Origin of the sequence: Thalassospira profundimaris WP0211, assembly GCF_000300275.1 — a bacterium.
GTDB lineage: Bacteria > Pseudomonadota > Alphaproteobacteria > Rhodospirillales > Thalassospiraceae > Thalassospira > Thalassospira profundimaris.
Window position 1 is genome coordinate 749731 of record NZ_AMRN01000001.1, and the last position, 57671, is coordinate 807401.

The window sequence follows — 57671 nt, forward strand, 5'->3', positions numbered from 1 at the left end:
CCGGCAACCGGCTTTGTCGGCTTTTATCAGGATATCCAAAGCCCGGTTCCGATCCTTCAGCCCCGAAGCCTGATGCGCCTGAAATCGGGCAACCGCCATCTGATGGTGCCCCCCGCCCAGCCTATTGACCCGGCCGAGGCCCGTGCTCGCATCCTGCGCGCCGTCCCGCCGCAACACCTGACTTCAGAGATCATTGAAAACTGCCTGGCGCCGGTGATTGGCGATCTGCAGCAAAAACTGATGGCATCCGCCAAGGTTGATCGGGTGATTGATATCGGCACCCCGCATGATGACCCGGATGTCTCGATCATTGTGCCGCTTTATCGTGTTCTTGGTTTCCTGCGCGCGCAAATCGGCGCCTTTGCCTGTGATGACTGGGTCGCGAAATATTGCGAACTGGTCTTTGTACTCGACTCCCCCGAACAGGCCGAGGAATGCGAACATCTGTTGCGCGGTCTGCATGTTCTCTATGGCATCCCGATGCGTCTGGTCGTGATGACCCGCAATGGCGGCTATGCCCGCGCATGTAATGCCGGTGCCGAAAACGCACACGGCCATTATCTGGCGATGCTCAATTCCGATGTCATTCCCCATACGCCCGGCTGGGCACAGGGGATGGCTTCAAAAATGGGCGGCCCGGATGAGGTCGCGGTGGTCGGGCCGAAACTTCTGTTTGAAGATGGCTCGATCCAGCATGCCGGGATGTATTTTGCCCGCAATGAAAGCGGCAAGTGGCTGAATTATCACTATCACAAAGGCATGCCCGACCAGTTCCGGGATGCCAATATTGAACGCTCGGTCCCCGGTGTCACCGGTGCCTGCATGATGATCCATCGCGATGCCTTTGACGCGGTCGATGGCTTTACCGAGGACTATGTCATTGGCGATTACGAAGACAGCGACCTTTGCCTGAAAATTCGCAAGGCCGATTTCGACATCAAATACGTCCCCGATGTCAGCCTCTATCATTTTGAGCGCAAATCCATCTCGACCCATGCCGATTACATGCGCGGGGTTGCTGCTGAATATAACGCCTGGCTGCATGCGTCGCGCTGGGCGGATGCGCTCGAAGATCTTCACACCAACGGTGTGCCGCAAAACCGATCGCGAAAAACCCCCAACGGAGAAGCGGCATGAGCCAGGTTCTTGCACTGTCCGAACACCAGTCCCCGCTGACATCCGATATCAGCGATACTCATCTTGCCTGGTTGTGCGAACAGATCATTTCCAACCGTTTCCTTCCGGTCCCGCCCGAAGAAGACGTCTTTGTCGGCGATGGCGATTACCGCGCCATCGGGGCAGAGTTCCTTGGTCATTTTGTCCGCATGGCCGGGCTTAAAACCACCGAGGATGTTCTTGATATCGGCTGTGGCATTGGCCGGATTGCCGTCCCCCTGACACAGTTCCTCAATCCGAAACAGGCGATCTATCGCGGCATGGATCCGGTGCGCGGCGGCATTGACTGGTGCAAGCGCGCCATTTCGCCTGCCTATCCGAATTTCCGGTTCGAGTGTTCGGACATCAAGAACGAACTCTACAACCCCGAAGGCGAAATCAGCGGGCGCGGCATGCGATTGCCTTTTCAGGACGGAACATTCGATTTCACCGCAATGATCTCGGTGGCGACCCACCTGCCGCCAGACGAAATCGAAACCTATTGTTCCGAGGTCTTTCGTGTGCTGCGCCCGGGCGGTCGGCTGTTCTTGACCGCCTTTGTCATCCGCGAAGATGACGACCCGTCAAATCCCGACCGCGATGCCCGCCTCAAAGGGTTTGAGAAAGCCGAAGGTCAGCCTTGCTGGCACCTGCGCGGTGAAAACCCGATGGCGGCCGTCGGTTTTGACGATGCGTTTCTTGAGGATGCCCTGACCGGTGCCGGGTTCGATATCCATACCAAAAGCTTTGGCACATGGCGCGGCGAAACGGCCGCCCATTACCAGGATTTCCTGATTGCCCAGAAACCACGGAGGACCGCATGAATCCCCGGATAATGGTGCTTGCCCATAATCACCCCGATCTGCATCCGGGTGGGACTGAAATTTTCGCCCATGATCTGTTTCATGCCTACAAGCGTGCGGAATGCGATGCGCTTTTCATCGGGGCGACCAACGATGTTCACCGCGAACGCCGTCCGGGCACAAGCTTTCAGGCGATCAATGATGCCGGCGATGAAATGCTGTTCTGGGCCGGGCATTTTGACCGCTTCAACATGTCCCAGACCGATCTTTATGCCGTCGCCCCGGATTTCGCGCGTCTTTTGAAAAGTTGGGCACCGGATGTGGTGCACATCCATCATCTGGTCCTGTGGGGCATCGAATTGCCGATGCTGATCCGCCGTGTTCTGCCGAACTGCAAGATCGTGATGACCCTGCATGACTATTATCAGATCTGCCCCAATGACGGCCTGATGATCCATCGCGGGACCAAAACCCGCTATACCAAGGCCGATGCCACCGGGCGTCTGTCCGGCCTTGATGGCTTTACCCCTGATCAACATGCGATGCGCGCGGTCAATCTGCGCAATCATCTGCGCGCAGTTGATCATTTCATCTCGCCCAGTGCGTTCCTTCGCGATCGCTATATCGAATGGGGCATCAGCCCCGACAGGATTTCGGTGATCAACAATGGTCGCCCGACTGTCCCGGCTGCGCCCAAACGCGATATCGGGGCGGCCGGCATGCCCAATGTCTTTGGCTATTTCGGCAATCTCAACCCTTGGAAGGGCGCGGATGTCCTGCTTGAAGCCGGGCGCATTCTTTCGGCAGACGCGGTCGATTTCAATCTGCGCATTCATGGTGCGGCCCTGTATCAGACCGATCAGTTCACCAGTCGCATCGCCGATCTGGTCGAACAAAGCGGCCCGCAGGTAAGCCATATCGGTGCCTATCAACGCGAAGATATCCCCGATCTGATGGCACGGGTCGACTGGGTCGTTGTGCCCTCGATCTGGTGGGAAAACGCGCCTCTGGTCATTCAGGAAGCCTTCCAGCATGGCCGCCCGGTGATCACCAGTTCAATTGGCGGCATGGCCGAAATGGTCCGCCATGGCCATGACGGCATTCATGTCCGCCCCGATGACCCGGCTGAACTGGCGCGCGTCATGAAGGACTGCGCAACCAATCCGAAACTCTGGAAAAAACTGTCGGGCCATGTCCGGCCCCCGGCCGGGATTGACGATGTTGCCGAGCAATATCTGGCGATGATCCGCCGCATGGTTCGCCCTGATTTTGTTGCCGCCTGACGTTTAACAAGGAGGCCACTATGGCTGTTGCCGAAAAACAGACGATGGAAGAAACCCCGCCGCCGGCCCCGACCCCGGCGCCGACAGGTGCGCAAGATGGCGAACAAACCGCACCGACCCTCGAAGGGCGGGTTGATGCCATTGATCAGAACCGCCTCTATGGCTGGGTCTGGTCGCCGCAAAGCCCGGATGCCCGGATCGAGGTAGTCGTGCGCCTGAACGGTCATGCCCTGCTGCGTGAAACCGCCGAAAATGAACGTGTCGATCTGCGCCGCAACGGTATCGGCGATGGAAAACACGCGTTCGAGGTCGAATTGCCCGATGCCGCGGTTGCCAGTGTCGACAGTCTGACGGTCTGTGCCGTCATGCCCGGCAGCAAGGAAGAAATCACGCTGCGCATCCCATCGCAAAGCGAACAGGAAGCCCACACGGCGCTCAATGCCCCGCTTGGCAAAATTCTGGATCGTCTGGATCGCCTGCTGGCCGCACAGCACATCTTGCAAAACGGCCAGCGCGAAGCCGCCAAACGTCTGGTCAGCGCATCCAAACGCATGGATGAACTGGCGTCCGCCGATGATGGCATCGAGGCCGGCGTGAAACTGGTGCGAAACGGTCAGGAAGAACTCTCAAGCCGGGTCGATGAACTCGAAGTCTTTCTGGTCCGCTTTGATAAATCGCTGGGTGGCTTTGACGAACGGCTTTCAGCCCTGACCGCACGCCACACCAATGATCTCAAAACCCCGTTGCTGATCCTGTCCTGCCTGATTGGCGTGACCACCGGGTTGGCAATCGGCGCCTTTGTCTGGTGATCGCCATGGCACGGCAATCATTTGCTTTGAAACACCTGCGTAAACACAAGGAGGCCCGGGCATGACTGAACAACATGGAATGCCACTGGATGGCAGAACCGTCGTCGCCGCCTTGGTCGATGAAGGGCTGGCTTTGATGGTCGGGGTGGGGAATGCCCTGCCGGCAACGATTGATATTTACCTCAACAGCCAGTCTGACGCCAAAGTCCAGGCATCCATCATTTCATGGCGCCGCCACGATGCGGAACCCGACAACGCCTATGGCTTTGTGGCCCTCTTGCCGATGAAGGATGTCTCCGCACGTCGTTTGAAAACGGCCCTGTTCCGCGGGGCGGGCAAACCTCGTGAATACCGCATCGACAATCGTCAACAACGCATTGAGGCGGTTCTGTCCTCTGTTGCCGATCAATCCGGTCCGGCCTTCGCCACCGTGATTGATGGCCTGATCGAGGCCCTGCTGGCAGGCGACCCCGATAAAAAACGCCTCAGCAAGGTGGCCGCACTGGTGCAAAGTGCCGCACGCAGCAACGGCTTTATCGAAGTGCTGGGCGGGCTCGAAGAAGGTGATGTTTATATTCAGGGCTGGTCAAGCGGCTTCCCCACCGGGCGCACCCGCGTCATTGCCATGGCGGATTCTCCGATACTGGCGGAACTGACCAGTGCCGATTTCCAGCGCGATGACCTGGGCGACGAGGCATCGGGTGTAACCGGCCTGATGCTGGGTGATAAGCCGATCAATCCGAAAAAACTCAAACGGGTTTACTTCCGCGGCCGCGACACCTGGTACTCGATCGAGGTGTATCAGCACCGCGTTCTGGTCGCGCCGCCCGATGTCCCGGCCCATATTCGTTCGGTCCTTGATCGTGTGCGCGCACCGGAAAAAATCCTGCATACCCTCAAAATGGCCGCACATCGTTTTGATGGCCGCGACACGGTATCGGAACTCGATCGCCCGGTCCGCATCGGGATCGATTTCTCTCTTCTGATCGAAGGAAGCGGGGTGTTGATTTCCGGCTGGATGCTTGATCCCGACCGTGCGGTCAAGGATGTGTCACTGCGGGTTGGCGGTGAAGTCGTGCGGATTGATGATCACTGGACGCGCCAGTCACGCGCCGATGTGACCGATGCCTTTGCCAATGATCCGATGTTCTCTGGCATGAACCCGGCCCGGAATAATCACGGCTTTTTGGTGTTTTGCCCGTTGGATGTCACCCCGCCATCCGATCAGGCGACCTATCTTGAACTGGGCATCACCGATGCCTTTCCGGCCTATTGCCCACTGAACCCGACGCGTGCGTCGGCCCGTCAGGCCCTTTCACGGGTTTTGCCGTCGCTTGATCCGCGATCTGTCACGGCTTCAAACAGTATCGAACGTCAGTTCGGCCCGATGTTGCAGGCCATGACGGCACAGCGTCCCTATGCGGTGGATATCCATGATATCGGCGACTTTGACGAAGATGCGCCGGTGACCCTTGTGGTCGGTGTCGATGACACGATCAATGATATCGGCGTCACCATTGCCCTGCTGGGACTGGATAGTGCAACCCGCCATCTGCCGATTGTTATTGCCGGGCCGGTCGAAAGCTTTGATCAGGTTGGCAGCGAAATCTTGCGCCTTGCCGCCTTTTACAAACTCAACACCCGGATCGTTTTCGCCGAAGGGGTCGAAGACTATTGCGATGCTCTCGAAGTCGGTGTGGATGCCACCAATTCTGAAACAGTCGGGCTGGTGTCGGCACATATTCTGCCGCGCGATGATGGCTGGTTTGATCAGTTGCATGCCGCCTATATCAAACGCGGCAACAAGGTTCTCGTATCGCCGACCATCCTGTTTGAAGACGATTCTGTCCGTTGGGCCGGGACCTGGATCAACAGTAATGCCAATGGCGGCCAGTACCTGTCGGATCGCTATGTCGGCTACCCTTGCGCGGTTCTTGCCGATGCCCAACCCAGCGAAGTCAGTGCCGGCACGTTGGAATGCTGCATCCTGCCGCGCAAGGCCTTCAAGGACAGTGACGGCTTTACCCGTGGCTATATCGGTCCGGCGGAAAAAAGCCTCGACCTTGCACTCAAGCTGCGCATGGCGGGGACGCCATCCTACTGGATCCCCGATGTCGAAGTACTGGGCAGCGAACAATCCATAAGCAAAGCCCCTGCCTGGGAGGAACTATCCAATCGTCTTGACCGCTGGGCGTTTGATCGCCGCTGGTCATTGGTCGTTTCAAACTTGCGGAGCCACAACAATGCCGTCGACTGATTTACGCGTCCTCGTTATTTCGCACGGCCATCCCAGCATCTCGCTGGGCGGGGCCGAAGTGGCCTCCTACAACCTGCATAAAGGGTTGAACAAACTTGACGGGGTCGAAAGCTTTTATCTCGCCCGTGTTGGCAATCCCGTGCCGCGTCATGGGGCCTCGGCCCTGATGAGCCTGCGGCAAAAGGAAAACGAAATCCTTTATCACGCGGAAAACTACGATCATTTCCTGCTCTCAAACGGCAGCACGGATGAAATTGATCGCGATTTCCTGCGGTTTGTGAAGGATTACGAACCCGATGTCGTGCATTTCCACCACTATCTCGGCCTTGGGCTCGAAACCATTTATGCCATTCGCGAAGCCCTGCCCGAAACCGCGATCTTCTTTACTTTCCACGAGTTTTTGACGATCTGCCACAATCACGGGCAGATGATCAAAAGCGGCGGAACCAAGCTGTGCAACCGGGCAAGTCCCATTGATTGCAATGGCTGTTTTCCCAATATCTCGCCGGCGTCGTTCCTGCGGCGTGAACGCTTCATCAAGGCGATGCTGGAACTGGCCGATCACTATGTCTCGCCCAGTGAATTTCTTGCCAACCGTTTCATTGACTGGGGCATGAAGGCCGAAAAGATGTCGGTGATCGAAAACGGTCTCGACATCAATGAACGGGCCAAGGACCGCCCGCTTTCCAAAACCCAGCCGCGCCGATCGCGCTTTGCCTTCTTCGGGCAACTGACGATGTTCAAGGGGGCTGACATCCTTCTGGATGCGGTCGGGCGCGTGCCTGATGAAATATGGGGCGATGATGCGCGGCTGATGATCTTTGGCGGCAACCTTGATCGCCAACCCAAGGAATATCAGGACAAGGTCCATGACCTGATCGAAAAGGCCGGCGAACGTGTCCGCTTTTACGGGGCCTATCAGAATACCGAAATGCCCAAGCTGATGGAGCTCGCCGACTGGACGATCATTCCGTCGATCTGGTGGGAAAACTCGCCGGTCGTGATCCAGGAAGCCTTCTTCCACGGGCGTCCGATGATCTGTTCCAACATTGGCGGCATGGCCGAAAAAATCACCGACGGTGTCAATGGTCTGCATTTCCGGGTCGGAAGTGCCGAAGACCTTGCTGATCGGATGATCGAAGTTCTCAGCGACAACAAGATCTGGGATCGGATGCGCGAGGGAATACTAAGCGTGACGACCTATCAGGAATGCGCCGAGCAACATCTCGCGCAGTATCGGGAGGTTCTGGAAACGCGCCGTATGTCTGCAAAGGCTGCGAGCCCGCAAACCGTGGCAAGCACGGCATGAATTCAGAACAAAAACGTGATCAACCAAGGAGAGACAACATGGCGCGCGTTCTCGTAATGATCCCGTCAGGCGAAGTCTACGACCACGACTGCGTCCGATGGTACAACTATCAGGATGTTCAAAAGAGCATCAATCACTACCACAATATCGGGGATGCCTTTGTCTTCGATTCATCGCTCAAACTGATGAATTACGACAAGCTTGGTGTCTTGCCGATTGCCGATCCCAAGATGGAAGACATCGACCGCCTTCGCGAGGAATATGACTATGTCTTCCTGCGCGGGTCGAACTACATCCATTCCGATATGGACTGGCGCAATACCATCGACGTTCTCAAACGCCTGAAGCTGCCCGTGTTGGGCTTTGGCATCGGTGCGCAGGCCCCGGTCAAAGGCAAGATCGAACTGTCCGAACAGACCAAAACGGTCCTGCGGATGATGGCTGATTCCACCACCTCCATCGGTGTGCGCGGGGCATATACCGCACAGGTTCTTTGGGATCTTGGCATCACCAATGTCCGCATTGTCGGCTGCCCGACTGCGTTCCGGCAAAACAATCCCGACATGCGCATCAAGCTGCCCTCGCTTGATAGCGTGAAAAATGTCGGCATTACGTTGCGCCGTGAAGTGTCACCGGCCTATGCCCAGGACATCAAACGCTATCTCACCTTCCATCGTGATCTGGTCAAACATCTCGCAGACCGGTTCGATGACATGACCCTGATGGCCCAGGGCGAACCCGAAGAGAAAAAGCTCGTCTTTGGCAGCAACGCCCAGCGCGAAGAAGCCATGCAGGCGCTCAAAAACAACGACTGGGTCAAGAACTGGTATCTCGATGACACGATGGAACGCCTCTATCGCGAGAAACTGTTCTATTCCGATGTCGTATCCGATTACGAGGATCTGGTCCGGACCAAGGATTGCGTGCTGGGCTATCGTCTGCACGGCAATCTGATGGCGCTGTCGAACGGTGTTCCGTCGATTTACTTCACCTATGACAGCCGCACGGTCGAATTCGCCGAAACCTATCAGATCCCGTCCTATGACGTGTTCTCGGAAAAGGAATTCGTGCTTGAGGATTACTGGAATCAGGATCTGTTCGACAAGTTCAACCGCGCCTGGTTCCAGACCTATCGCGAAATGGCGCAGTTCCTGACCGAAAACAACATCGATCACAAGATGGTCGATGTCATGAAAGCTGATACGCAGCCTCAGCGAAAGGTCGCGTGATCCCACCCGGTATGGCCGTTCTGGCGACCCGGATCGGGATCGCCGGGCGGCCGTGCCTTCCAAAGCAGCCTGAACCAAAACAGGCAACATCAACAAGGAGACACGGCAATGACTGTACTTGTAACAGGTGGCGCAGGGTATATCGGCAGTCACGCGGCACTGGCACTTCTCGATGGCGGGCGCGATGTCGTCGTGCTGGACAATCTAAGTCAGGGGCATCGGTGGGCAGTGCCAACCGGGGCCGCGTTTGTTGAAGGTGATTGTGGCGACGAAGATCTGGTGCGTCGTGTCATCGCCGAACATGATGTGACGGCGATCATGCATTTTGCCGGGTCGATCATTGTCCCGGACTCGGTCATCTATCCGCTGGAATATTACCGCAACAACACGGTCAATTCGCGTGCGCTCTTGCAAGTTGCTGTGGATAGCGGCGTAAAGCATTTCATCTTTTCCTCGACCGCGGGGGTGTATGGCGAACCAAAAGCCACCCCGATTAACGAGGACTTTGCCCTTAAGCCGATCTCGCCCTATGGCACATCAAAAATGATGACCGAAAAGATGTTGGCCGATGCCGCCATCGCCCATGATTTGCGCTATGTCGCGCTGCGTTACTTCAATGTTGCCGGTGCTGATCCCAAAGGCCGTTCCGGCCAGACATCGCGCAAGGCAACCCATCTGATCAAGATCGCAAGCCAGGCGGCAACCGGTACGCGTCCGCAAATGGCCATTTACGGCGAAGATTACGAAACTCCCGATGGCACCTGCATTCGCGACTACATCCATGTGTCCGACCTCGCCAATGCCCATGTTCTGGCCCTTGAATATCTTGAACGCGGCGGCGAAAGCGACGTGATGAATTGCGGTTATGGGCGCGGTTTCTCGGTGCGCGAAGTGATCGGTGCGGTCAAAAAAGTGTCTGGCGTTGATTTCGAAGTCGAACTTGCCGACCGTCGCCCCGGTGATCCGGCAGCCCTGATTGCTGCGGCCGATCGTATTCGCCAGAAACTCGGCTGGACCCCGGTTCATGATGATCTCGAAGACATCGTGCGCCATGCCCTTGATTGGGAACAAAGCCTTAAATCCCGCGAGGTCAGTGCGGCTTAACCACACCTCGCAAAACCTGCACTTCCAAACACGAGCAACGGTTCGAAACAACGTCAAAAATGACACGAACCAAACACGCAGGAGCATAAAATGGCACCCGAACTCCCCACCGGGGGGCGCAAGCCCCGTATTGGCGTATTGATGCCCGCTGGCCGTCTTGAGGGCAATCTTGGTGTTGTCACCCACACCTATAATGCGCCGGAAAAGGCAAAGACGCTGTTCACCAATATCGGTGACTGCTTTGTCTATGATTCCTCGCTGCGCATTCTCGATTATTCCGAACTTTTTCCGATCTATGTGCCCTCGGACGGCAATATTTCGGAAACCCAGATCGAACAGATCAATCGGCTGGATTACATCTTTCTGCGCGGATCAAACTATATCAACACCAACGGTCAATGGGACCCGATCACAGCGGTTCTTGAAAAAACCAAGGTCCCCGTGATTGCCTTTGGCATCGGTGTTCAGGTTCCCGACAATTCCGAAGAATATGTCAATGAATCGACCCGACGGTTCTTGAACCTGGTTGCAGATCGCTCGGCATCCATTGGCGTGCGCGGCAATCTGTCGAAAAAGGCGCTGAATTCGATCGGGATCAAAAATGTCCGTATCTTTGGCTGCCCGACGGCGTTCCGCCATTGCAAACCGGAACTGAAATTGCGCCGGGTTGATGCCGCATCGATCAAAAGGCTGGGCTTTACCCTGCGCCGCAAGACGCATGGTTTCCAGACCCAGCAACGCTTTATGCTGCGCACATTGGCCGAACGCTATGACACGGAAATCCTGTGTGCAGGCGAACTCGAAGAAAAGCAGATCTATTACGCGCGATCCAAACAGGTCGAAAATGACGCGGCTGTCATGGACGACGCGGTCAAAAAGCTGACCGCGGAAAAGTGGTTCTATGGCCCCAAGGATCCGTTGCTGGACCTCTATAAATCATCGCTTTCGGTGTTTGAAAGTGTTGCCGATTTTGAACAGGCCGAACAGAACCTTGATGCGGTGACCGGCTATCGCCTGCATGGCAATTTGCTGGCCTTGGCCAACGAAGTTCCGGCCCTTTATGTCACCTATGACACGCGCACCCGCGAATTTGTCAAAACGCTTGGCATTCCGTTCGTGGATGGTCGCTACATGGACAAATTCTCGTTCGAGGAAGCTTGGGATAACGCCGATTTCGATCTGTTTGAGCAGACCTATCAAAAGCGTTTTGGCGATCTGAAAAACTTCCTTGAAGAAAACAGCATGGCACACCGTCTGGGCAGTACCCCGGCCCCATACGTCGCAGAGGCGGCGTGACCTTGCTGTCTGGTGCGTGGCGTAACCCCCAGTAACGTCACGCACCACACTTTCTCATTTGATTTGCAAATCTGGCGGGTGAAACCTTGGGCACACTTCGTTTTTCAAAACGCATTACAGGTCTCTCGGCATTCCTGATCGGATTGTCGGTCGGTGGCATGTTTGGCTGGAACCCGGATTTACTGGCCGCCGAGGTAACTGTCTCTGGCACCGAAACCGTCATCTTTGATAGCGACGTCACCGGATGTGACAATCACCATCTGCCCGATTCACCGGCACGTGCCTTTCGCAACAATCAGGGCAAAATGGTTCTGTTTGCCCCGAACTTTCAGAACCGGGCCTTTGTCGGTTATGGCTTTAACAGTCTGAAACCCGATTGCGACAGCCGGTTCAAGGCCGCGGGCAAAGCCGTACCCGAACTGCTTGATGACCGCACCTGGCTTCAGGCGATCTATACCCGTGACGGGCGCGATGTTTATGCCCTGGGCAGTGCCAGTTTCATGCCCTATCGCCATGACATGCCGTGCAAGGGCCGGACAAAACGCACCGATTGCTGGATCAATGGTCTGGTGACACTGAAATCTTCTGATGGTGGCAAGACCTTTGATTATCTCGGCAACCCGCCCCATCACGCACCGTTTCCGCCGCCCGAACCCTATCGCGATGATCGCAAACGCGCACCAAGCTATGTGACGGTGACCAACATCATCTCCTGGCAGAACTACTATTACGCCATTGTCTGGCGTCGTGCCGATAACTGGGAAGAATCGCGCAATTGTCTGGTGCGCGCCCCGATTGATGATCCCAAACGATGGGATGTCTGGAACGGCTCAAGTTTCGAGCTGGCCGCAACCCTGACCGATCAGGGATGGTCGGCACGCCAAACCGAATGCGCGCGCGTCGGGCCTGTGGGTGTTTCCTCCATCCGCGGTCTGGTCCGCCACGAAGGATCAAACAGCTTCATCACGGTTTACCTCCATCGCATCCGCAAAAAGGGCGAACCCGATATTGCCGGCTTTTTCTATTCATCCTCGACGGATCTCAAAAACTGGTCGGAACCCAAACTGCTCTATCGCCAGCCTTTGCAACGCGACGCGGCAGAGGGCGAAACCTTTTCGGCCTATCCGTCGATCATCGACGAAGACAGCACAGATCGTCTGTTTGGCACGGTTGATGACGAAGCCAGCCTCGTTTTCGTCCGTCTTGTCCCGAAACCCTACAAGGATCGCTGGCGTGTCCCGCGCCAACTGATCCGTGTTCCGATCTCGATCAAGGAGTATTGAACAATGCCTGTCGAATTTACCGAGTTTGATATCGAAGGTCCGGTTTTGTTTGTGCCCAACCGACATCGGGACAAACGCGGTGTTTTTGCCGAAACCTTTCGCTATGACGATTTTTGCGAGGTGGTGGGTGATATTGATCTGGTGCAGGAAAACCATTCGATCAGCGTTCCGATCAACACCATCCGTGGCCTGCATTTTCAGACCTGCCCCTATGCGCAGGGCAAACTGATCCGCGTGACACAAGGTGCCATCCTTGATGTTGCGGTCGATATCCGCCCGCGCTCCGCGACCTTTGGTCAGCACATCAAGATCGAGCTCAGTGCTGAAAACTGGTACCAGCTCTGGATCCCCGAAGGCTTCGCGCACGGCTTCAAAACGCTCAAGCCCGACACCCATGTCATGTACAAGGCATCGAACTATTACAGTCCCGATCATGATCGCGGCATTGCCTGGAACGATCCCGATCTTGGCATCGACTGGCAGCTTTACGGCCAACAGCCAGTGGTGTCCGAAAAGGATAACAGACAGCCTCTATTGTCCGATCTGGACCCTGAAACCCTTGGCCCCATGGGGCGCACGCCGCCCAGCCACGATTTCACACCCCTCAATCTCAACCGCGCGAATGTCACGGTCTTAAGTGCCAATCCATCGTGATTGGCCCACCGTGACTGTATTGGGTGCGCACGGGTTGCCCATCCAGTCTCCCTGTCCGATGCGCACTCAATCCGGAAATGGGCCCTTTATCGGGCCCATTTCTTGAAACACGCTATCCTTACCTAACCGACTACATTGAAGTCCGGGCCATACGGGTATCCGGTGATGTTTTCATTGCCGTCTTCGGTAATCACCAGAATGTCATGCTCGCGGTATCCACCCGCCCCCGGATTGCCCTCGGCAATGGTCAGCATCGGCTCCATGCTGATCACCATGCCGGGCTCAAGTTTGGTGTCGATATCTTCGCGCAGCTCAAGCCCCGCTTCGCGGCCATAATAGTGCGACAGCACGCCAAAGCTGTGGCCATAGCCAAAGGTGCGATATTGCAGCAAATCCCGCTCGGCAAAGAAGGTGTTGATCTGCTCTGTCACCTGCGCGCAGGACGCACCGGGTTTGAGCAAACTCATGCCATATTCATGGGCCGCGACATTGGCCTCCCAGATTTTCAGGCTGGCCTCATCAACCTCGCCGACAAACAGCGTGCGTTCAAGCGCTGTGTAATAACCCGAAATCATCGGAAACGTGTTAAGCGACAGGATATCCCCACGCTTAAGCTTGCGCGCGGTTACCGGGTTATGCGCCCCGTCGGTATTGATCCCTGACTGGAACCAGACCCACGTATCGCGATATTCCGCATGCGGGAACCGCGTGGCGATTTCAACTTCCATCGCATCACGACCGGCCATGGCGACATCAATTTCGCGTACCCCTTCCCTGATCGCATCGCGGATGGCATAGCCACCGACATCGGCAACCTGCGCACCATGGCGGATCAGGGCAATCTCGGCGGGTGATTTATGCATGCGCTGGCGCATGGTGGCCGGCGCGATGTCGCGACTGCTGGCGGGTTTAAGGAACTCATCCAGAAGCGCCTTTTGCACAAGGCTCAGGTGATCGCCCTCATAACCAATCACCTTGCCCGGCCCGGTCACCGACAGGATCGCCCGCCAGTAATTGTTTCGCGCCCAATCGGTATAGGTGATGTTATCGCCATGGCACCGCCGCCACGGTTGGGCGGCATCAATCCCGGCACTGATCGTGACACTTTCCGATGCGGTCACGACAAGCCCGTAAGGCCGGCCAAAGGCGCAATAGAGGAAGCCTGAATAATAGGCGATGTTATGCATGGAGGTGAAAACACAGGCCTCAACACCGGTGTCATTCATGATCTTGCGCAGACCCGCAAGACGGGCGTCATATTCGGCCGCCTCAAACGGCAGCACGCGGTCACCTTGGTGAAAACGGTAAAATTCCGGGCGATCCATAAGCGCGTTCCCTTTTTTACGCGTTGCGCATGCAAAGGGACAAAGACCTCCCCCTGTCATGACAACGACAAAGCAAGATCCCGGCGTTCAGGATATGTATGGTGATGGAGTGGGCGCGTGCTTCTGATCGTTGTCACGCTGGCGACGCCATCGCCTGCCCACCCCGACATATTGAGAGATGGGCGCAAGTTGGCAAGCAAAATCTGCATCGCCATATCATTGATCACAGTCACCCGCCGCGCGTTCGGATATGGTCGCGGCCATCACATCTCTTACCAGCGGCGTTACCATACGTTCGTATGATAAATCTGGCGATTTAAAGTACTTTATTAACGGCTTGGCGCTTTACTGTCAGAGAATAAGCAAAAACCGCGAGCAATAACGGATATTCGGCGTGGCAGAAGAAAACGACGACAACGAACAAGGCGGCAGGACAGCGGCCAACGCAGCGATGAAACGCATCGCCGAAAAGGAACTGCGCGAGATCCGCAAACGTCAGCGCCGCAAACGCATGATCGTGTTCGGCCTGAGCTTCTCCTTGCTGTTCCTTGCCATCTTCGGCAGCCTGTTTACCATCAAGTCCAACCTTGATCTCAGCCGCAACATGGTGCGCAGCCCCGAAGTCCGTATTCTGGGGTATGACGGTGCGCTGCTTGAAACGATCAAGGGCCACTATAGCCAGGATGTCTCGCTGACCACCTTGCCCGAACGGGTTCAGAACGTATTTGTTGCCGCCACCGATCCGACGTTTTTTGATCATCTGGGGGTTTCCGGTGCGGATGTTGCGCGCATGTTCAGCACCGAAAATGCGCCTGGCTCAACCATCACGATGAAGGTCGCGCGCAGCTTTTTTAAAACCAAGGACAGCGGCCCCGGCCGCCATATCCAGGAATTTCTTGTCGCGCTTTGGCTGGAATGGAGTTTCAGCAAGAAAACCATTTTGCGAAGCTACCTTGAACGCGCCTATGTCGGGCGCGGCATCTTTGGCATCTCGGCGGCATCGCGTCTTTGGTATGGCGGGCCTGCCGAACGCATGACCCTGCATCAGGCCGCTGTTCTGGCCGCCGCCATCAGCGACCCTGAAACCTTCAGCCCGCTGTTTTATCCGCGCGAAACCGCCGAAGAAGCCAACAAGATCTTGGCCCGTCTCGCACAATACAAGTTTATCGAGGCTGATCGTGTGTCGGCCCTGACCTTGCTCGAACCGAAACTTGATGTGCAGTACGAGGAAAACGTCCTGTCGGGCTATGTCGTCGATATGGTGCTCGAAGAAGTCGCCGATATTGTCGGTTACAGCAGCCGCGACATTGATGTGCTCACCAGCATCGACTGGAAAATTCAAAATCTGGCACAGGAAATTGTACCGGAAATCGCCGAACTGCGCTTTAAACCGCGCGGCGCGTCACAGACGGGATTGCTGTCCATCAGCCCCGAAGGCCGCATTCGCGCCCTGATCGGCGGACTGAAATATTCACCCTTCCAGCGCAACCGGGTTACCGATGTTCGCCATTCGCCCGGGCGGATGATCAAGATCGCGACTTATTACTATGCGCTCAATGAAAACAGCGACCCGGCCCAATGGGTGCGCGATAACCGCATGGCGGTGGGCGGCTGGCGTCCGATCAACCCGGATCACGACTATATGGGCATGATTTCACTGCGCGAGGCATTCGTGCGTGATGTCAACACGGTGCCAACCAACCTTGCCGATCACTTCGGTCTGTTGAATGTCCGCCAATATGCCCACAATATCGGCATCAAAAGCCCGCTATCGAGCGATATCCGAACCGTCGTCGGCCTTGATCCGGTAACAATCAGCGACGTCACAGCCATTCATGCCCTGCCGCAAAACTCCGGCAAACCACCCCAGATGACCCTGATCAACCGGGTGTCCTATACCGGCGATACTGGTGCACCCCCTGTTTATCAACGCGTCGAGGAAGTGCAGGAAAAACGCCTGACCGACGAGGGGATTCAAGCGTCTTACGTTTTGTTTGCCAGTGTCACCGACCCGCAAGTGCGTCTGGATCGTCCGTTTGCCGGCTATGGCACGGTGGCCGGTGGCCGGACCGATGCGTGGTATGTCGGGTTCTCGTCCGATCTGATCACAACCGTCTGGGCGGGGAATGACAATCGGTCACAGATGGATGTCCGCGGCGAGGTAGAACTTGCGTCTTTGTGGCGGTTATTTATGCTGGAAGCGCATGATGGTTTACCCATCCGTTCCATGGTCCGTGCATCGTCTGAACGCCGTCGCGCCGGCGATGGCGTCAAGGATCTGTGGAAAATGGGTCAAGTTGACAGTGCAAACGGACAATAACGGATAAAACCGTCGCAAAACGGGGAGACGGGGGACTCCCTCCTCGGTTGGGACATAAAAATTGAAATTCGCCGGAAAATGCGGCGCTATCGCCTGTCAGACGCACTTTGGGGTTGTGCGGATATGACGGGCAGGTTGGCGTGTGCACGGCCCGGACCAGACCGATAGGTGCTTTTGTGGCCCAAAGAGAATTCAAAAGGAAAAAGAGCGTCCGTAAAGGCGCAACAGGTTCCAAAAAGCCGAAAAAGCGCGTCAGCAGTTCGGGCAAGAAAGGCGGCAGTCTTTTTGCCCGCCTGGGCGATATGATTCCGGGGCCCGAAGCCATTGCCAAATTCATCGTGCTCGGCTCGATCTGGGTCATGGTTCTGGGCGGCGGGGTTGTTGCCTATTACGGCTATGGTCTGCCCGACAAGGTCAGCTTTGATGTCGCAAGCGAACGCAAACCGTCCATCCGTGTGATCAGTATTGATGGCCAAAACCTCGCGGCCTATGGCAACCGCTATGGCAACCCGGTCGAGGTCCGCAACCTTCCCGACTATGTCGGTCAGGCGTTTGTTTCCATCGAAGACCGCCGTTTTTATGACCATTTCGGGATTGATGTCGTCGGCATCATGCGCGCGGCATGGACCAACCTGACCGCTGGCCGCATTGCCGAGGGCGGCAGCACCATCACCCAGCAGCTGGCCAAAAACCTGTTCCTCTCGCCCGAACGCTCCTTTGGCCGCAAGATCGAAGAAGTGCTTCTGGCCATCTGGCTGGAATTCAAATTCGATAAGCAGCAAATCCTCTCGCTTTATCTCAACCGCATCTATTTCGGATCGGGCGTCTATGGCATTGATGCCGCATCCCGGCATTATTTCGGCACCGACCCGCGTCGCTTGAACCTTTACGAGGCCGCCGTTCTGGCTGGCCTGCCCAAGGCACCAAGTCGCTATAACCCGATGGTCGATCCCAAACTGTCAGCCGAACGCGCCAATGTCGTGTTAGAGGCCATGGCATCAACCGGTGCGCTGACCAAGGCACGCGCCGAACGGGCCAAACAGACCCGTGTGCGCACCGCACGTGCTGCACAGGCAGGGCCGGGGGTGCGCTATTTCACTGATTGGGTGCTTGATCGTGTGAAAGATTATGTCGGCTATGTCGATCAGGATCTTTTGGTTTATACCACGCTTGATTCCCGTCTTCAGGCCATCGCCGAAGAAAACCTTCTGCGTGCGCTCGCCAGTAACGGGGCCAAGGAACACCATGTCGGGCAGGCCGCCCTGCTTGCGATGACCCCCGATGGAGCGGTGCGTGCCATGGTTGGCGGTCGTGACTACTACGAAAGCCAGTATAACCGCGTGACACAGGCCCGCCGTCAGCCGGGCTCGGTGTTTAAGCTGTTTGTCTATCTCGCCGGGCTTGAAAACGGCTTTGGCTCGAACGACTGGATGCGCGACGGCCCGATTGTCATTGATGGCTGGGAACCGCGCAACTTCGATCGCAAGCATCACGGCACCATGTCGATCCGCGATGCGGTGGCAACCTCGAACAACTCGATCGCGGTCCAGCTCTCGCTTGAAGTCGGCCTTGATAAGGTCATTCAGAAGGCGCGCGACATGGGCGTCTCGTCGGAACTCAAACCGGAACCAAGCCTTGCCCTTGGCACCAGCGAAGTCTCGATGCTGGAACTCACCGGCGCCTATGCGATTGTTGCCAATGGCGGCTTTGCCGTCTTCCCGCACGCGGTCAGCAAGATCACCGGCAAGGGTGGCGAAGTACTCTATGAACGCTCTGACGACTTCCCGGTCCGTTTGATGAACCCGCTGCATGCCGGGGAAATGAACAACATGCTGGCCGCCGTGGTGTCCAAGGGGACAGGGCGCAACGCCATCATCGACCGCCCGTCGGCGGGCAAGACCGGTACGACATCGGATTACCGCGATGCCTGGTTCATCGGCTACAGCTCCGATCTGGTGGCAGGCATCTGGATGGGCAATGACGATGGCAGCCCGATGGATGAACAGGTCACCGGCGGTGCCCTTCCGGCGGCCCTCTGGCGTGATTTCATGCTGCACGCCCACCAAAACATCCCGGTCCGATCCCTTGGCAAGGCCGCACTCGCGCGCTCCAAAAAGATCGGCGAGGACGACAGCTGGCGCGACTTTACCGCCGGCTACAGTTCGGGCAACACCAAGCAGTAAGGCACCTCAAGTGTCTTTAACGAAATTACAGGCGGTCTTCGGACCGCCTGTTTTCGTTAAAACCCAATTCGGTTGTTCGTCATTCCCGCGAAGGCGGGAATCCACGATGGTTGCAACGCTGCATGGATTCCGCGTCTACGCTCCGCTTCGCCCGGAATGACGATACCGCGTCAACATGAAGACAGTCCCCTTTTTCGCCCCCTTTTCCGTCTCAGGCGGGATAGTAATATACACACTATCGTGCATATTTTTGTTGATTGAGTGTGTGATTATGTGTATTTTCTCTCTATCAACAACAATGGAGTTGTGATGAGTAGCAGCAAAGAGGCTATCAAAAGGCTGCTGTCGGATGGCTGGTACCAAGTTGCCACGAATGGAAGCCATTGTCAGTTCAAGCACCCGACGAAACCTGGTCGTGTGACGGTCCCTCATCCGAAGAAGGATCTCAAAAAAGGCACGATCCAAAGTATCGAAAGACAGAGTGGAATTCGGTTGCGATAGACCGGATTTCAGGAAACTTAGAAAATCTCCGAAGCTCATATTACTTACGAACCTTACGCAACTTACAAAGCTCGCAAATCTGATCAAATCGCAAAAACTGTTGAACCTGCTGAATTCTTTAAATCTGTAGAACCTGTAGAATATCTGTAAATGCTGAAAGTTGACCATATGCACAAGACATTCCCCGTCGTGATCGAGACCGATGAGAATGGTGGCTATAGTGCTTTCTTTCCTGATGTCCTCGGCTGCGTTGCAGCCGGGGATACCATTGAGGAATGCTATGAAGATGCCATCCAAGCCCTGACTTTGCACTTGGCCGGAATGGTGGATGATGGAGAAAGTATCCCTGAAGCCACGCGCTTGACCGAGGTTTCGGTGGATGATGATATAAAAGTTGCTGACTTGCTCTTGATTACGGTGCCCATTTCGGGTCGCAAGACCAGAGTGAATATGACGCTGGATAACGCTATTCTTACCGCTATTGACCATGTAACCACTAATAGAAGTGCATTCATCGAGGATGCGGCGATTGCCGAATTGAAGCGGCGTAGCGTTGTGTCCTGAATGATGTGTGTGGGGAGCTGGGCATAACGCAGGTGATGCTGCCTTTTGCTCTTGATGTACTTACTGCGATTGGCGCTCCACAGAGGGAGTAATTTGATTTGGGGAGGCGATGGCCAAACTCACGGTAAACTGGTTGCGAGAACTTTGGCCTGTGATCGCTGTTCTCATATTCTCTGTGATCGTAATTGTGATCGGGATATGGTCTCCCGCGTTTGTTGGCGGGTGTGTCACTCCACTTTGTAACGCAGTCCGAAACCTCGAATGGGAAAGCCTCGCGGCAGGACTCTTCGGTCTTGCTGGTGGTGTGGCTGTGATTGCAATCGCGCGCGTCCAAATTAAAGAACAAAGACGTGCCGATGTCGAGCTTCAACTGGTCGATTTGGATGCGTTGATCCGACAGTATGAGGTTGATGTGCCTCGTATCAGGGTTATTGTGGCAGCGGCAATTTGGGAAGTTAAACCAGACGATCCAAAACTGGCGAGCGCTGCTAACAATCGCTTGCGTTTGGTTGAGGCAGTGCTTCCAAGAAAACTGGTCAAAGAGGTCGCAAATCAACATCGCTTGCCTGAGAGCGTTCGAATTATTTCTAGCTCTATTTGGAATGCAATGAATACTATAAAAGGTGTGAGCTTCGGGGTGACGCCGCCTCACACGCATTATACCCAAGTGGAGGCGACACGGCAGATTTTGCGTAGTCTCGTGTATGATATGGAAGAGGGGCTTGAAAGGCTCAGAGTTGAGCGAGACAACTACTTTAAGCTGTTGATTGATAGATGATTTTGTGTGGCTGTTGAGAGGATTCAATGCCACGTTTCGTCGCCCCGATAAAATCAAGGTGTCCCCAGCATTGTTGTGTTGATCAGACTAAATTCGCAGTTGGCAAGATGGTCGAGCAGGCCAGTTTGATTTCCGGCTTGAGGATCAGGTTTTGCCGCAATGTTTTGATGGCTGTCACTTAGCGGCGAAAAAATGCAGGCTGTTGGGCTTTTCGGGAAAAGGCGACAGATTTATTTCTCCGTCTTTCCGCTAAGACAAAAAAAGACCGGCATCGTTAAACGAGCCGGTCTTCAAGTTGGCTTGCTATGACCACATCAGGGGAGATGTGGCCGGGAGTTTCTCACCTGTCAGAACCCCGTTGGTGCAGCATCGGGTTGGGAGACATTCTACTGCGGGGTACCAACTGACGGTGCGGGGTGGCGCGTCGTCATGGTGAGATCAGGCTGCAGCAGCCTGATCTGTGAGCGCTTCGAGGAAGTCCAGGCATTCCTCGATCTGCGAAATTTCAATGAACTCGTTGGGCTTATGGGCCTGCTCGATGCTGCCGGGGCCGCAAATGATCGACGGGATGTTGCCCTGTTTTTCAAACACCCCACCTTCCGAGCCATATGACACCTTGCCAGAAATCTCCGGGATGATGTTGCTGACATAGGAAAAGGCTTCCGCGTCCGTGCAATCACCCATGCCCGGATAGGAAAAGATCTTCTCGAACGTGAAGCCGGTATCCTCTGCCTTGGCCTTCATCTCGGCATCAAGGGTGTCCATGATGGTCTTTTGCAGATCGGCAATCACCGCTTCGGCGTCATGGTCGGGTAGATGGCGAATTTCAAAGGTAAACTCGCAATATTCAGGCGTCACGTTGGTCGCCGTCCCGCCGCTGATCGTGGTCGTCAGCATCGTGCTGTGCGGCACGGTGAAATCGGCATCAAACGGGCCGTTTTCTTCGAATTCACGGGCCTTGTCGGCAATCAGGTTGATCGCACGTGCGCCATATTCAATGGCATTGACGTGATCAGGCGCAAACGAGCTGTGTCCGGCCGTGCCCGTCACGCCAACCCGCATGGAATATTTGCCTTTCTGGCCGTTAATCACCTTCATGTTGGTCGGCTCACCAATCACCGCCAGACGCGGTGGTGTGTCCATTTTCGCCAGATGATCGACCATCGATCCAACACCGATACAGCCGACTTCCTCGTCATAGGACAGGCAAAGATGAAACGGGATTTCAAGGTCGCGTTTGACCAGTTCCGGGATCATCGCCAGCGCACAGGCCGAAAAGCCCTTCATGTCGGCTGAACCACGACCAAACAGCTTGCCATCGCGCTCGGTCAGCTCAAACGCCGGGCTGACCCAGGTGGTTTCAAGGGCGGGCACCACATCGGTATGACCCGAAAGCGCAATACCGGGCACGCCTTTGGGGCCGATGGTCGCCAGAAGGTTGGCTTTCTGCCCGGTCTCATCGTGGAAAAGCGTGGACTCAACGCCGTATTCCGCCAGATAGTCACGGACGAAATGGATCAGACCGAGATTGGAGTTTTTGCTCGTCGTGTCGAACGCCACCAGTTTGCCAAGCAGATCGATGGCATGATGAAGGCGGGACATGTTTGGTTTGGACATTTTTATCTTCTTGTTGTTCGGACTAGGCAGATGCACTCGTGGCATCGCGATTGTCGCGCCATTTCTTCCATTCGCGGCGAATGGTCAGAATGACGAACAGAACGGTCAGGGCAAAGAAGCCCCATGAAATCCATGACTGGAAGAAGACACCAAGATCACCGCGCGAAATCGCAAGCGACCGGCGCATGTTGTCTTCAAACATCGGGCCAAGGATAAAGGCGATCAGGAACGGGGCTGCCGGGATGTTGAGCAACATCATGGCAAAGCCAACCACACCCATCACCAGAAGGACGGTGACATCAAACGGGCTGGCCCCGATGGAATAGATGCCATAAACGCACAGGATCAGAATGCAGGGCAAAAGCAGCGTCTGGGGAATGCGCGAAATCTTGGTAAAGGCACCGGCCGTCGCCTTGCCGGCAACAAACAGGAAGACAGAGCTAAACAGGATGCCGATAAACAGCGCATAGACATCGCCCAGATTGTTCTGGAACAGAAGCGGGCCGGGGGTCAGGCCATGGATCATGAACGCACCCAGCATCACACCGGTAATCACATCACCCGGCACACCAAGGGCCAGAAGCGGGATCATGGTCGCGCCGCATGCACCGTTATTGGCAGACTCGGACGCGGCAATGCCTTCAAGCTCGCCTTCGCCGAACTTGTCCCCGTTTTTCGAGGTCCGGCGCGCTTCGCTATAGGAAAAGAACGCCGCGGTCGACGGGCCGATGCCGGGGATCGCGCCCAGGATCACGCCAATGATCGACCCGCGACAGATCGATTTGATCGACCCGCGAAATTCCGCAAGGGTCAGGCGGTTGTCACCCAGTTTCATCGCCGCCGCATTATCTTCCGGGCGGAACACAATCATCTTGATCAGTTCCGGCAGGGCAAACAGACCGATCAGAACCGGCACCATGCCAAGACCCGATTTCATGTCTTCGGAAAGCGCAAATCGGAACGATCCGTACATGTCTTCGCCAACGGTCGCCAAAAGCAAACCAAGGCAGGCCGAAATGATGCCCAGAACCAGCGAACGGCCCGAAATACTTGCCACAATGGTCAGCGAAAACGCCATCAGCATGAAGAATTCCGGCGGACCCACCCGCAGCGCAAATGTCGCCAGCGGGATGGCGAGGAAAAACAGCGAAATGTTGGAAATGAAATCGCCGATGCAGCTTGAAATCAACGCCATGTTCAGCGCCTTGCCACCCTTGCCGGCGCGCGCCAGCGGATAGCCGTCAAGCACCGTGCAGGCGGCCGATGCCGTACCCGGCGTCTTGATCAGGATGGCCGAGATTGATCCGCCGTAAGTTGAGCCTTTGTACAGGGCAACCAACAGCAAGATGCTGGTCACCGGGGACAGATAGAACGTAAACGGCAGGGCCAGGGTGACGGCCATGGTCCCGGTCATGCCCGGGATCGCGCCAATGATCACACCGCCCCAGATCCCGGCAAACATCGCCAGGAAATTCGGTAACGTTGCCACCTCCTGAAAGGCGTAAAGCAATTCATTCCACATAACGATGAACTCTCAATCAGATCAGGGTGGTCAGGTGGGAAATGTTCGCCGACAACAGCTTGCCCTTGGGGAAGGGCGTATGCGTGACTTCGGTAAACAGCAGATACAAAAGAACCGGGAAAATGACCGCAAGGCCGATCATCCAGAACTTGCGTTCGAAATTGCCCGTCATGACAAACAGCACGCCAAGCAACAAAACCGTCGCCGGAACAAACCCGATCAGGGGCATGCCATACACAAAGGCGACAAACACGATCAGGATTCCGGCAAAACGCATCAGATGGGTCTTGTTGCCAAGGATGCGGTTGCCAAATCCTTCGACCTGGTTACGGCCGGCTTCGCGCATTTTCGGGAAGGCCAGAACAAGGGCAAGAACACCCATCACCAATCCGACAATCGACACAACCCGTGGCCACATATCGGGCGGCGGGGCAAAGCCCGGAATGAAAGACGGAACCTTCACATAGATCGGGATCAGAACGAACAGGATGACGGCAAAGAACACCGTTGCCACCAGTCCGGCATAGAAATCACGATTTTGGTTCATGGTTCCGTCTCGCATCAAAAGTCTGAACTAAACGACGTTGGTAGGGTCAGGACCCTAACGCTTACTGGATGTAGCCGAACTTCTTGGCCATGCCGTTATAAAGCTCGAACTGGCTTTTGACGTAGGCAGCCGGGTCTTCATCACCGATGATCGAGGTCGAACCACGTTTCTCGGCAAGATCAAGCCACTGTTCGTCGGTCGCAACCTGACCAAGGATCTCGGTCCATTTGGCAACGACGTCTTCCGGAAGGCCTTTGGGCGCATACAAGCCGCTCCAGCCGCCAACCTGACCGGCCTGGGCATAACCCAGTTCTTTCGCGGTCGGGACGTCGGGCAGGGATGCCATACGTTTTGGCGAATAGACCATCAGCGGACGCATTTTACCGGCTTCGATGTGGGGCATCAGCGAACCAGCAGCAATGGCGAGGAAATCAACGTGACCGCCAAGAAGGGCAGCGGCAAGGGCAGAGCCGCCTTTATATGGCACGAGGGTGGATGCGGTCAGCGGGTCAAGTCCAACGTCAGACAGCAATGCCTGAACCGTAAAGCCGTCAATCGCGGTGGGGCCGGATGCGGCATAGGTGGTGGCACCGTTGCTGTCTTTGATTTTGGCAATCAGCTCGTCGATGGTCTGGATGTCGGAATTGGCGTTCACCGCCAAAATCATCGGGGTTGCTTCAAGCATGCCAAGGAAGGTGTAGGCATCCCAGCCAACCGGGCTATCAGTGTAGACGGCCGGATAAAGCGCCATGCCGACACGCGACAGCAGCAGGGTGTAGCCATCCGGGTCGGCTTCGGAGACGAAGCGCGCGCCATTCATGCCGCCATTGCCGGTCTTGTTGACCACAACAACCGGCTGCCCGCCGGTATAGTTGCTTGCGGTTTCTGCCAGCGCACGGGCGGCCAGGTCAGATGCACCGCCGGCACCATAAGGCGCGACCAGCGTAATGGCTTTTTCGGGATAGGCGTCTGCCTGCGCGGTCGAAATCATGGATGTGGTTGCAAGGATTGCGGCTGCGATCCCGGCTGCTTTCTTAAGCTTGTGAAACATTTTCATGTCTCCCTGGGTGGTGGTGGCAGAATTGCCGAAGCTCAGACTGGTTTTCACTCTGTCTTTTGTTTTTGTGCCTTCTTGCATAGACAAACTATAACCGGTGACGCAAAAAATTAATTCCAGTATAACTAATTTACATACTGAACAGCGTTCTGCGGCCGAAATCCGGATTTGGGAAAGCACGATGAAACTGCGCGAACTTGAAAGCTTCAATGCCTTTATGACCCACGGTTCTGTGACGGGCGCGGCCCAGGCGATGAATATCAGCCAACCGATGGTCAGCCGGCTGTTGAACAATTTTGAAAAATCGGTCGGGTTTGAACTGTTTACCCGCAAACGCAACCAGCTGATCGCGACGTCCGAGGCCCAGCAGTTTCATGCAACCGTGTTGCGATCACTCAATGCCTTTCGTGAGGTCGAAACCCAGGCGCGTGCGATTGCCAATGATCAGTTGGGTGCGATCCGCATCGCTGCCCAGCCGATCTATGTTGATACCTATCTGCTTGATGTTGTTGCGAAGTTCAAACAGGCCCATCCCAAGGTTTCGATCAGTATTACCGATACGGGTCTCGAAGGGATGCTCGACATGATTGCCACCCGGCAGTGCGATCTTGGCATCGGCATCACCCTTGATCTTCAGGACCCGGATGTGGTGATCACCCCACTTGCGCAATCGCGTGCGGTGTGTCTGATGCCGGTCGATCATAGGCTGGCCAAATTTGAAACCATCGATATCGATTTGCTGCGCGGTGAAGACTTTGTCGAACTTTCCATCGGATCGCCCTTGCGCACCAAGATCGACTATATTTTCCAGATTGCCGGCTGGCCGCGCAAAATTGCGGTCGAGGCGCGTACCATCCGCACGATCTCGCGTCTTGTCGAACGCAATGTCGGCATTTCGGTCAGTGACCCGTTCGCAGCCCTTCTGGTCGACACCGACAAGGTGGTCGCCCGCACCCTGACCCCGACCATCGAATGGGATGTCGCCCTGTTTACCGCGTCACGTGAACTGAGTGCGGTGGAAAAAAGATTTCTCTCATTCCTGCGCGCCGAATTGCCAAATCTGCGCGCCAGCGGCTGTATTGTATGAGGATTTGATTTGGCCCTATTTGGGGCGATACGCTGGAATCGGCCTATTATTCACTGAATTTGAATAATGGCTCTGATTGTTCACTATTTCCGGTCAAACGCCAGCTTGGCTGCAAGGCCTAAAAAGATACAGCCGGTGGCGATCTGAAAGGCGCGTGCAATCTTCTCTGATCGCGACAGAACCTGGCCGATTTTCCCGGCAAAACTGCCGACCAGACAATTGATAATCGTCCCGCCAATATTCAAAATCAGCCCGAAAATCAGGAATTGGCCCAAAACCGACCCGCGCGACGCATCAACAAACTGCGGAATAAACGCCAGCACAAAGACAATGATCTTGGGGTTCAGCAAGTTCACCACAATCCCGTCGCGCCAGGCGGTAAAGGCGCCGGATCGCTTGGTTTGTGCGGGTTTCAGGCGCTGGTCGGTGCTTCGAAACGCGCCAATCGCCAGCCACACCAGATAAGCAATCCCCGCCCAGCGCAGCACATCAAGTGCCACCGGATGCGCCGCGACAAGGGCGGCCAGACCAAGTCCGGCAAGCATGGTGTGGATCAACGCACCCGTGGCAATCCCGAAGCTTGCCGCATTGCCCGCCATCGGTCCGGATTTGATCCCCTGTCCAAGACAAAACAGCATGTCATTGCCCGGCGTCATGTTCAGCGCCAGGGCAGTGGGGATGAAAATCGCCAAGGTTTCCAATGGGATCAGCATGGTGTACGTCCTTTGGGAAGAAATATGAGGATTGCTCACATTTCAATATTACGCGCTTCCAGCCCCGTAGCGATGCAGGGCTGCGCCATGTTTCTTAAGCCAGTGTTGCTGTTTTTTCGAGGGGCCATACAAATCATCGACCACGGCCCAGAAACGTGCGGAGTGGTTTAGTTCCTGCAAGTGGGCGACTTCGTGGGCGACGACGTAATCAAGCACATCTTCCGGCGCCAGCACCAGCCGCCAGCTGAACGACAGATTGCCCGAGGACGAGCAACTGCCCCAGCGCGTGCGGGTGTCTTTGAGCGAGATGCGATTGACCTTTTTGCCGATCTGTTCGGCATAAGCATGGGCGCGCGGGGCGATTTCAAGCTTGGCCTGCTTTTTTAGGAAATCGGTCACACGGCGGTTGGTATGTTCCGGCTGCCCGGAGACCCAGATAACGCCCGCCTCGACCCAGACTCCGCGTTTGGCATCGGGCACGGCACGGATGGCATGATCATGGCCCATGAAGGGAATCCACGCACCGGGCATGAACTGCACCCGTTCGGGCAGGCGTTGCATGTGGGCCGCCACCCAATCGCCATGCTGATGGAGCATCGAAATCGCCATTTTGCGCGACACCCCGTTGGGCACGACAATTTCGACACCGTCAAATGCCGGATCAATGCGCAATTTGAGTCGCGTCGCGCGCGCACTTGGCCGCAATCGTACCGGCAGCGGGCCGATTTTGGGCATATCGATCTCGGTTTCTTCGGTATTCTTGAGCATTCGGCGCGGATTTTTCCAAAAGAGAGGCAAAAAGTGCGATCTTTTTGTGCCTTTTTCGGGCCAAGCCCATCTTGGGTCTTGCCCCCTAGTAGTGTTTTCCTATACTCCGCGCTCAAGGTCTAGGGGCGATTTGCGACATATGGGTTGCAGCCCCGACAGGACGCAGGCGTTAGGTGCCGCGCCCTGCATTACATCGGAAGAAGAAAGGCGTCACTCCCATGAGCGATCAGGTCAAAAAGGTCGTCCTTGCCTATTCAGGCGGTCTGGATACCTCCATCATCCTGAAATGGCTTCGCGAAGAATATAACTGCGAAGTCGTGACCTTCACCGCCGACCTCGGCCAGGGCGAAGAGCTGGAACCGGCCCGCAAAAAGGCAGAGATGTTCGGCGTCAAACAGATCTTCATCGACGATCTGCGCGAAGAATTCGTCCGCGACTTCGTCTTCCCGATGTTCCGCGCCAATGCCCTTTATGAAGGTGTTTACCTGCTCGGTACCTCGATCGCGCGTCCGCTGATTGCCAAGCGCCAGATCGAAATCGCCGAAGAAGTCGGTGCAGATGCTGTTTCCCATGGTGCCACCGGCAAAGGCAACGACCAGGTCCGCTTCGAGCTGGGTTATTATGCGCTTAAGCCGAACGTCAAGGTCATCGCACCGTGGCGCGAATGGAAGCTGAACTCGCGTACTGCTTTGCTGAACTTTGCCCGCGAACACCAGATTCCGATTTCGGCTGACAAGCTTGGTGGCGATGAGCCGCCCTATTCGACCGACGCGAACCTTCTGCACATTTCCTATGAAGGCAAGGCGCTGGAAGATCCGTGGGTCAAGCCGGACGAAAACATGTTCGAGCGCACTGTTTCCCCGCAGAACGCACCCGATGCGATCACCACGATCGAGATCGAGTTCGAACAGGGCAACCCGGTTGCGATCAACGGCGAACGCCTGAGCCCGGCAACGCTTTTGACCAAACTCAACGAAGTTGCCGGCAAGAACGGCATCGGTCGTCTGGATCTGGTCGAAAACCGTTATGTCGGCATGAAGTCGCGCGGCGTTTACGAAACCCCGGGCGGTACCATTCTGTCGGTTGCACACCGTGCGATGGAAAGCATCACCCTTGATCGTAACGCCGGTCACCTCAAGGACGAGCTGATGCCGCGTTATGCCGAGATGATCTATAACGGTTACTGGTGGTCGCCGGAACGTCAGGCCCTGCAGCGCTTGATCGACGAGACCCAGCGTACCGTGAACGGTGTTGTGCGCCTTGATCTGTACAAAGGCAACGTCACTGTCACCGGCCGCAAGTCTCCGAACTCGATCTACTCCGAAGAGCATGTCACGTTCGAGGCCGACACCGTTTACAACCAGCGCGATGCAGAAGGCTTTATTAAGCTGAATGCGCTGCGCCTGCGTCTTGGTTTTGACCGCGACGGCATGAAGTAAGTTTCCGCAAGCAATTGTGGAGCGGCAAGCGAGGGGCATTTTTGCCCCTCGTTTTCGTTTGAAAGCCAAGCTATAAAGCAGCCCATGCAGCGCTATAAATGTACCGTCGAATATGATGGCCGCCCTTATCACGGCTGGCAGTACCAGGACGAAGTGATTTCGGTTCAAAAGGTCTTTGAGACCGCGATCGAAAAATTCGCCGGTGTATTCGTGCGCGTCTATGTGTCGGGCCGGACCGATGCCGGGGTGCATGCGCTGGGGCAGGTGGTGCATTTCGATCTGCCGAAATACTACCCGGCGGAGGCGGTGATGAATGCGATCAACCATCACCTTAAACCTGATCCGGTGGCGATCAAGGAATGCGAGGAAGTCACGGAAGACTTCCATGCGCGGTTTTCGTCAAAGAAACGCTATTACATGTATCGCATCATCAATCGCCGCGCCCCCCTGACCTTTGAGGCGGGGTTGGCCTGGGGCGTTTATAAGCCGCTTGATATTGATGCGATGAATGAAGCGGCCCATCACCTGATCGGGACGTTTGATTTCACAAGCTTCCGGGCCAGTGAATGTCAGGCCAAAAGCCCGATCAAGACGCTGGAAAAGCTTGAAGTCACGCGCGGGATCGAAAACCCGCTTGAAATCCGCGTCCATACCGAAAGCCGGTCTTTCCTGCATCATCAGGTGCGCAATATGGTTGGCACACTTGTTCTGGTCGGCAAGGGCGCCTGGAAGCCGATTGACGTTAAAACGGCCCTTGAGGCCAAGGATCGCAGTGCTGGCGGCCCGACCGCACCGGCCGACGGGCTTTATTTCGTCAAGGTCGATTACTGACACCCGATCAGATCGAGATCCGTTCAGCGTCTGAAGTAAATTCAGCAGACGAATATTCAGCCTGACCTTTGCGCATTACCTGTGCGCATTTCATCCTTCCCGGACCTCGTTGTAGAAAAAACGACGCACAGGCAAAATTTTTTTTCGGTTTTCTGTCTGCCACTCCCCATATGACGCTTATTGATATGGTTGTTCATCTTATGGGTAGGTGTTCACCTATCGGTAACGAACTGTAATTACACTATTAATTAATCTTTAGTTGAATGACTCGCGTTCAGGTTGTGAAAAGTCTGTACGATAGTATTTCTCTATACTAAAGTTTAATTTATAGGATTGTATATCTTATATCTCTGCTGAACCAGGCGACCAAGACCCGGGAAGAAGCTGAACCGCCGATCTAGTTGCTAGAGGGGCTCGTCGGTGACCAACGATGAAATGAGAGTGAGTATGTCGAAAAGTTTGATTTTCAAGGTGGCTCTCGCCGCCGTTGCGATCCTGATTGCGGGCATCGCGCTTCTGGGCTTGCTGATCATGCAGCGCATCGATGACAAGGTGGCAAGTGACAGTCTTGAATCGCAGAAACTGAACCTTCGCGTTGCTGCGATGATTTTCAAGGATAATTATCCCGAATTTTCCATGAAAATCAGTGAGGATGGTGAAACCTCCGATCTCGTCATTCCCGAAATTCCGGATCTGTCGTCACACGAAATGATTGACTCGATCGGGGCCGCCACCGGTCAGACGGCAACCGTGTTTGCCTTTGTCCCAGCCGAGCAGGACTTCGTGCGTGTTTCGACCAACATTATCAAACCGGACGGCAAACGTGCGGTTGGCACCATGCTGGGCAAGGGCAGTGCGGCCTATCAGCCGATCATGTCGGGCAACACGTTCCGGGGTGAGGCGCTTATTCTTGGGACGGAATATGTAACGCAATATTCGCCGATCAAATCACCATCGGGTGACACGCTTGGTATTCTCTATGTCGGGATCAAAAAGGCCGAGGTCGCCGCGGTCGCAGGTGAGATCGAACTGCGGATCGCGATTGTCGGTATTATCGTTGCCATCGCATCGGCTGTGTTGCTGTTCCTGTTGCTGCGCTGGCAGCTTGGACCGCTGCGCGATCTTGGTCAGACGATTTCCCGATTTGTCGAACGTGACTTTTCCGAAGAAGTTTCGTTTACCGATCGCAAGGACGAGATTGGCGTGATTGCCAATGGTCTTGTGCGTTGGCGTGAAACGGCTGAAAAAATGGGTGAGGCCGAGGCCGCCCGGGTGGAAGCCGAAAAACGTGCCGAAAAGGAACGTTTGGAACAGCGCAACCGTCTGGCCCATGAACTTGAACAATCCATCGGTCAGATCGTTGCATCTGTTCGCCAGTCGTCGACCGGTATGCAGAAATCCACCGAACTGATGCGTGAATCGGCCAATCATTCCCTGACCCAAAGCCAACGGGTGTCAGAGGCCGCCAATGACTCGGCCCAGAGCGTTCAGACGGTTGCCGCCGCGACCGAGGAACTTTCAGCCTCTATCAGCGGCATCGGTGATCAGGTCCGTGAATCAACAGCGATTGCCGAAACCGCCGTTGGTGAAGCATCGCGCGCCAACGAAATGGTTGGTGGTCTGGCCGAAGCAGCCGAGCGTATCGGTGAAGTCGTGAGTTTGATCAACGACATCGCGGCCCAGACAAACCTTCTGGCGCTCAACGCGACAATCGAGGCCGCCCGTGCTGGTGAAGCCGGCAAGGGCTTTGCGGTTGTTGCGCAAGAGGTCAAAAACCTTGCCAACCAGACCGCCAAGGCAACCGATGAAATCGCCCAGCAGATCGGGGCGATTCAGGGCGAGACCAGGGTCACGGTCGAGGCAATTGAAAAGGTCACGCATACGATTTCATCGATCAGCGAAATCGCATCAGGCATTTCTTCGGCAGTGAGCGAACAGAACGCCGCCGTCAATGAAATCGCCAACAGTGCGACCAGTGCATCGTCCGGTTCGAGCGAGGTTGTCGCCAACATCAACGAGATTCACGAAGCCGCGGCTAGCAGTGGGGCAGCCGCCAGTGAACTTGATCAGAACGTTGGTGCGATGGCCAAGCAGATCGACAGTCTGCAAAAGACCGTGTCGAACTTCCTGTAAAAGACCGTGTCGAACTTCCTGTCGCAATTGCGCGCAGGCTGATCGGATCACGTTTGCGGCGGGATACCTGCCGTGGAACCAAATAGAAAAAGGGTGGGCATATGCCCACCCTTTTTTTGTTTAGCCAAATATCCAATGCCACAGGAACGGGATAGTCAATGCGGTGGCAAGGGTATTGAGCCCCATGGCAAGGCCGGAAAAGGCCCCGGCGGTTTCATTGACCTGAAACGCCCGCGCCGTTCCGATGCCGTGTGATGCCACCCCCATGGCAAAGCCGCGTGCGCGCCAATCTTTAAGGCGGACCATATTCATCACCATCGGGCCAAGGGTTGCGCCAACGATGCCCGTCGCGATCACGCAAACCGCAGTCAGGGCCGGAACACCACCGATATTTTCGGCAATGCCCATGGCGACCGGGGTGGTGACGGATTTCGGGGCCAGGGACGCCAGTGTTTCCGGGCTTGCGCCCAATGCCCAGGCCAGAATGACGGTGCTGGCACTGGCAACCAGTGATCCGAACAGAACGCCAAAGGCAATCACGGGCAGTGCGCGTTTCAGCGTTTCGGTCTGACGAAACAGCGGGACGGCAAGGGCCACCGTGGCCGGACCCAACAGGAAGTGGACGAACTGAGCCCCTTCGAAATAGGTGGCATAGGGCGTGCCGGTGACCTTGAGCAACAGGGCAATCAGGGCAATGGCGATGACCACCGGATTGCAGATCGGGTTGCGGTCGCTTTTTTGATACAGCCAGAACCCGATGGCATAAGCAACAAGCGTAATGGTCAGGCCGGTCAGCGGTTTGGCCGACAGGTAAACCCAAAGCTGGGTGATATCAGCTTCGTTCATTGCCCGTCCTCCAGCGTCTCGCCCGGCTTGGCCTTGGGAAGCAGTTTTGACATCAAAAATGCTGTCAAAACCATGGTCAGCAGGGTGGAAACGATGAGTGCGGCGGCAATCGGCAGCCAGTCGCCCTTGAGGCGGTCGATCTGGGTGACAACCCCGACACCGGCGGGGACAAACAGCAACGAAAAATGCATCAGCAGGTTGTCAGCAGCATCGGTAAGGACCTTGGGCGGATACCGTTTGATCAGAAGGCCAACAAACAGCAGTACCAGACCAATCACCGGGCCGGGAACCGGCAGATCAAACAGTTCCGAGACCACTTCGCCAAAGAGCTGGCAGACAAGGATCAGGGCAAAAGCAGCAATCATCAAAAACCTCCCCACAGGCACATGCATGTTTTTCTGCGTAAGACATAATATGTCTGGGGGTGTTCTACTTTTATTAATTACGCAAAACGCCCGTGCCGGGTGGGCACAGGCGTTTGAATTCACAGTGATTTTAGCTCGGCTTTTGCAATCGGTTCCGTTCAAATGGGTCCCCGCCTGCGCGGGGACGACGGGGGTGGTTTATCGTCATGCCCGCGAAGGCGGGCATCCATGCATAAGACGATTACAGAATTTCCAGCGCGTTTTCCGGCGGTCGGCCGAGAACAGCCTTGTCGCCATTAACCACAATCGGGCGTTCAAGGGCGCGTGGATGGGCGCAGAGCGCTTCGATCAGCTCATCGCCACGCAGATCGGCAATGCCTTCTTCTTTGGCTTCTTTTTTGCGCAGGATGTCCTCGGGTTTCATGCCCAGCATATCAAGGATGCCTGAAAGTTCCTGTGGGGTTGGCGGGGTGTCGAGATAGGCGATCACGTCGGGCGTGATGCCCTGTTCTTCGATCAGGGCCAAGGTCTGGCGCGACTTGGAGCAGCGCGGATTATGGTAGATGCGGACCATCATGGTTGGGTCTCCGTATCAAAATGGATTTGTTCATTGATAGCGGTCTTTGCGGACGCAATCAAATCCCGTCGATCATCGAGAGCAGGTCTTCGAGCTCTTCGATCTCGCTATTGATGATGCGGGTGGCGGTGTCATAGCCAAAGCCCTGACGGGCAAGGGCGGCCATATCCTTTTCGCGCTTTTCATCGCGGATCTCAGACCGACGCCACGGGCCAAGACGGCGACGACGGGCGTAGGCCGCGGCGGCAGCAATGTTCGGGTCAGTGCCGCGCACTTCGTCGTAAGCCGCATCATCGGCCTCGGCCCGAAGTTCGGTCAGTGCGGCATCGACCTGATCACTGGCAATGCCGCGTGATGACAGATCGGCGGCAATGACGCGAAGCGCCTTGCCCCGACGCAGCAAGGAACGTGCGCGTCCCTTGGCATAGGCATCGTCATTGATGAAGCCTGCCTTTTCGCAGGCCGACAAAACCGAATTCATCCACTCAACGGCTTCGTCCGGGTCGGTGCCGTGTTCGGCGACCGAGAGGCGGATTTTACCGCGCATCAGTGTTTCAAGCCGGGCGCGCGATGCGGCGAAACGTTCGAGATACCAGGTGGCATAATTCATCAGATAGTCGCGGGTGACCTTGCGCGGGCGTTTGGGTTCGTGCGAGCGGGTTTTCGACTTTTTGCCGGACTGGTTGGAAAAACGCGCATTGCCGGCGGGCTTTTTTTCGCGCGCAGAGTCGCTGGTTTCCGGGCTTTGGCGATGTTTGTCGTGCATGACTGACACTATGAATGAATTCACACCCTTGCAAGTATGTCCCCACTCTCCCTATTTTACGCGCAATTGTCTGCATTTTTCCGAAGGAAATTCCATGAACGAGTCAGAGCAACGTGCTCTTGCCCCGCGCTATATGGGGGCTGTGAACTGGCTTGGACTTTGGACCCTTTATGCCAAAGAAGTCCGTCGGTTCCTGAATGTGCATTTGCAAACCATTGGTGCGCCGGTTGTTACCAGCCTGCTGTTTCTTGCTGTTTTCCTGCTGGCCCTTGGCCGTGCGGTTGAAATGGTCAATGGCATTCCGTTTGCCACCTTCCTCGCACCTGGTCTGATCATGATGACCATGGTGCAAAACGCCTTTGCCAATTCCTCAAGCTCGATCACGATTGCCAAGGTACAGGGCAATATCGTCGATGTTTTGATGCCGCCGCTATCGGCAGGCGAAATGGTTGCCGGTTTTGCCTTTGGCGCGGTAACGCGTGGCATGATCGTTGGTCTGGTTACGGCGATCTTCATGTCGTTCTTTGTCGATGTCGCAATCCATAACATCTGGGCGATCCTGTATTTCGGGATTTCGGCATCCCTGATGCTGTCGCTTTTGGGGATTGCTGGTGGTGTCTGGGCCGAGAAGTTTGACCATATCGCGGTTGTGACCAACTTTGTCGTGACCCCGCTCTCGTTCCTGTCGGGCACGTTTTACAGTGCGGAAAGCCTGCCCGAAGCCGGTCAGGTTCTGGTGCATTTCAACCCATTCTTCTATATGATTGACGGGTTCCGTTATGGCTTTACCGGGATTTCCGATGGCACGATCATGACCGGTGTGGTGGTTCTTGCGCTGGTCAATGCGGCCCTTTGGCTGCTGTGCTATCGCATGATCAAAACCGGCTACAAGCTTAAGGCCTAAGCGCCGATCCGATTGCCAAATCACAAAGGACGGTATCCTGATGCGGATGCCGTCCTTTTTTCATTTTGATGACCATTTTTAAATCAGTGTCGTACGTGCTTTTGCGGCGTTGACAGGGTCGGTGAATCTCTTGATACTCCTCGGCTTCCCAGCAGTCCGCTGGAGCTTGACCATAGAGCATGTTGCATTAAATCTGCTTCACTTTGTTTGTTTTTGGCGTGTCGTTTTGCAAGGCACAGCGCGCAGGACGATGCGGTGCATCGTTCAAGTGGTGTAACACCGCAAAAGGCCGCCAAAAACAAACCCGTTGGGCCGAGATATCCTTTCGCCCGGCATCGTCAAAGTCCTTAACCGTAGCGCCGCTACGCTCTGCGGACTTTTCCTTGCCAGGCAAAAGGATATCTTCGGCAAAGAGATGCAGATTTAATGCAACATGCTCTTGGTCAGGAATGTGAATTTTACCCGAATTGAGGAATAAGAAAGTGATTACTCCCGTCATGCCGACCTACGCGCGGGCCAATTTGGCCTTTGAGAAAGGTGAAGGACCTTATCTCTATGCGCAGGACGGTCGACGATTCCTTGATTTCGGGTCGGGGATCGCGGTCAACACGCTTGGTCATTCGCACCCGCATCTGGTGGCGAAACTGACCGAGCAGGTTGGCAAGCTTTGGCATACCTCGAACCTGTATCAGATGCCGGGGCAGGAAAAACTGGCCAAGCGGCTGATTGAGAACAGCTTTGCCGATACGGTGTTTTTCTGTAATTCGGGTGCCGAGGCGAATGAGGCCGGCATCAAGATGCTGCGCCGGTATCAGTATGTGTCGGGCCATCCTGAAAAGAACCGCATTCTGGTTGCGACCAATGCGTTTCATGGAAGGACCCTTGGCACCCTGACCGCGGGTTATAGCGAGAAGTATCGCGAAGGTTTCGGTCCGATGCCTGATGGCTTTGACCGCGTGGCGTTTGGCAACCTGAACGAACTTCGCAACGCCATCACGCCCAATACCGGCGGCATTATCCTAGAGCCGATCCAGGGCGAAGGCGGCATTTGCCGTGCGCCGGAAGGCTATCTTGAGGGTGTGCGCAAGGCGGCCGATGAATTCGGCATGCTGGTGATGTTTGACGAAGTTCAGACCGGTATTGGCCGAACCGGCAAACTGTTTGCCTATCAATGGTCGGACATGGAGCCGGATATCATTTCCTCGGCCAAGGGACTTGGCGGTGGCTTCCCGATCGGTGCGCTGCTTGCCAATGAAAAGGCAGCCGCTGCCTTTACGCCCGGCATGCATGGCACGACCTTTGGCGGCAACCAGCTTGCAACGGCGGCTGCCAATGCGGTGCTGGATGAGGTCCTGAAACCCGGTTTCATGGATCATGTTCTGGAAATGAGCCGCCTGATTGTTGATGGCCTTGAGGTGATTGCACGCAAGCATCCGGGCTTTATCGAAGAAGTGCGTGGCATGGGCCTGCTGTTGGGGATGAAAACCAAACCGGCCAATGTTGATGTTGTTGCCAAACTGCGCGAGTTCAATCTTTTGACCGTGCCGGCAGGCGACAATGTGGTGCGTATCATTCCGCCGCTTAACATCACCAAAACCCATGTTGACGAAGCGCTGGTTGCCATTGACGCAGCCGCTGCCGCCCTTGGTAAATAATGCGCAAATAAGGGCGCGGAAGGAAATTTGACTATGACTGATATTCGCCATTTTCTCGATCTCGACAAAATGTCGGCAAGCGAGCTTAAGGATATTCTGGCCCTTGGCGACTCCGAGAAGGCCGGGAAGGCCCCGTTCGGGGTAAAGCCGCTTGCGGGCAAGACCTTGGCTTTGATTTTTGAAAAGCCGTCGACCCGTACGCGCGTGTCGTTCGAAGTTGGCATGCGCCAGCTTGGCGGTGATGTGGTGACGCTTGATGCCGATAGCAGCCAGCTTGGCCGCGGGGAAACCATTGCCGATACCGCGCGCGTTTTGTCGCGCTTTGTCGATGCGATCATGATCCGGACGACCGATGAATCCAAACTGCATGAGCTGGCACAATATGCCACCGTGCCGGTGATCAACGGGCTTACCGATCAAAGCCACCCGTGCCAGATCATGGCCGATCTGATGACGGTCAAGGAACACAAGGGCAAGCTTGAGGGCCTCAAGTTCGCCTGGGTTGGCGATGGCAATAACGTCTCGGCATCGTTCATTCATGCATCGCCGAAATTCGGCTTTGCACTCGATATGGCGTGCCCGGCGGGCTATCGCCCCAATCAGGGTCTGATTGAAACCGCCAATGCCGAAGGCGGCAAAGTGCGTTTGACCGATATGGACAGCGCGCTTGCGGGGGCCGATGTTGTGGTCACCGATTGCTGGGTCTCGATGGGCGATGAAGATTACGACGCCCGGATGGAGGCCCTTTCGCCCTATCAGATCAATGAAACCACCATGGCACAGGCCAAGGATGATGCGATCTTCCTGCATTGTCTGCCGGCCCACCGGAACGAAGAAGTCACCGACGCGGTGATTGACGGGCCACAGTCGGTTGTGTTTGACGAGGCGGAAAACCGCCTGCATGCACAAAAGGGTGTTCTGCTGTATTGCCTGAATGGTTTGCCGTCGTAAGGCTTGCCATCCGGGTTATGGCCCCTAAATAAGCCATATCGAATTTGAAGGGCGGCATTGGCCGCCCTTTGCTATGCTGTCAGGTGTTTGCCTTATGCGCCTCGACAATGCGGGGGTGCAATTGTTATACGCCCCGCAACACGTAAAAACGCGGAAGCTGAAAATGCAGATTGCTGTCGATTTTTGCCAGCCCTTCACGCTGGATCATTCCAACATCCGTGGCCGCTTCACGCGCCTGGGCCCGACGGTGCAGACCATCATCGGGCAGCACTCCTATCCTGCGCTTGCCAACCATCTGCTTTCCGAGATCATCGGCCTTGCCGTGCTGTTGTCATCCTCGCTGAAATATGAAGGCCTGTTTACCCTTCAGACCAGCTCCGACGGGCCGATCAGCATGCTGGTGGTCGATGTTGATAGTGATGGCAATGTGCGCGCCTGCCTTCGGGTCGATGAAGAACGCCTCAACGCCATGATCGCAGCCGAAGAAGGCGGCGAGGATGCGCTGCGCGGTCAGGTTCTGAAACTGATGGGACGGGGGCATATTGCCTTTACCGTCGATCAGGGCGACGAGCACGAACGCTATCAGGGGATTGTATCGCTTGAGGGCGAGACGCTGGCGCAATGCGCAGAGGCCTATTTCCGCCAGTCCGAACAGCTTGAAACGTCGTTCAAGCTCGAAGTTCATCGCGGCGAGACCGCAGATGACTGGTGGGTCGGCGGGCTGTTCCTGCAAAAAATGCCGGTCAGCGCATCGGGCGATGCGAGCACCCCGGAAGAGGCCGAAAAGGTATCTGAAGACTGGAACAGATCAACCATTCTGATGGCGAGTGCGACCGAGAACGAGCTTGTTGATATCTCGCTTTCGGCTCATGACCTGATCTGGCGCCTGTTCCATGACGAGGAACCACGCGTGTTTGAACAGACCCAGCTTCAGTTCAAATGCCGTTGCTCGCGCGAAAAGATCGAAGGCGCGCTTGTGACCTATCCGCTTGATGAGCTTCTGTCGATGCGTGAAGCCGATACCGGCGAGGTTGGTGTTTCCTGCCAGTTCTGCAACACGCGTTATGGCTTTAACGAGGCGGAGCTTCGCCAGCTCAAGGCGGATGATCCCGAAGCGGCATCGCCGAAAATCTAGTAGCGGCTTCAGGGGCTTTGGCCGTATTTGTTCGTCACAGCCTTGCCTTAATCATCAAGCAACGTCACCATGGAATTTGTACGCCATGGTGGCGTTGTTTTTTTATCTGTGTGATTGATCAAAGGAGATCGAAGACATGACGGTTATGTCCATCAAGGGCCTGCGCGCCGTTGTTGCCGGGGCGGCACTTGCGCTGATGGCGGCTTGCACAAGCGGCCCGGTTGCGACCTATCCCGATGTGACATGGCGCCATCTTGATCCGATTGTCTTTGCCGCCGGTCCGATTGAAAAGGTTGCGGCCTGGTCAAACAACGAGGACGGATCGATCCAGTCCTCCCTGCCGTTCAATCTGGGCCGCATGGCGATGAACTGGCCCGATGATCGCATCCAGACGGCTGGCACCAATGATATGCTGCGTTATAGCGTGACCGAGGCCTCTGTGACCTCGAACGCGCTTAAAACCACCAAGGGCATCAAGGGCGTCTTTACCGACGATCAGTCCGACAAGATCGATCTTAAGGTCGCAGCCAAGCTTGAGCTGCTCGACCCTAATGGCATGCAGAAGGGTGAGGTAACGGCAATGGCGGAACGGTCACGTACGCTTTCGGAATCGATGTCCGTGGCCGAACGCGAACAGGCGGTCTATGACGCGACCACGGCCCTTTTGATGGATCTTGATCGCGAAATGGAACGCCAGATCAATAACAATCTGGGACGTTTCCTGTTGCGGTAATCGACGTCCCGTTTGGGATTTGAACAAAACCCAAAGGCCGCGGTGATCTGTCATCGCGGCCTTTTTTGTTGCGCGTCCCTGCGACACGCGGGACAAACATCAGGTTACCATTGCCAATTGCCAGATTGTGCCAAGCCTTATGTTTGAAATCCCGTTGCCCTTTGTCGTTGCCTTGTTGTTGGCGATTTTACTGGTGCGCCTGACCCTGCGCGGTCCGGCCGGGCCGGTTGGGCGGAGCATGCGGATCTTCGTTGCCGCCAGTCTGGCGCTGGTGATCATGGTCGGGCTGCGCTGGCAATTTGATCTGCTGATTTTCCGTTTCTTGCGCCCCTTGTTTGCCGCGATGCTGCCCCCCATCGCCTGGATGTGCTTTGCCGCACTTGGCGCGGAGGAGCGGTCGCAAACCAGATGGCGTTGGCTGCATGTTATCCCGGTTTTGGCGATCTTCATCGCAAGTCTGACCTGGCGGCAATGGCATATACAGGTGGACTTCCTGATTGCAGTGCAATTCGCCGGATATGGTATTGCACTGATGGTTCTGGCTAGTCGCGGCGAAGACCGTTTTGCGCAGGCACGGCTGGGCGATGTCGGATCGGTTCGGGGCATTGTTGCCGTGGTTGGCGGGGCGCTGATTTTCTCAGGGCTCGTCGATGGGTTGATCGCCCTTGATTTCAGCATCACCCAGGGCACAAACGTCGCAACAATTGTCGGCACTGCGCAGTTGGTTGTTCTGGTGGTGCTGGCGTTGCTGATGGTCCGGTTGGAGCGACTTAGTCCGCAGACCACGAAGCTGACTGATAGCGTGACCGAACCCGTACTTTCGCAGCACAAAGACGACCCGCAAGACAACAACGATATCGCCGCGGATGATGCCATCCTTGCCGCAATCGATGAGGTCATGCACGCGCAACATCTGTATCGCGATCCTGATCTGACACTTGATCGGTTGGCGCGACGGGTGGTGATCCCGGCCCGGCAGATTTCCGGGGCGATTAACCGTCGGTTCGGGCGCAATGTGTCACAGGTTGTCAATGAATACCGCGTGGCAGAGGCGCAAATGCTGCTGCGGACGACCGAAAAGCCGGTGACCGAAATCATGTTTGACTGCGGGTTTCAGACCAAATCGAACTTTAACCGCGAATTTGGCCGCGTGACCGGGATGGGTCCCCGGGCTTATCGCGACGCGGCTGATCAACGGGTCCCCGATCAACCGTTCGGTCCGATCAGGAAGCTGTTTTCAGAGAACGCAAGAAGTCGAGAACAAGGGTGATCGTTTGTTGATGCAGGTCTGATCGATCCGTTGCGTCATCGCCATCAAGACAGATGATGCCATCACCCGGGACGTCCTGTTCAAGGAGGATTACGGCATTGGGTTTGCATTCCGGAAGGAAGCTGAAATGCGCCGCACCGGGCAGATTATGGTAACGGGCTAAATCCGCCGGCAAGTGTTCGATCAGATAACCTGATTCAAGGTCCTTGGGGATTTTGGGATTGGGCGCACCGGCGGCAATGACCAGAACCGGGATGTCGATGGCCGCCATACTTGCCGGGGTAAAGCCACGGGCAAGGCCAAGATCAAGCGAGATTGCGCCACGGATCCGTTCGTCTTTAAGGTTGTCTGCCAGCTTTGCGCGGTCTGCCATTGTGCGGCCAACCTCAAGTTCCGCAAGGCCATCACAGGCGGCGAATTCGGGATGCGCTTGGCATTCCATATCCATCCGATCCATGTCCATTCGCGCCCCGGCAAGCTCCAGCACCGTCCATCCGCCCAGTGAATGACCAATCACCGTGATGTTGGCCGGATCAATGGCGGGCTTCCATGTGGGATTATCGATCAGCGATGTGATCACGTGACTGATATCGCGCGGGCGAAGCCACAATGCAGAGCCGACTTCGGCGGTAACATCGCGGCTGGTGGTGCCGGGGTGATTGATCGCGGCCACCACATAACCCGCCCGGGCGAGTTCCGTGGCAAGCCATCCCTGATTGCGCCAGTTGCCGCCAAAACCGTGGGACATCACGACCAAGGGATGGCGACCGTCCTGAATTTTGGCATCAGGCTGCACCATCTGACCGAAAAAGACCGGATTTTCGCCAACAGCTACCGCTGGGTTTGTGTCGCTGGTCGGATACCAGATTGCACCGACCAATGCGCGGTTCCCATCACTTGCCGTGATGGTGGTTTCCGTAAAACCAACCGCATAGGGCGCGCCGTTAGATGGGGTTGCCATGACAAAAGCCACCAAGGTGGCCAGCGTGGTGACGGTAAAACGCAACATGCTTGATCCTTCGAACCAAATGAAAGGGTGCGATGAGTTTTACCGGTCGGGGGGCTTTTGGCGTCCTTGATCGCGATCAAGGACCTTTCAGGCACAAAAAAAGCCCCGGTCGGTTGGCCGGGGCTTGGTCTTTGATCGCGGATCAGGATGGGCCTTAGCGGAACATCATCACCGGCACATGGCAGGACCGGACCATTTCGGTGGTGGTGCTGCCGATGATCAGGTTGCGGATGCGCGAATGGCCATAGGCGCCCATGACCAGAAGATCGATATTTTCCGCTTCGATCTTGTCCTTGATAACGTCTTCGGGCTCGCCCGATGCGAAGCCTGCGTCGACCTCGTAGCCCGCCTTGCGCAGGATGGTTGCCGCTTCATCAAGCTTTTCCTGCAACGTGTCATTGGGTTTGCCAACCGAAAGCAACGTGCAGGGCAGACCGGTAAACAGTTTGCCCGATGCAATGTGGCGCACGGCCTTCATCGCACTTTCGCCGCCATCAAAGGCAATCAGGAATTTGTTGATCGGCTTGAACGCACGCGATGCGACAAGCACCGGCTTCTTGGCGGCACGCACAACCCGTTCAAGGTTGGAGCCCAGATGCAGCTTGGCAAAATCGGCGGCCTCACCGCGTTTGCCGACCAGAATCAGATCGGCATTACCTTCGAATTCGGCAATGGTTTCGATCAGGTCGCCATGGCGCAGCTTGGTGGTGACGGTGGCGACGCCCTTTTCCTCAAGCCCGGTTTTGGCTTCTTCAAGCAGCAAACGGCCGCGCTTGAGTTCGAGCTTGTTTTTCTGCTCATCGAGATCGGCCAGTTCTTTTAGCAGGGCCGAACGGGCGCCGAATTTGAGGTTGCCACTGAGGTCGGCCGGTTCGGAATCGGTATTGCGCCGGCCCAGCACGTGCATCAGTTCGACCGATGCGTCGGTGCGTTCTGCCACCCAGCGGGTCAGGTCGCATACACTTTGCGAATAGCCTGATCCATCGATCAGTGCGATCAGATGTGTCATGGATCGTTTCCTTTCCCAGTTTCCCTAGTGGCCCATCAGGCGTTCAAGCGCGCCGGGCTTGTCGTGGATGGCCAGTTTATCGACGATTGTCTCGCTGGCTTCATTGAGACCGATCAACTCGACCTCGGCCCCTTCACGGCGGAATTTGAGCACGACCATATCAAGGGCTGCAACACTTGAAATGTCCCAGATATGCGCGTGGCTGACATCAATCGTGACCTTGTCGAGCGCTTCGCGGAAATCAAACGCCTTGGTGAAGTCTTCGACCGAGGCAAAGAAGATCTGGCCGCGCACTTCATAGGTGCGGTGCGTGCTGTCAGGCGAAAGCGTGCTGGTAACACGGAAAATCTGCGCAATCTTCCAGGCAAAGAAGATACCCGAAAGCAACACACCGACCAGAACACCGATTGCAAGGTTGTGCGACCCCACCACGGTGATCACGGTGGCCAGCATCACGATCGACGAGCTGCGCGGATGATCCTTGAGGTCCTTGATCGAGGACCAGCTGAATGTCCCGATCGACACCATGATCATGATCGCGACAAGGGCCGCCATCGGAATGATTGCCACCAGATCGCCCAGAACCACAATCAGGATCAGAAGGAAGATACCGGCAAGGAAGGTCGACAGGCGGCAACGGCCACCCGATTTGACGTTGATCACCGACTGGCCAATCATCGCACAACCGGCCATACCGCCGATAAAGCCGGTAAAGAAGTTGGCGATCCCCTGACCATAGCATTCACGCGTACGGTTGGATGTTGTGTCGGTCAGATCATCAACGATCTGCGCCGTCATCAGACTTTCCAGAAGACCCACAGCCGCGACCGCCGCCGAATAAGGCAGGATGATCAGGAAGGTATCAAGGTTCAGCGGCACATCCGGGAAATAGATCGCCGGGAAGGCATCAGGAAGCGCGCCCATATCGCCCACGGTGCGCAGATCGGCATCGATAAAGAACGACAAGCCGGTCAGAACGATGATGCAAATCAGCGGCGACGGGATCACCTTGGTGATGCGCGGGAACAAATAAATGATGGCAAGGCCGCCTGCGACCATCACATAGGTCATATAGCTGACATTGGTCAGTTCGGGCAGCTGGGCCATGAAGATCAGGATGGCGAGCGCATTGACAAAGCCGGTCATGACCGACTTGGACACAAAGCGCATCAACGATCCCAGACGAAGTGCACCTGCCAGCATCTGAAGGACGCCCGCCAGAACGGTCGCGGCCAGCAGATAATCCAGCCCGTGTTCGCGCACAAGCGATCCCATCAGAACCGCAGTTGCTGCGGTGGCTGCCGAAATCATGCCCGGACGACCGCCAAAGATGGCGGTGATCACGGCAATCGAGAAGGAGGCATAAAGCCCGACCTTCGGGTCAACACCGGCAATGATGGAAAAGGCAATGGCCTCTGGGATCAGGGCCAGCGCAACGACAAGGCCCGAAAGCACATCGGCGCGGATGTTGCCAAGCCATTCAGCCCGCAAACGCGGCAGAAAATCGCTATTCACAGAAAGTCTCCGTCTCGGTCAAGCCCGACTTTGCACCCGAATTTGCAATGGGTTATCCCCCGGGCTGGAATGTCATCAGGCGGTCTTCATGATCCGTCAGCCGGAAATTCAGCGACAGGTCTCCCCAAGACCATCCCGTTCGTTGCTGCGTCGCAGCAGGCTGTACCTATACCAATTTAAGATTTTGCACAACCATGGGGCAGGACCGTGAATTACGGATGATTGTACTGCGGAAATTCTGGGCGCGGGTGCGGAGAAATGAGAAGTGGTTGTTTGATTGCTCAAACAGCCAGAATGTAAAATCGTCGGAGCAGGTAAGTGAGGGGATCTTACCTGCTCCTCGGGATAGACCAAATGTTACTGGTGGGCTGCTTTGGCAGCTTGGTCAATTGTGTCGGCGACCACTTTCGGTTGGGTCATGAAAATAGAATGGCTGGCGGAAACCTTGGTGACCTTGGCGTTGATCCGTTCGGCCATCGCGGCCAGCATTTCGGGATCGAATGCCTTGTCCTCGGTTCCATAGACAGCCCAGCTAGGTTTTGTTCTCCAGGCAGCGTTTTGAAGCTTGGTTTCAAATGCCTTGAGATTGATTGGAACCTGTGAGTCCCGCATGAAGGCAGCATCCGCATCGCTGACGTCATTTGCAAAGCCCTGTTTGAACTTTTCGGGCTCAACAAAGGCATAACCGTCGGTGTGAATGTCCAGAACGAATTCCGGCGGCGTTGTATAGCCTTCATAGAGCTGGCCTGTCGTTTCACCAGCATCCGGCGCGAGGGCCGCGACGTAAACGAGTGCGGCAACTTTGGGGTCTGCGCCTGCTTCGGTGATGACGGTTCCGCCCCACGAATGCCCGACGAGAACAGTCGGTCCATCCTGACGATCAAGCGCACGCTTTGTTGCGGCAACGTCGTCGGCCAAAGACGTAAGCGGGTTCTGTACGATGGTTACTTTATACCCGCGCGCCGTCAGATCATTGTAAACGCCGCGCCAGCCGCTTCCATCGGCGAATGCCCCGTGAACGAGCACGACATTGCGAATGCTGTTGCCGTCTGCGGTCTTGTCGTCTGCCTGCGCAGATGTTGCGGATACCAAGGACAATGCGATGGCAGCGGCGATGTTCAATATCTTGTTCTTCATTTCCTTAATCCTTTTCTGGTCAGTGTCGTTATTGAATGTCGAAAGCAGCGCAGTGTTGAATGTCGCTTTGCGACGGGCAGTGGGATGTTAATAATTATCGCGATAAATGTTATTTCGATAACTATTAAGTTGGATTAATTCCCTTGTCCAGAAAATAATTATCGCGATATATATTATCGTGAATAACCCTTGAGATCAGGTGCCAGAAAGGAGTCTCTTTTGTCGGAAGAATCCAACATTCCCGTGCCACTTGAAGATCAACTATGCTTTGCGATATATTCCGCAGGGATTGCGATCCAGCGGCTCTATAAGCCGTTGTTGAACAAACTTGGCCTGACCTATCCGCAATATCTGGTTCTGAATATCCTCTGGCAGCAAAACACCCAGAGTGTCGGCCAAATCGCTGATCGACTGGCATTGGAATCAAGTACGCTGACACCCTTGTTAAAGCGTCTTGAGAGTTCCGGTATGGTACGGCGGGAAAGAAACCCGGATAACGAACGACAGGTTCTGATTACTCTAACACCCGCCGGATTGGCGCTTCGTGATCAAGCAGGTTGCCTTGGTGCTGCGCTGTTACAGGCCTCCGGTCAGAGCCCGAATGAGCTTGCGGATCTGAACAGCAAGACAAAGCAACTCCGCGATCTGATCTACCAGAACGGTGTGGACTGGTAACCGGGACGTTTTGATCGCATGGTCTTCAAACCGTCGGAACCGTGCCGCCATCAATGACATATTCCGTACCGGTTATGGCACCGGCACGATCAGATGCCAAAAATGCAATCAGGTTGGCGACTTCTTCGGGTTTTGCCGGGCGACCCAGTGGGATGCCGCCAAGCGCATCCATGATGATCTTTTTGCCACCGTCATAGTCGGTTCCTGCTTGTTCTGCCAGGCGTTCTGCCAAGTGCACGGCGGCTTCTGTTTCTATCCAGCCCGGTGAGACGCGCATGACGCGAACACCTTTGGGAGAGACTTCTTTTGAAAGCGCCTTACTATAGGTCGACAAAGCAGCCTTTGCGGCGGCGTAGGCAGTTGTTGAGTCTGGCAGCGGGAGTTCGCGTTGGATTGAGGTCACGTGAATGACGACGCCTTGTCCCCGGGTGATCATGTCAGGGATCAAATGCCGATCAAGTCGAACGGCGGGAAACAGGTTCAAGTTGAGTTCCTGATGCCAATGATCATCAGACAGCACACCAAATCCACCAGCAGGTGAAGATGAACCGCCAAGCATATGGACAATAATATCCACACCGCCAAGGCGTTGTTTCGTTGCCTCTGCCACTGACAGGCAACCGTCGTCGGTGGTCAGGTCCGCTTCGATAAAATGATCGTCAGCAAACGTCTCCGGACGGGTGCGCGCTGTGGTCAGAACGGTTGCACCCAGTTCGCGCAATAGCTTGAATGTTGCGAGGCCTGCACCTTTTGTCCCGCCGGTAACAAGGGCACGCTTTCCCTTCAGGGTAAGAAAATCTGACATCATTTCACCCCCATCTCGGCAATCTTTCCGTCCTTGATGCGAAAGATGTAGTTCAGCGTCACCGGGCTGTTTGGGAAATTTCCACTTACCTTGGCGCGAACCATGACCTTGCTACCGCTTGTCTCCGCCTCAAGAGGCTCGGCGACATGGTTGTATTTTGCCTTCGCTGCCAGCCACCAGTTCTGGATTTCGGTCGATCCAACGTGACGTTTGCCTTCGTCGTGAACGATTGCATCCGTGCAAAACACTTTTGTCAGAATGTCAGGATCTTGGTTTCGATCGGCATCGAAATACGCCTGTACAGCATCAATCATATCCATCGCTTGCACTCCTTACGGTGACTTGTATCTCGACAGATAATCCGGATTCATTGTACTAACAACACGGACAATAATTGATGTAGAGGTGAAAAAATCGGGACAATGGAACGTATCGTCTTGAACGATCTGGAAGCTGTCATGGCAATTGCCAAGCGCGGCACATTTCGCGGTGCGGCTATTGATATGGGGGTTTCGACGACAGCCTTGAGCCATGCAATCAGCAAGCTTGAGGCTGGTCTGGGTGTCAGGTTGTTTAACCGCACCACACGAAGCGTTTCGCTCTCGGATGCGGGCAGGCTGTTTGTCGACCAGGTCGGTCCTTCGCTTCAGAGCATCCATGATGGATTGGAAGTGGTTCGCTCACAAAGAGAAACGCCGTCAGGGACCATCCGTATCAATGCGGCCCCTTTTGCGGCGCGTGAGGTGATTTCACCACTTGTATTCGAATATCTTCGCCGGTTTCCGGACATGCATGTTGATCTGGTGACCGAGGGGCGACTGGTGGATATCGTCGCGGAAGGTTTCGATCTGGGGGTGCGGGTTTCGGGGTTGATTCCCAGTGACATGATCGCAGTGCCACTTGGTCGCGTTCAGCAATATGCGATTGTTGCATCCCCCGACTATTTCAAGGATCGTAAAAAACCGAAGGTCCCGCCGGACCTTCTGAACCATAAATGCATCCGGGTAAGGCTGCCGGATGGATCGGTTTTCAGATGGCGGTTTGAAAAGGACGGTGAAGCGGTTCAGATTGATGTGAACGGGCCCATCACACTCGACGAGGCAAGTCTGGCGCGTGCGGCGGTTCTCGAAGGTATTGGGGTTGGCTGTTTTATGGAGCGTGATGTTCTTGCGGACATCGAAGCAGGGCACCTTGTGCGCGTGCTTGACGACTGGACGCTGCCATTTTCCGAGCTGTGTCTTTACTATCCCGGACGTCGAAATTTGTCGGCCGGCCACAAGGCGTTCGTTGCGCTCGCCCGAGAACTGGGGCGGGGCGCTGCGTCAAATAAGCCGACTGTCAGTCCAATTGCACTCTGACCAAGGCTGTTGGCCAGAGTGCTTCGGATCTTCTTACATCTTGAAAAGCCGGTCAGGCGTTGTCGCGTAGCGCCTTCGCAATCGCGGTGCCGCAAGTGACGGTATTGGCCTTGCCGCCTAGGTCGGCGGTGCGGAGGTTTTCATCCAGCAGGACGGCCTCAATCGCGCGCATGATGGCGTCATGGGCGTCGGTGTGGCCGAGGTGATCAAGCATCATTGCTCCTGACCAGATCTGGCCGATGGGGTTGGCGATGCCTTTGCCGGCAATATCCGGGGCAGAGCCGTGGACCGGTTCGAACAGGGAGGGGAATTTGCGTTCCGGGTTGATGTTTCCCGATGGCGCGATGCCGATGGTGCCCGTGCAGGCCGGGCCAAGGTCGGACAGGATATCGCCAAACAGGTTTGAGGCCACCACCACGTCAAAGCGATCCGGGTTCATGACAAACTGGGCGGTCAGAATATCGATATGGTATTTGTCCCAGGTGACGTCGGGATAGTTTTTCGCCATTTCGATCACGCGTTCATCCCAGTAGGGCATGGTGATTGAAATACCGTTTGATTTGGTGGCCGATGTCACGTGTTTGCGCGGGCGTTTCCGGGCCAGTTCGAACGCGTATTTCAGGATGCGATCAATGCCGGTGCGCGACATGACGGTTTCCTGAATGACGATTTCACGGTCCGTGCCGGGATACATCTTGCCCCCGACCGAGGAATATTCACCTTCGGTATTTTCGCGCACGACATAGAAATCAATATCACCCGGTTTGCGACCGGCGAGCGGCGATGGCACGCCGGGCATCAGTTTGGCCGGACGCAAATTGACATATTGGTCAAAGTCACGCCGGAACATGATCAGTGATCCCCACAGCGAAATATGGTCCGGCACCGTTTCAGGCCAACCGACCGCGCCAAAGAAAATGGCATCGTGCGGTTCGATCTGAGCGCGCCAGTCATCGGGCATCATTTGGCCGTGCTTTTGATAGTAGTCGCACGAGCCGAATTCGAATTCATTAAACACCAGATCGAGATCAAACACTTCGGCGGCGGCCTTAAGCACGCGGATGCCTTCGGGCATGACTTCGGTTCCGATGCCGTCGCCGGCGATGACTGCGATTTTGTGGGTGGGGCGTGTCACGGTGCTGTTCTCCGCTGATGTGAGTTTTTGGTGGCTTTTCAGTTTGGGGATTATTGCGTTGATAGGGCGTTTCGTCGAGCCCCGGAAGCGATCCGGATTACAGTCCTGATTGCTTGCAGCCCGGATACAAGAAAGGCCCCCACCATTGGCAGGGGCCTTTCCGTGTAAGGGTATCTGGAGACTTGTCGTCGCCGGAATTCAGGCCTTAGCGATTCTGGCGGTTATCGATCAGGTCATCGACAACACCCGGATCGGCAAGGGTCGAGGTATCGCCAAGCTGATCATATTCGTTGGCGGCAATCTTGCGCAGGATACGGCGCATGATTTTGCCCGAACGGGTTTTCGGCAGCCCCGGCGACCACTGGATGAAGTCCGGGCTTGCGATCGGGCCGATTTCCTTGCGGACCCATTTGACCAGTTCAGCGCGCAGCTCGTCAGTCGGTTCTTCGCCGGCATTGAGCGTGACATAGGCATAGATGCCCTGACCCTTGATGTCGTGCGGAACGCCGACCACGGCGGCCTCGGCCACCTTGGAATGCGCGACCAGGGCGCTTTCAACTTCGGCGGTGCCCATGCGGTGACCCGATACGTTGATCACGTCATCAACACGGCCAGTGATCCAGTAATAACCATCATCATCGCGACGTGCGCCATCACCGGTGGTGTAGACGTTTTTGAACGTGCTGAAATAGGTCTGAATGAAGCGTTCATGGTCACCATAGACCGTACGCATCTGGCCCGGCCAGCTGTCCTTGATGACAAGGTTGCCATCGGTTGCGCCAGTCAGTTCCTTGCCCTCGTTATCCAGAAGGGCTGGCTGAACACCAAAGAACGGCAAGGTCGCCGAACCCGGTTTCAGGTCGGTCGCACCCGGCAGCGGCGTAATCAGGATGCCGCCGGTTTCGGTCTGCCACCAGGTATCGACAATCGGGCAATTCTTTTTGCCGACATGTTCGTAATACCATTCCCAGGCTTCCGGGTTGATCGGCTCGCCCACCGAACCAAGGATGCGAAGCGACGACAGATCGGCCTTGTTCACAAAGCTTTCGCCTTCGCGCATCAGGGCACGGATCGCGGTTGGTGCGGTATAGAAGATGTTGACCTTGTGCTTTTCGCAAACCTGCCAGAAGCGCGATGCGTCCGGATAGCTCGGCACACCTTCAAACATCAGGGTCGTGGCACCGTTGGCCAGCGGGCCATAAACGATATAGCTGTGACCGGTGACCCAGCCGACATCGGCCGTGCACCAGTAAATATCGCCTTCGTGATAGTCGAAGACATATTCATGGGTCATGGATGCGTAAACGAGGTAACCGCCCGAGGTGTGCAGAACACCTTTGGGCTTGCCAGTCGAGCCCGAGGTATAAAGAACAAACAGCGGGTCTTCGGCATTGACTTCGGTCGGCGGGCAGTCGGTAGAGGCTGCTTCGCAGACTTCATGATACCAGACGTCGCGCGCATCGTTCCAGGCAACGTCCTTGCCGGTATGCTTGACGACGACCATTTTCTCGACCGATTTGACACCCGGATGCGACAGGGCTTCGTCGGCGTTGCGTTTAAGCGGGACCGAACGACCCCCACGCAGACCTTCGTCCGAGGTGATAACGACTTTCGCACCGCAATCCTCGACACGGCCAGCCAATGCCTCGGGCGAGAAACCGCCAAAGACGATGGAATGGATCGCGCCGATACGTGCGCAGGCCAGCATGGCAACCGCGGCCTCGGGGATCATCGGCAGATAGATGACAACGCGATCACCCTTGGCAACGCCCATCGATTTCAGCGCATTGGCGAAACGGCACGTGCGCTCATAAAGATCGCGATAGGTGATGTGTTCGGAGACGTTGGGATCATCGCCTTCGAAAATGATGGCGGTCTGATCGCCGCGCTTTTCAAGGTGGCGGTCAAGGCAGTTGGCCGCGACGTTGAGCGTCCCGTCCTCATACCACTTGATATAGAGGTCTTTGGCGTCGTAGCTGACGTTTTTGACGGTTTTATAGGGTTTGATCCAGTCAATGCGTTTGCCGTGTTCGCCCCAGAAGCCTTCCGGGTCTTCGACCGACTGCTTGTACATGGCGTCGTATTTTGCCTTGTCGATCAAAGCGCCCTTCGCGATGTCGTCAGGTACGGGATAAACGTTCGCAGACATATGTGGCCTCTTGTTCGTTTCCTGTGGTCTCTAGGTCGGCACCGGGGTGCTTTCGATGACTTTTCCAACGGGCTCGAAAAAGGCATCCGTCCGATGCGGTAATTTCGGTGCGGTTCAGAACCTGCTTTGCCATGCTGCCCGGTCCGGTGTGTGATCGGTCCCGTTCAAAGGGGCGGGCACGGCAAAGTTACTCCTGTCGCTTGCGCCCTATGCTAGTGCGCAGAGAGTATTGAGGGAATACAACTTAAGACGGGGGCGGGCCTGGCCGGGTGCGCGTTGGTGGGTGTACGTTTGCCGCAACAGCTGGCATGGTCGTCATCTTTGGCCGCCCTTGGGTGCCGATCCTTGGTTCTGTTCCCTTATCCAATTGAAATATATCCGAAATTCCGGGCTTCGCCAGTGAAGCCGATTACATTTTTTCTGTACGTGGATGTGGGGCCAGCTTGGTTCGGTTCTGGATTTGACGGAACAAAACAGATACAAAGAAGCCAGCACGTAATCAAATGGTGGGATAATGGATCCGATTTCTTTGGCAGCAGGGGCGCTTGGCGCATCTGTTCTGGCACTTGTCTTTAGCATCATGATGGTCAAGCGCATCAAGGATGCCGCCGAGGCCGAGACGGAGTCGCGCACAGCCCTTCTGGCGTCCCAGCTTGAACATGCGGACAATACCCGGCGTGATCTTGCGACCGAGGTTGCCCAGATGCGTGAAAGGCTTTCCGAGGCATCGGAAAAGCGCGCCATTGCCGAAACCACGGCCAACCGGGTGCCGGTGCTTGAAGCCGAAATGAAGGAGCTTCGCACCGCCCTTGATCACTGGCGCGAGAAGGGGTCCGAGCTTGAGACCGCGCTTGAGAAAGAGCGCGAGGCGGCCAAGGAAAAGCTCGAGATGCTCGAAGATGCCAAGACCAAGCTGCTTGATAGCTTCAAGGCGCTGTCGTCCGATGCGCTCAAGGTCAATAACGACGAGTTCATGAAGCTGGCGCGCGAAAACTTTTCGCGCCTGCAGGAAGGGGCCAAGGGTGATCTTGAAAAACGCCAGCAGGCCATTGACGGGATCGTAAAACCCATCCGGGAACGGCTTGAAGCCTTTGATACCAAGGTTAATGAACTTGAAAAAAACCGCAAGGAAGCCTATGGCGAGCTGCGTGAGCAGGTCGGGACCCTGGTGCAATCGCAGCACAAATTGTCCAAGGAAACCCAGACGCTGAGCTCTGCCCTGCGGTCCAGTTCATCGGTGTCGGGCAAGTGGGGCGAATTGCAGCTTAAGCGCATTGTCGAACTGGCCGGGATGCTCAAGCATTGCGACTTTGACGAACAGGTGCATTTCAACACCGACGAAGGTGTTCAGAAACCCGACATGGTCATTCACCTGCCGGGCGGCAAGAATATCGTGGTCGATGCCAAGGCCCCGACATCGGCCTATCTTGAGGCGATTGACGAGAAATATGACGAAGATCGCCGCGAAGCTTTGATGGCGACCTATGTCACCAATGTGCGCAAGGTGATCACGGATCTTTCGAAAAAATCCTACTGGAAGTCGGTCGACAGTCCGGAATTTGTCGTGCTGTTCCTGCCCGGTGAAAGCTTCTTCTCGGCCGCCCTTGAACGTGACCCGCGTTTGATTGAGGACAGCTTCCGCGACGGGGTCATTTTGGCAACACCGACGACCTTGCTGGGCTTGCTTAAGGCCGTGTCATATGGCTGGCGACAGGAAGCTTTGGCCGAAAGCGCACGCGATATCAGTGAAATCGGCTTGCAGCTTTATGACCGTCTGGGTGCGCTTGCCAAGCATTTCTCATCGATGGGAAAATCGCTTGAAAGTACGGTGAAGCATTACAACAAGACCCTGGGGTCACTCGAAGGATCGGTCCTGGTGTCGGCGCGCAAGCTCAAGGAAAAGCATATTGTCTCTGATGACCGCATGATCGAGGAACCGTCCCCGTCGGAAACCCATGTGCGCGAAATCACCAAGACGGAATTGCTGGCCGGGCCAGAGGATGCAACGCCAGACGTGGATGTGACGCCAGACGCCAGGGATTGAACCAAACCGGTTTTGGCCGAGATCCCTTGTGCGCGACATGGCAGCCATCACGGGTAAATCGGGCTGTTTGCTTGACTTGGGCGTGGGGAAACCTTATCTCGAAGCGCGAAATTCGCTATACTCGTTTACTGCAATTAGTTCGAACACCGGATTACTGACCCATGGCCCTGCGTGAAATTCTTATCGTTCCAGACCCGCGCCTGAAAAAGGAATGCGAACCGGTCGAGGAAGTGAATGATGAGATCAAGACCCTTCTTAATGACATGCTTGAAACCATGTATGCGGCCCCGGGCATTGGTCTTGCAGCGCCGCAGATCGGGGTGATGAAGCGCGTGGTGGTCATGGATGTGTCCGATGACAAGGACAAGCCGGAACCGCTGAAACTGATCAATCCGGAGATCATCTGGGAATCTGAGGAAACCTCGATCTATCAGGAAGGGTGCCTGTCGATCCCGGAACAATATGCCGATGTCGAACGCCCGGCTGAAGTTGGCATGCGTTACATGGATGAGAACGGCGAAACGCACGAGATCGAGGCAGACGGTTTGCTGGCAACCTGCATCCAGCACGAGATTGATCACCTGGACGGCGTTCTTTTCACCGATTATCTCAGCGCGCTTAAGCGCAACATGATCCTGAAAAAAGTCCAGAAGCTGCAGAAAACCAAAAAGTCTGCCTGAGACTTCTGAACAGAAAACGTATGCAAAGGGCCGGTTTTCCGGCCCTTTTGTTTTGCGTGAGCTAAGATTTGCGGGGCTTGATGTCGTTCGGATCAAGCCCGACAATCCATCCTTCCCGTTCCAGAACACTTGGCGTGCGGGGCAGATGTTCTGGGTGGCGACCGTCGGCGATTTCGATCAAACCCATCACCCCGATCAGGGCGTCAAAGGCATCATCCTTGCCGTGATCCGGGCCAAAGCCATCCTTGATGTCGGCCCAGACCGCAGGACTGATTTTAATGCCCTTCGTGCTGGCGTTATCGCGCAGTTTTTGCAAGAATTCCTTGCGGCTGCCTTGAATTGATTTAGTCAACTCACTTGTGTCAGAAAGCCAGCCATAAATTTCGCCGGGATAGGTTTCAATCAGGGTGACGCCGGGGGATTTGCTGCAGGTTTCGAGATTGCCCGAAAACGGCCAGATGTTAAATCCATCGGCATGACCCGGGATGATCAGGTTTTTGAGGCCATGCAGCATGCCCTTGCCGACCTGACTCGCCCCCAGTGTCCAGAAGGACGGGCAGGCGGCGTTGCGTGGTGGGCCGTCTTTGGGGTTGGTGGCCCGTTCGCATCGGCGATGAAGCGCATCGAAATCTGGCAGTCCCAATGCATCGATCAGATGCCCGCGTTTGACGCTGTCCTTGATGCCGGAGCTTTGTGGGTAGAATGGTCGAGTGTGCCGGATTTCGCCCGGTGATTGGCAGACATCAAAGAAATCCTGCCATTCATCGGATTCAAGCAACCTCAGCAAGGACATGAAGTCTTTGACATTTGCGCCATCGTACCACGTATCCAGAAATCCGATCGGCATATCAAGGCCGAGCCAGAGGACATCCTGCTTGCCATGGCTGGCAAGCGATTGGCGAAATTGATGGAGCATCCCGACTGGTTCGATGGCGTGGATTTGCCAGCCGGTGTCACGGCGGCTGGCTTTGGCGACCCAGCGGCCTTTGGCCGACAGGCTCCAGTCCGTGTGCCAGATGTGGCTGACCGGGTATTTCTTGGATTGGGGTAAGGCTTGGCTTGTCATTTGGGCAGGATAACGCCAAATTGCCGCCAGAAGAGTCAAAAGATGAATGGGATTGATATGACCAAGCTGCGCATTGCCTTTATGGGAACCCCGGACTTTGCCCTTGTGGCGCTTAAGGATCTGGTGGCGGCGGGGCATGACGTGGTTTGCGTCTATTCACAGCCGCCGCGCCCGGCCGGCCGCGGGCACAAGGAAACGCCAAGCCCGGTACATGCCTGGGCCGCCGCGCAGGGGATCGAGGTCCGCCATCCGGTGTCACTGAAATCGCCCGAGGAACAGCAGGCCTTTGCCGATCTTGATCTGGATGTTGCGGTGGTCGCGGCCTATGGCCTGATCCTGCCGAAAGCCATTCTCGATGCGCCGAAATTTGGCTGCCTGAATATTCACGCGTCGCTTCTGCCGCGCTGGCGCGGGGCCGCCCCGATCCAGCGCGCCATTCTGGCCGGGGATGATGCGACCGGTGTGACAATCATGCAGATGGATGTCGGGCTGGATACCGGTGACATGTTGCTAGTTGGCGAATTGCCGATCACGGCGGAAACCTATGCCAATGCCTTGCATGATGATCTGGCGGAACTTGGCGGCAAGATGATTGTCGAGGCGCTTGAAAAGCTGCCCAAGGGGGAGCTTGTTGCCACCAAGCAGCCCGAAGAGGGCGTGACCTATGCGGCAAAGCTGGAGCGCGCCGAGGCCAAGCTTGATTTTACCGATGATGCCGCTGCACTTGAGCGCAAAATTCGTGCCTTTACCCCGTGGCCGGGGGCCTATTTCGAGCTCGGTAACGAACGCATCAAGGTGCAGGCGGCCGAGGTGATTGATCAATCCGGCCCGGTCGATGAGATCCTTGATGACAAGTTGACGATTGGCTGTGGCACCGGCGCGCTGCGTCCGACCCGTATTCAGCGGCCGGGCAAATCGGTGATGGATACCGATGCGGTGCTGCGCGGCTATGACAAGCTTGCCAAGGGCGTAAAGCTCGGCTGATGGCAAATATCACGGCACATACGGGTGGTGATGTGACGATCCGGCCGGCCTTTAACCGAGATGGTGATGGCATTGCCGATCTGATCGCGCTGGTGTTTGCCGATTATCCCGGCTGCGTGTTTGATCGCGCCGCCGAATTCCCCGAACTTGATGCGATTTCTGATGACTTCAAGGCCGATGACGGCCGGATCTGGGTCGCGGTCGATGATCAGGATCGGGTTCTGGGCTGTTTCGGGGTTAAGTATGACGTGGCCAGCCGCGAAGGCGAGCTTCACAAGGTTTATCTGCATCCGGCTGTGCGGGGGCGGGGCATGGCACAAAAACTGATGGCCAAGG

53 protein-coding genes (2 of these 53 only partly in view) are annotated in these 57671 nt (G+C 55.8%); 32 read left to right on the forward strand and 21 right to left on the reverse strand.

Annotated elements, in window-relative coordinates:
- The 11 genes from TH2_RS03375 to rfbC all read left to right on the forward strand — a co-directional run.
- On the forward strand, window positions 1–1137 hold the 3' portion of the coding sequence (locus TH2_RS03375; protein ID WP_008888991.1) for a glycosyltransferase family 2 protein. The gene continues 1101 nt to the left of window position 1, outside the view; the window shows 1137 of its 2238 coding nt (coding positions 1102–2238); its start codon lies off the left edge, out of view; the stop codon is at window positions 1135–1137.
- Window positions 1134–1979 (forward strand): class I SAM-dependent methyltransferase, encoded by an 846-nt coding sequence (locus TH2_RS03380; protein ID WP_008888992.1) that lies wholly within the window; start codon window positions 1134–1136, stop codon window positions 1977–1979. The genes TH2_RS03375 and TH2_RS03380 overlap by 4 nt, the downstream gene beginning before the upstream one ends.
- Window positions 1976–3241: a glycosyltransferase family 4 protein gene (locus TH2_RS03385; protein ID WP_008888993.1), complete on the forward strand. Its 1266-nt coding sequence runs from the start codon at window positions 1976–1978 to the stop codon at window positions 3239–3241. The genes TH2_RS03380 and TH2_RS03385 overlap by 4 nt, the downstream gene beginning before the upstream one ends.
- 20 nt (window positions 3242–3261) lie before the next feature.
- Window positions 3262–4050, forward strand: a complete 789-nt coding sequence (locus TH2_RS03390; protein WP_008888994.1) for a hypothetical protein — start codon at window positions 3262–3264, stop codon at window positions 4048–4050.
- Between the two features lie 61 nt (window positions 4051–4111).
- Window positions 4112–6307: a hypothetical protein gene (locus TH2_RS03395; RefSeq protein WP_008888995.1), complete on the forward strand. Its 2196-nt coding sequence runs from the start codon at window positions 4112–4114 to the stop codon at window positions 6305–6307.
- On the forward strand, window positions 6294–7616 hold the full coding sequence (locus TH2_RS03400) for a glycosyltransferase family 4 protein (RefSeq protein WP_008888996.1): 1323 nt from the start codon (window positions 6294–6296) through the stop codon (window positions 7614–7616). Before TH2_RS03395 ends, TH2_RS03400 begins: the two co-directional genes overlap by 14 nt.
- A 38-nt stretch (window positions 7617–7654) precedes the next feature.
- Window positions 7655–8845 (forward strand): polysaccharide pyruvyl transferase family protein, encoded by a 1191-nt coding sequence (locus tag TH2_RS03405; protein ID WP_008888997.1) that lies wholly within the window; start codon window positions 7655–7657, stop codon window positions 8843–8845.
- Window positions 8846–8953: 108 nt separating this feature from the next.
- Complete coding sequence (galE, locus tag TH2_RS03410; RefSeq protein WP_008888998.1) at window positions 8954–9949, forward strand: UDP-glucose 4-epimerase GalE; 996 nt, start codon at window positions 8954–8956, stop codon at window positions 9947–9949.
- A 90-nt stretch (window positions 9950–10039) separates the two neighbouring features.
- On the forward strand, window positions 10040–11245 hold the full coding sequence (locus TH2_RS03415) for a polysaccharide pyruvyl transferase family protein (RefSeq protein WP_008888999.1): 1206 nt from the start codon (window positions 10040–10042) through the stop codon (window positions 11243–11245).
- A gap of 86 nt (window positions 11246–11331) precedes the next feature.
- A complete protein-coding gene (locus TH2_RS03420) occupies window positions 11332–12528 on the forward strand; it encodes a hypothetical protein (RefSeq protein WP_008889000.1) in 1197 nt (398 codons plus the stop codon).
- Between the two features lie 3 nt (window positions 12529–12531).
- On the forward strand, window positions 12532–13182 hold the full coding sequence (gene rfbC / locus TH2_RS03425) for a dTDP-4-dehydrorhamnose 3,5-epimerase (protein ID WP_008889001.1): 651 nt from the start codon (window positions 12532–12534) through the stop codon (window positions 13180–13182).
- Window positions 13183–13304: 122 nt separating this feature from the next.
- Here the strand turns inward: rfbC and TH2_RS03430 are convergent, their stop codons facing one another.
- Complete coding sequence (locus TH2_RS03430) at window positions 13305–14507, reverse strand: M24 family metallopeptidase (protein ID WP_008889002.1); 1203 nt, start codon at window positions 14505–14507, stop codon at window positions 13305–13307.
- A gap of 394 nt (window positions 14508–14901) precedes the next feature.
- On the opposite strand from TH2_RS03430, the gene TH2_RS03435 reads away from it, so the two are divergent.
- The 5 genes from TH2_RS03435 to TH2_RS03455 all read left to right on the forward strand — a co-directional run bounded on the left by TH2_RS03435 (window position 14902) and on the right by TH2_RS03455 (window position 20853).
- Window positions 14902–16827: a transglycosylase domain-containing protein gene (locus TH2_RS03435; protein WP_008889003.1), complete on the forward strand. Its 1926-nt coding sequence runs from the start codon at window positions 14902–14904 to the stop codon at window positions 16825–16827.
- 176 nt (window positions 16828–17003) lie between these two features.
- Window positions 17004–19010, forward strand: coding sequence for a transglycosylase domain-containing protein (locus tag TH2_RS03440; RefSeq protein ID WP_008889004.1), 2007 nt, complete (start codon window positions 17004–17006; stop codon window positions 19008–19010).
- A 309-nt stretch (window positions 19011–19319) separates the two neighbouring features.
- Window positions 19320–19511, forward strand: coding sequence for a type II toxin-antitoxin system HicA family toxin (locus TH2_RS20690; protein ID WP_081579256.1), 192 nt, complete (start codon window positions 19320–19322; stop codon window positions 19509–19511).
- A 150-nt stretch (window positions 19512–19661) separates the two neighbouring features.
- The gene (locus TH2_RS03450; protein WP_008889006.1) at window positions 19662–20075 is read left to right on the forward strand and encodes a type II toxin-antitoxin system HicB family antitoxin; all 414 of its coding nucleotides are present in this window, start codon (window positions 19662–19664) and stop codon (window positions 20073–20075) included.
- Window positions 20076–20184: 109 nt separating this feature from the next.
- Window positions 20185–20853, forward strand: coding sequence for a hypothetical protein (locus tag TH2_RS03455; RefSeq protein WP_008889007.1), 669 nt, complete (start codon window positions 20185–20187; stop codon window positions 20851–20853).
- A 438-nt stretch (window positions 20854–21291) separates the two neighbouring features.
- Here the strand turns inward: TH2_RS03455 and argE are convergent, their stop codons facing one another.
- The 4 genes from argE to TH2_RS03475 form a co-directional block, all read right to left on the reverse strand.
- Window positions 21292–22470, reverse strand: coding sequence for an acetylornithine deacetylase (argE, locus tag TH2_RS03460; RefSeq protein ID WP_008889008.1), 1179 nt, complete (start codon window positions 22468–22470; stop codon window positions 21292–21294).
- 22 nt (window positions 22471–22492) lie between these two features.
- Window positions 22493–23992: a tripartite tricarboxylate transporter permease gene (locus TH2_RS03465; RefSeq protein ID WP_008889009.1), complete on the reverse strand. Its 1500-nt coding sequence runs from the start codon at window positions 23990–23992 to the stop codon at window positions 22493–22495.
- A gap of 16 nt (window positions 23993–24008) precedes the next feature.
- Window positions 24009–24539, reverse strand: coding sequence for a tripartite tricarboxylate transporter TctB family protein (locus TH2_RS03470; RefSeq protein WP_008889010.1), 531 nt, complete (start codon window positions 24537–24539; stop codon window positions 24009–24011).
- 61 nt (window positions 24540–24600) lie between these two features.
- The gene (locus tag TH2_RS03475) at window positions 24601–25590 is read right to left on the reverse strand and encodes a Bug family tripartite tricarboxylate transporter substrate binding protein (protein WP_008889011.1); all 990 of its coding nucleotides are present in this window, start codon (window positions 25588–25590) and stop codon (window positions 24601–24603) included.
- Between the two features lie 187 nt (window positions 25591–25777).
- On the opposite strand from TH2_RS03475, the gene TH2_RS03480 reads away from it, so the two are divergent.
- On the forward strand, window positions 25778–26683 hold the full coding sequence (locus TH2_RS03480; protein ID WP_008889012.1) for a LysR family transcriptional regulator: 906 nt from the start codon (window positions 25778–25780) through the stop codon (window positions 26681–26683).
- Between the two features lie 83 nt (window positions 26684–26766).
- Here the strand turns inward: TH2_RS03480 and TH2_RS03485 are convergent, their stop codons facing one another.
- On the reverse strand, window positions 26767–27396 hold the full coding sequence (locus TH2_RS03485; RefSeq protein ID WP_008889013.1) for a LysE family translocator: 630 nt from the start codon (window positions 27394–27396) through the stop codon (window positions 26767–26769).
- Between the two features lie 48 nt (window positions 27397–27444).
- Window positions 27445–28164 carry a M48 family metallopeptidase gene (locus TH2_RS03490; RefSeq protein WP_008889014.1) on the reverse strand — a complete coding sequence of 240 codons (720 nt, stop codon included), beginning with the start codon at window positions 28162–28164 and terminating at the stop codon, window positions 27445–27447.
- Window positions 28165–28382: 218 nt separating this feature from the next.
- Between TH2_RS03490 and TH2_RS03495 the strand changes: the two genes are divergently transcribed.
- The 3 genes from TH2_RS03495 to TH2_RS03505 all read left to right on the forward strand — a co-directional run bounded on the left by TH2_RS03495 (window position 28383) and on the right by TH2_RS03505 (window position 32567).
- Complete coding sequence (locus TH2_RS03495) at window positions 28383–29603, forward strand: argininosuccinate synthase (RefSeq protein WP_008889015.1); 1221 nt, start codon at window positions 28383–28385, stop codon at window positions 29601–29603.
- An 84-nt stretch (window positions 29604–29687) separates the two neighbouring features.
- Entirely contained in the window at window positions 29688–30434 is a 747-nt protein-coding gene (gene truA, locus TH2_RS03500; protein ID WP_008889016.1) for a tRNA pseudouridine(38-40) synthase TruA, read from the forward strand.
- 447 nt (window positions 30435–30881) lie between these two features.
- Window positions 30882–32567, forward strand: a complete 1686-nt coding sequence (locus tag TH2_RS03505; RefSeq protein ID WP_008889017.1) for a methyl-accepting chemotaxis protein — start codon at window positions 30882–30884, stop codon at window positions 32565–32567.
- A 120-nt stretch (window positions 32568–32687) separates the two neighbouring features.
- On the opposite strand, the gene TH2_RS03510 is transcribed toward TH2_RS03505, so the two are convergent.
- The 4 genes from TH2_RS03510 to TH2_RS03525 all read right to left on the reverse strand — a co-directional run bounded on the left by TH2_RS03510 (window position 32688) and on the right by TH2_RS03525 (window position 35121).
- Window positions 32688–33413 carry an LrgB family protein gene (locus tag TH2_RS03510; protein WP_008889018.1) on the reverse strand — a complete coding sequence of 242 codons (726 nt, stop codon included), beginning with the start codon at window positions 33411–33413 and terminating at the stop codon, window positions 32688–32690.
- Window positions 33410–33778 (reverse strand): CidA/LrgA family protein, encoded by a 369-nt coding sequence (locus TH2_RS03515; RefSeq protein ID WP_008889019.1) that lies wholly within the window; start codon window positions 33776–33778, stop codon window positions 33410–33412. Before TH2_RS03515 ends, TH2_RS03510 begins: the two co-directional genes overlap by 4 nt.
- Window positions 33779–34019: 241 nt before the next feature.
- On the reverse strand, window positions 34020–34355 hold the full coding sequence (arsC, locus tag TH2_RS03520; RefSeq protein WP_008889020.1) for an arsenate reductase (glutaredoxin): 336 nt from the start codon (window positions 34353–34355) through the stop codon (window positions 34020–34022).
- Window positions 34356–34413: 58 nt separating this feature from the next.
- Window positions 34414–35121: a regulatory protein RecX gene (locus TH2_RS03525; RefSeq protein ID WP_008889021.1), complete on the reverse strand. Its 708-nt coding sequence runs from the start codon at window positions 35119–35121 to the stop codon at window positions 34414–34416.
- A gap of 94 nt (window positions 35122–35215) precedes the next feature.
- Between TH2_RS03525 and TH2_RS03530 the strand changes: the two genes are divergently transcribed.
- Entirely contained in the window at window positions 35216–36025 is an 810-nt protein-coding gene (locus TH2_RS03530; protein WP_008889022.1) for an ABC transporter permease, read from the forward strand.
- Between the two features lie 187 nt (window positions 36026–36212).
- Here the strand turns inward: TH2_RS03530 and TH2_RS03535 are convergent, their stop codons facing one another.
- Window positions 36213–36524 (reverse strand): hypothetical protein, encoded by a 312-nt coding sequence (locus TH2_RS03535; RefSeq protein ID WP_008889023.1) that lies wholly within the window; start codon window positions 36522–36524, stop codon window positions 36213–36215.
- Here TH2_RS03535 and TH2_RS03540 point away from each other — a divergent pair.
- From TH2_RS03540 to TH2_RS21685, 5 genes are all read left to right on the forward strand, one after another.
- Window positions 36523–37680, forward strand: coding sequence for an aspartate aminotransferase family protein (locus TH2_RS03540; RefSeq protein ID WP_008889024.1), 1158 nt, complete (start codon window positions 36523–36525; stop codon window positions 37678–37680). The two genes, TH2_RS03535 and TH2_RS03540, sit on opposite strands and share 2 nt — an antisense overlap.
- A 33-nt stretch (window positions 37681–37713) precedes the next feature.
- Entirely contained in the window at window positions 37714–38631 is a 918-nt protein-coding gene (gene argF, locus TH2_RS03545; RefSeq protein WP_008889025.1) for an ornithine carbamoyltransferase, read from the forward strand.
- A 163-nt stretch (window positions 38632–38794) separates the two neighbouring features.
- Window positions 38795–39766: an Hsp33 family molecular chaperone HslO gene (gene hslO / locus TH2_RS03550; RefSeq protein ID WP_008889026.1), complete on the forward strand. Its 972-nt coding sequence runs from the start codon at window positions 38795–38797 to the stop codon at window positions 39764–39766.
- Window positions 39767–39902: 136 nt separating this feature from the next.
- On the forward strand, window positions 39903–40499 hold the full coding sequence (locus TH2_RS03555) for a hypothetical protein (RefSeq protein WP_008889027.1): 597 nt from the start codon (window positions 39903–39905) through the stop codon (window positions 40497–40499).
- Between the two features lie 139 nt (window positions 40500–40638).
- The gene (locus TH2_RS21685; RefSeq protein WP_008889028.1) at window positions 40639–41769 is read left to right on the forward strand and encodes a helix-turn-helix domain-containing protein; all 1131 of its coding nucleotides are present in this window, start codon (window positions 40639–40641) and stop codon (window positions 41767–41769) included.
- Here the strand turns inward: TH2_RS21685 and TH2_RS03565 are convergent.
- The 4 genes from TH2_RS03565 to TH2_RS03580 form a co-directional block, all read right to left on the reverse strand.
- Complete coding sequence (locus TH2_RS03565; RefSeq protein WP_008889029.1) at window positions 41723–42778, reverse strand: alpha/beta hydrolase family protein; 1056 nt, start codon at window positions 42776–42778, stop codon at window positions 41723–41725. The two genes, TH2_RS21685 and TH2_RS03565, sit on opposite strands and share 47 nt — an antisense overlap.
- A gap of 154 nt (window positions 42779–42932) precedes the next feature.
- Window positions 42933–43787, reverse strand: a complete 855-nt coding sequence (locus TH2_RS03570; protein ID WP_008889030.1) for a universal stress protein — start codon at window positions 43785–43787, stop codon at window positions 42933–42935.
- Between the two features lie 24 nt (window positions 43788–43811).
- The gene (locus tag TH2_RS03575; RefSeq protein ID WP_008889031.1) at window positions 43812–45302 is read right to left on the reverse strand and encodes a SulP family inorganic anion transporter; all 1491 of its coding nucleotides are present in this window, start codon (window positions 45300–45302) and stop codon (window positions 43812–43814) included.
- A gap of 357 nt (window positions 45303–45659) precedes the next feature.
- Window positions 45660–46439 carry an alpha/beta fold hydrolase gene (locus tag TH2_RS03580; protein ID WP_008889032.1) on the reverse strand — a complete coding sequence of 260 codons (780 nt, stop codon included), beginning with the start codon at window positions 46437–46439 and terminating at the stop codon, window positions 45660–45662.
- A 219-nt stretch (window positions 46440–46658) separates the two neighbouring features.
- On the opposite strand from TH2_RS03580, the gene TH2_RS03585 reads away from it, so the two are divergent.
- Window positions 46659–47114: a MarR family winged helix-turn-helix transcriptional regulator gene (locus TH2_RS03585; RefSeq protein WP_008889033.1), complete on the forward strand. Its 456-nt coding sequence runs from the start codon at window positions 46659–46661 to the stop codon at window positions 47112–47114.
- Between the two features lie 25 nt (window positions 47115–47139).
- On the opposite strand, the gene TH2_RS03590 is transcribed toward TH2_RS03585, so the two are convergent.
- Window positions 47140–47919 carry an SDR family oxidoreductase gene (locus TH2_RS03590; protein WP_008889034.1) on the reverse strand — a complete coding sequence of 260 codons (780 nt, stop codon included), beginning with the start codon at window positions 47917–47919 and terminating at the stop codon, window positions 47140–47142.
- The gene (locus TH2_RS03595; protein WP_008889035.1) at window positions 47919–48239 is read right to left on the reverse strand and encodes a nuclear transport factor 2 family protein; all 321 of its coding nucleotides are present in this window, start codon (window positions 48237–48239) and stop codon (window positions 47919–47921) included. Before TH2_RS03595 ends, TH2_RS03590 begins: the two co-directional genes overlap by 1 nt.
- A 102-nt stretch (window positions 48240–48341) precedes the next feature.
- Here TH2_RS03595 and TH2_RS03600 point away from each other — a divergent pair, with 102 nt between their 5' ends.
- Window positions 48342–49277 carry a LysR family transcriptional regulator gene (locus TH2_RS03600; protein ID WP_008889036.1) on the forward strand — a complete coding sequence of 312 codons (936 nt, stop codon included), beginning with the start codon at window positions 48342–48344 and terminating at the stop codon, window positions 49275–49277.
- 52 nt (window positions 49278–49329) lie between these two features.
- Here the strand turns inward: TH2_RS03600 and TH2_RS03605 are convergent, their stop codons facing one another.
- Together TH2_RS03605 and acs are read right to left on the reverse strand one after the other, a co-directional pair.
- Window positions 49330–50412, reverse strand: a complete 1083-nt coding sequence (locus TH2_RS03605; protein WP_008889037.1) for a tartrate dehydrogenase — start codon at window positions 50410–50412, stop codon at window positions 49330–49332.
- A 205-nt stretch (window positions 50413–50617) separates the two neighbouring features.
- The gene (gene acs / locus TH2_RS03610) at window positions 50618–52561 is read right to left on the reverse strand and encodes an acetate--CoA ligase (RefSeq protein ID WP_008889038.1); all 1944 of its coding nucleotides are present in this window, start codon (window positions 52559–52561) and stop codon (window positions 50618–50620) included.
- A gap of 514 nt (window positions 52562–53075) precedes the next feature.
- On the opposite strand from acs, the gene TH2_RS03615 reads away from it, so the two are divergent.
- Window positions 53076–54605: a DNA recombination protein RmuC gene (locus tag TH2_RS03615; protein ID WP_008889039.1), complete on the forward strand. Its 1530-nt coding sequence runs from the start codon at window positions 53076–53078 to the stop codon at window positions 54603–54605.
- A gap of 161 nt (window positions 54606–54766) precedes the next feature.
- On the forward strand, window positions 54767–55285 hold the full coding sequence (gene def / locus TH2_RS03620; RefSeq protein WP_008889040.1) for a peptide deformylase: 519 nt from the start codon (window positions 54767–54769) through the stop codon (window positions 55283–55285).
- Between the two features lie 61 nt (window positions 55286–55346).
- Here def and TH2_RS03625 read toward each other — a convergent pair whose 3' ends face one another.
- Window positions 55347–56351: a hypothetical protein gene (locus tag TH2_RS03625; protein WP_008889041.1), complete on the reverse strand. Its 1005-nt coding sequence runs from the start codon at window positions 56349–56351 to the stop codon at window positions 55347–55349.
- Window positions 56352–56408: 57 nt separating this feature from the next.
- Between TH2_RS03625 and fmt the strand changes: the two genes are divergently transcribed.
- Window positions 56409–57335: a methionyl-tRNA formyltransferase gene (gene fmt, locus TH2_RS03630; RefSeq protein ID WP_040822306.1), complete on the forward strand. Its 927-nt coding sequence runs from the start codon at window positions 56409–56411 to the stop codon at window positions 57333–57335.
- Window positions 57335–57671, forward strand: the 5' portion of a protein-coding gene (locus tag TH2_RS03635) for a GNAT family N-acetyltransferase (RefSeq protein WP_008889043.1). 206 nt of this gene lie beyond the right edge of the window; only the first 337 of its 543 coding nucleotides appear in the window; its start codon is at window positions 57335–57337; the stop codon falls past the right edge of the window. The genes fmt and TH2_RS03635 overlap by 1 nt, the downstream gene beginning before the upstream one ends.

What these genes read in the sequence shown, in the direction of transcription:
- TH2_RS03600 (WP_008889036.1), top strand. Translation starts at nt 48,342, where the DNA reads ATGGAACGTATCGTCTTGAACGATCTGGAAGCTGTCATGGCAATTGCC.
- TH2_RS03510 (WP_008889018.1), bottom strand. Translation starts at nt 33,413, where the DNA reads ATGAACGAAGCTGATATCACCCAGCTTTGGGTTTACCTGTCGGCCAAA.
- acs (WP_008889038.1), bottom strand. Translation starts at nt 52,561, where the DNA reads ATGTCTGCGAACGTTTATCCCGTACCTGACGACATCGCGAAGGGCGCT.
- TH2_RS03395 (WP_008888995.1), top strand. Translation starts at nt 4,112, where the DNA reads ATGACTGAACAACATGGAATGCCACTGGATGGCAGAACCGTCGTCGCC.
- TH2_RS03390 (WP_008888994.1), top strand. Translation starts at nt 3,262, where the DNA reads ATGGCTGTTGCCGAAAAACAGACGATGGAAGAAACCCCGCCGCCGGCC.
- rfbC (WP_008889001.1), top strand. Translation starts at nt 12,532, where the DNA reads ATGCCTGTCGAATTTACCGAGTTTGATATCGAAGGTCCGGTTTTGTTT.
- TH2_RS03595 (WP_008889035.1), bottom strand. Translation starts at nt 48,239, where the DNA reads ATGGATATGATTGATGCTGTACAGGCGTATTTCGATGCCGATCGAAAC.
- TH2_RS03430 (WP_008889002.1), bottom strand. Translation starts at nt 14,507, where the DNA reads ATGGATCGCCCGGAATTTTACCGTTTTCACCAAGGTGACCGCGTGCTG.
- TH2_RS03400 (WP_008888996.1), top strand. Translation starts at nt 6,294, where the DNA reads ATGCCGTCGACTGATTTACGCGTCCTCGTTATTTCGCACGGCCATCCC.
- TH2_RS03570 (WP_008889030.1), bottom strand. Translation starts at nt 43,787, where the DNA reads ATGACACATCTGATCGCACTGATCGATGGATCAGGCTATTCGCAAAGT.
- TH2_RS03625 (WP_008889041.1), bottom strand. Translation starts at nt 56,351, where the DNA reads ATGACAAGCCAAGCCTTACCCCAATCCAAGAAATACCCGGTCAGCCAC.
- TH2_RS03405 (WP_008888997.1), top strand. Translation starts at nt 7,655, where the DNA reads ATGGCGCGCGTTCTCGTAATGATCCCGTCAGGCGAAGTCTACGACCAC.
- TH2_RS03490 (WP_008889014.1), bottom strand. Translation starts at nt 28,164, where the DNA reads ATGCTCAAGAATACCGAAGAAACCGAGATCGATATGCCCAAAATCGGC.
- TH2_RS03535 (WP_008889023.1), bottom strand. Translation starts at nt 36,524, where the DNA reads ATGACGGGAGTAATCACTTTCTTATTCCTCAATTCGGGTAAAATTCAC.
- TH2_RS03450 (WP_008889006.1), top strand. Translation starts at nt 19,662, where the DNA reads ATGCTGAAAGTTGACCATATGCACAAGACATTCCCCGTCGTGATCGAG.
- TH2_RS03475 (WP_008889011.1), bottom strand. Translation starts at nt 25,590, where the DNA reads ATGTTTCACAAGCTTAAGAAAGCAGCCGGGATCGCAGCCGCAATCCTT.
- TH2_RS03525 (WP_008889021.1), bottom strand. Translation starts at nt 35,121, where the DNA reads ATGCACGACAAACATCGCCAAAGCCCGGAAACCAGCGACTCTGCGCGC.
- fmt (WP_040822306.1), top strand. Translation starts at nt 56,409, where the DNA reads ATGACCAAGCTGCGCATTGCCTTTATGGGAACCCCGGACTTTGCCCTT.
- TH2_RS03385 (WP_008888993.1), top strand. Translation starts at nt 1,976, where the DNA reads ATGAATCCCCGGATAATGGTGCTTGCCCATAATCACCCCGATCTGCAT.
- TH2_RS03495 (WP_008889015.1), top strand. Translation starts at nt 28,383, where the DNA reads ATGAGCGATCAGGTCAAAAAGGTCGTCCTTGCCTATTCAGGCGGTCTG.
- TH2_RS21685 (WP_008889028.1), top strand. Translation starts at nt 40,639, where the DNA reads ATGTTTGAAATCCCGTTGCCCTTTGTCGTTGCCTTGTTGTTGGCGATT.
- TH2_RS03515 (WP_008889019.1), bottom strand. Translation starts at nt 33,778, where the DNA reads ATGATTGCTGCTTTTGCCCTGATCCTTGTCTGCCAGCTCTTTGGCGAA.
- argF (WP_008889025.1), top strand. Translation starts at nt 37,714, where the DNA reads ATGACTGATATTCGCCATTTTCTCGATCTCGACAAAATGTCGGCAAGC.
- TH2_RS03380 (WP_008888992.1), top strand. Translation starts at nt 1,134, where the DNA reads ATGAGCCAGGTTCTTGCACTGTCCGAACACCAGTCCCCGCTGACATCC.
- TH2_RS03480 (WP_008889012.1), top strand. Translation starts at nt 25,778, where the DNA reads ATGAAACTGCGCGAACTTGAAAGCTTCAATGCCTTTATGACCCACGGT.
- TH2_RS03590 (WP_008889034.1), bottom strand. Translation starts at nt 47,919, where the DNA reads ATGTCAGATTTTCTTACCCTGAAGGGAAAGCGTGCCCTTGTTACCGGC.
- TH2_RS03505 (WP_008889017.1), top strand. Translation starts at nt 30,882, where the DNA reads ATGTCGAAAAGTTTGATTTTCAAGGTGGCTCTCGCCGCCGTTGCGATC.
- TH2_RS03555 (WP_008889027.1), top strand. Translation starts at nt 39,903, where the DNA reads ATGACGGTTATGTCCATCAAGGGCCTGCGCGCCGTTGTTGCCGGGGCG.
- TH2_RS20690 (WP_081579256.1), top strand. Translation starts at nt 19,320, where the DNA reads ATGAGTAGCAGCAAAGAGGCTATCAAAAGGCTGCTGTCGGATGGCTGG.
- TH2_RS03455 (WP_008889007.1), top strand. Translation starts at nt 20,185, where the DNA reads ATGGCCAAACTCACGGTAAACTGGTTGCGAGAACTTTGGCCTGTGATC.
- TH2_RS03465 (WP_008889009.1), bottom strand. Translation starts at nt 23,992, where the DNA reads ATGTGGAATGAATTGCTTTACGCCTTTCAGGAGGTGGCAACGTTACCG.
- hslO (WP_008889026.1), top strand. Translation starts at nt 38,795, where the DNA reads ATGCAGATTGCTGTCGATTTTTGCCAGCCCTTCACGCTGGATCATTCC.
- TH2_RS03485 (WP_008889013.1), bottom strand. Translation starts at nt 27,396, where the DNA reads ATGCTGATCCCATTGGAAACCTTGGCGATTTTCATCCCCACTGCCCTG.
- TH2_RS03565 (WP_008889029.1), bottom strand. Translation starts at nt 42,778, where the DNA reads ATGTTGCGTTTTACCGTCACCACGCTGGCCACCTTGGTGGCTTTTGTC.
- TH2_RS03615 (WP_008889039.1), top strand. Translation starts at nt 53,076, where the DNA reads ATGGATCCGATTTCTTTGGCAGCAGGGGCGCTTGGCGCATCTGTTCTG.
- TH2_RS03470 (WP_008889010.1), bottom strand. Translation starts at nt 24,539, where the DNA reads ATGAACCAAAATCGTGATTTCTATGCCGGACTGGTGGCAACGGTGTTC.
- arsC (WP_008889020.1), bottom strand. Translation starts at nt 34,355, where the DNA reads ATGATGGTCCGCATCTACCATAATCCGCGCTGCTCCAAGTCGCGCCAG.
- def (WP_008889040.1), top strand. Translation starts at nt 54,767, where the DNA reads ATGGCCCTGCGTGAAATTCTTATCGTTCCAGACCCGCGCCTGAAAAAG.
- truA (WP_008889016.1), top strand. Translation starts at nt 29,688, where the DNA reads ATGCAGCGCTATAAATGTACCGTCGAATATGATGGCCGCCCTTATCAC.
- argE (WP_008889008.1), bottom strand. Translation starts at nt 22,470, where the DNA reads ATGTCCAAACCAAACATGTCCCGCCTTCATCATGCCATCGATCTGCTT.
- TH2_RS03580 (WP_008889032.1), bottom strand. Translation starts at nt 46,439, where the DNA reads ATGAAGAACAAGATATTGAACATCGCCGCTGCCATCGCATTGTCCTTG.
- TH2_RS03540 (WP_008889024.1), top strand. Translation starts at nt 36,523, where the DNA reads ATGCCGACCTACGCGCGGGCCAATTTGGCCTTTGAGAAAGGTGAAGGA.
- TH2_RS03415 (WP_008888999.1), top strand. Translation starts at nt 10,040, where the DNA reads ATGGCACCCGAACTCCCCACCGGGGGGCGCAAGCCCCGTATTGGCGTA.
- TH2_RS03530 (WP_008889022.1), top strand. Translation starts at nt 35,216, where the DNA reads ATGAACGAGTCAGAGCAACGTGCTCTTGCCCCGCGCTATATGGGGGCT.
- galE (WP_008888998.1), top strand. Translation starts at nt 8,954, where the DNA reads ATGACTGTACTTGTAACAGGTGGCGCAGGGTATATCGGCAGTCACGCG.